The sequence below is a fragment of the Streptomyces sp. NPDC020807 genome, assembly GCF_040641575.1.
In the GTDB taxonomy this organism is placed as follows: Bacteria; Actinomycetota; Actinomycetes; order Streptomycetales; family Streptomycetaceae; genus Streptomyces.
Map to the genome: position 1 here is coordinate 1 of NZ_JBFADU010000020.1, position 57671 is coordinate 57671.

Sequence of the window (57671 nt, forward strand, 5' to 3'; positions counted from 1 at the left end):
CGCCCGGGATTCGAACCCGGGGTTCCGCAGCCGGGCGAACCGGCGTACGGAGTCCTCGGCCGCTAGACGACGACAACCGCGCGCAGCCTATCCAGTCAGGGAGGCAGGGAGAACTCCCTAATCGCCTCCCTGACCCGCCTCCCTGCCGGTGACCTGCTCAAACCCTCCGCCAGGGAGGCAGGGAGGCAACCTCCCCGACCACCCCGAACCCCCTCCACAGCCACTTCCACGGCACCCCCATGCCTCCCTCCCTGAGGACAGGCACACCACCACCGAGAGGAAACAGCCCACATGGCTGGCCACGTCCAGGACCGCTGGTACAAGACTGAGATCGACGACGACGGCAACGAGCGCCGCATCAAGACCGACCGGTACGGCACCGGCCTCCGCTACCGCGCCCGTTACATCGGCCCCGACGGCACCGAGAAGTCGAAGTCGTTCCCGGACCGAAAGAAGCGCCTCGCCGAGGAGTGGCTCACCCTGATCGAGGCGGATATGTCCCGGGGGCAGTACGTGGACCCGAGGGCGGCCAAGACCACGTTCCAGCAGTTCACCGAGAAGTGGCTCAAGTCCCACGGCGTGGACCCGAGGACGCTCGAATCCATGACGTCGCAGCTCAAGCTCCACGCGTTCCCTCACATCGGCTCGCGGCCTCTCGGTTCGTTCCAGCCGAGTCACATCCGGGAATGGGTGGCGGTGCTCGAATCGACCGTGACGGGGTCGTACGGGCGGGCCATCTACGCGAACGTGCGGGCCGCGTTCAGCGCGGCCGTGGACGACGGTCACCTGAGCCGGAACCCCTTCTCCGCAGGTTCCGTCCGGCCGCCGGCCATTGACGCGAAGCGCGTCGTTCCCTGGACGGCCGAGAGGGTGTTCGCGGTCAGGCGGGCCATGCCTGAGCGGTACCGCGCCATGGTCGACCTGGGCGCTGGGTGCGGACTGCGACAGGGGGAGATCCTTGGCGTAGCCGTGGATGCGATCGACTTCGAGTCCGAGACGCTGCACATCGGGCAGCAGCTCAAGCTCAGCAGGAGCAAGCCGGTATTCGCCCTCCCCAAGGGCGGGAAGGTTCGTGATGTGCCGCTGCCCGGACCTGTCGCCGATGTCCTGCGGGCGCACATGAAGCAGCACCCCCCGGTGGAGATCACCCTCCCTTGGAGGACGGCTGACGGACCGAAGGTGACCAGGCGCCTCATCTTCCTGGCCCCGGGCGGCAACCACGTCTGGCGTACGTCGCTGAACGAGGAGGCGTGGAAGCCTGCTCTCGTCACGGCTGCCGTCATCGCTCCGCCGGAGACCAAGGAGGACCGGCATGCTGCTGCCCGCGAGCACGGAATGCACGCGCTGAGGCACTTCTACGCCTCCGCCCTCCTGGACGGAGGAGAGAACATCAAGGCCGTCAGTGACTACCTTGGGCACAGCAACGCGGCCCTGACGCTCCGGATCTACGCCCACCTCATGCCGAGCAGTCAGGAGCGCACCCGGAGCGCCATCGCGAGCGTCTACGAATCGGTTGCCTTCGAGGTGTGACGACCTCGTGTCATCCCGCCCAAGTGCCCCCAGCCTCTCGTGTGCTTGGTGAGGAGAGGCTGGGGAAGCGGCACTTCGGTTCGCTGCTGCCGGTCGTGACTACCCGGCACCACCCTGCTTCCACTGCAGGTACAGGGTGGCCAGGGCTATCAGGAGGCCGATCACGGCTGCTCCAGCCCCGATCCAATCGGGGCGCGTCCAGGAAGGAGACGTGCGGATTCTCATGGGTGTACTATTCTTTCCAATGCACTCTCCTGTGCATTGAGTTGGCTCTTTCATGTGAACCTCCTGGTGGGCGTGAAGAGTTAGCTGAAGAGTCCGTGCGCACTCGGCCAAGAGTGGAGCGCAGCGGGCTCTTTTCGCATGCCTAAAGATGAACCCTAGTGCAGGTCGGCCCAACCGCTCTCGGTTGAACCGAAGTTGGGTGGGCTGCCCAACGCAGGGTGTGGAGGCGCCATCGCAAGCGTCTACGAAGCGGCCCCGTTCGAGCTCCGACGGCCCACAGACGGCCCACGGCCCCGCTCGGGCGCCCCGGTTGACGGAAACCCGCTGGTAGAGCCCGTGCAGGGCTGATCGGCGTTTTCTCCGACCCGGAGAAGGCGTCGGCGTACCTGGCGGAGGTCGCGGGCGCCGCAGCCGCCTCCTCGTCGCCCGAGCCCTCGGTCCCGTAAAAGAATCGATTCATCGGCCGGGGTGTTCGAGAATCTCCGCATGCCCCTCTCGAACACCCTGGCCCGTGTCGACGCCGACCTCGCCGCCGGACGCGTCCCCATGGCGCGCCAGCGGCTGCGCGGTCTCGTCTCGTCCTTCCCCCGGGACCTGACCCTGCGGCGCCGGCTCGCCGAGGTGTACCGGCTGTTCGGGGAACCGGCCGAGGCAGGCCGCTGGATGTACCTCGAAGAGGACCGGGACGCGGCCGAGACCGCCGCCTTCGAGGCGCGGTACGCGACCGTCGGCCGGCGCATGCGCGCCCTCGAGTGGAGCGGGCCCGAGGCGCTCGCGGCCACGGCCGTCGCCGGGGAGCGTCTCGCCGCCCTGCGCACGGCCCGCGCCGAGGAGACGGGCCGGCCGGTCGACTGGGACGAGCCCCTCTCGTACGAGGACGACGACGCGTCCTCCGAGGACGACGAGCCGGTGAAGCTGCGCGACAAGCTCTCGGACGCCGGCTGCCTCCTGGCCGCCCTCCTCGTCGGCGGCGCCTTCGTCTACGTCTGGGTGCTCGGCCTCATCTCCCTGTGGGACTGACCTCTTCACGACCGGCGTCGTACCCCTCGTCCCCGCCCTCCCGCGCCTCCGCCGGAAGCTCCGGCGGCGCGTACGTCCCCAGCGCCGTCGCGCCCGGGTCGGGGCGGACCGCGCCGATGAGCGGGTTCGCGGCGATCGGGGAGACCTTCACCTTCCCGCCGGGGCGCGGGGCCTGCACGACCAGGCCCTCGCCGAGGTAGAGGGCGACGTGCGTGGCGCCCTCGAAGTAGACGACCAGGTCGCCGGGGCGCAGCTCCGCGAGGGGGACACGGGGGAGGCTCGCCCACTGCTCCTGGCTGGTCCGGGGGATCTCCCGCCCGGCCGCCGCCCAGGCCCGCTGCGTCAGCCCCGAGCAGTCGTACGACTCCGGGCCCTCGGCCCCCCACACGTACGGCTTGCCGATCTGCTCGACGGCGAAGCGCAGCGCGTCGGCGCCCGCCCGGGACGGGGTGCGGCGGCCGTCGAGGACGCCGGTGTCGAGGAGTTCGCGCTGCGCGCCCGCCGTCTGCGTCCGTTCGAGCTCGGTGAGCCGGGTCAGCTGGTCGGCGGAGAGGGAGGCGAGCAGCTTCTCGACCTCGCGCAGCTTCGCCGTCACCTCGTCGCGCCGCACCCGCTGCGCGGCGGCGAGGGTCTGCTGGCGGTCGAGGGCCTTCCGGGACGCGCTCGCGAGCGCGTCGGCCTTCCGCTCGGCGGCGGTGAGCCGCTCGACGGTACCGGCCCGGTCGCGGGCCGCCCGGGCGAGCAGCCGTCCCTGGTCGAGGGCGGTCTGCGGATCGCTCGCGAAGAGCACCTGGAGGTACGCCGAGAAGTCCGACCGGCCCTGGTACTGCTCCCGTGCGAGCCGCCCGGCCTCCGCCCGGCCCCTGGCCAGTTCGGTACGGGCGGTGGTGAGCCGCGCCGTGACCTTCCGGGTGTCGGCGGCCTGGGCGGTACGGGCCTCCTCGGCGGCGTTGAACCGCTCGGTGGCCTCCTCGGCCTGCTGGTAGAGGGTGCGGAGGCGGGTGAGGAGGGCGGCGACGGAGTCACCGCCGGGGGGCGGGAGCGCGGAGGCGTCGTCGAGGGGCGGGGCATCCGCGTCGGCGGGGAGCGGGGGGAGCGGGGCATAGGAGTCGGCGGGGAGCGGGGCGGCGGGCGTCACGGGCTCCACCGCCGGCTCGGCCGGATCCACCGGCCCCACCGGTCCCGTCGTGTCCGCCGGGTCCACGGGTCCCGTCGCGTCCACCGGCCCCACGGGTCCCGTCGCGTCCACCGGCCCCACCGGTCCCGTCGTGTCCGCCGGGTCCACCGGTCCTGTCGCGTCCGCCGGGTCCACCGGCTCCGTCGCGTCCGCCGGGTCCACCGGCCCCACCGGCTCCTCCGTCGGGTCAGCCCAGGCGATCGGGGCCTCGGCCGGCGGGTCCGGGGCGACCGGCGGGTCCGTCGGGCCCGCTCCCACCGCCGGGACCACCCCCGCCAGGGCGGTCACCGCCGCCAGCGCCCCCGTGCAGACCGTCCGCAGCAGCCTTCGTGACACGTCACCACCTCCATGGGGATGATGGCGTGTCATTTCATCCGATTAACGGATGAAGGGAACGGCCCTCGGCGTGCTCACTCTTTCGGCCCAGACCCGCGCGGGCCCGGCTTCGACCACGGCCACTTCAGCTCCCGTCGCTCGCGCCCGTCGGGGGCGTACTCGTACACCCAGCCGCGCTGGAGCCCGAGCCGCTTCGTGTACCCCGCGGGCTCGCGCCGGTACGCGTACACGGTCGGCGGCCGGCCGTCGTGGGCCGGGACCGGGACCTCGTACCACTTCGGCGGGTGGCCGGTCGGGCCGAGGAGGATCGGCAGGACCCGGCCGTCGAGCGGGCCGCCGCGGAAGGGGGTGTTCTGGCTCTTCACCCCTCCAGTCTCTCCCGGCCGGAGGGGTCACAGCAGGTGGGCCGCCTCGCCGACGATCGGCGCCACCTTGCGCGCGAGCCGCGCCACCGCCCCGTCGGCCGACTCCTGCGCCAGCATCCGCTTCACGACCCCCGCCGTCTCCTCGTCGTCCCCCGCCGTGGCCGCGAGCAGGGCGAGCAGGTGGTCCACGAGCCAGTCCCGCAGCTCCTCCGCCGGGGGCTGCTTCCCGGCGTCGAGCCAGATCAGCGAGGCCGCCTCCACCGCGGCGATCCAGGTCCTGACCAGCAGGGAGAGCCGCAGCCCCGGCCGCTCGACCCCCAGGTGGACCTGGATCTGCTCGGCGCCGGTCCGCCGCACCTCGTCCACGATCGCGCTCGTCCGGGACGTCTCGGCCACGCTCCCGCCCCGGAGCAGCGCGCTGAACCCGGCGTCGTGCCCGTCGACGAAGGCGAGGTACCGGTCGAGGACCCGCCCGAGCCGCTCGGTCGGCGCCCCGGCGGGCGGCTCGGTGAAGCAGCGGTTGAGCGCGTCGGCGGAGGAGCGGAGGGCCGCCTCGTACAACTGCTGCTTCCCGCCGGGGAAGTACCGGTAGACGAGCGGGCGCGAGACGCCGGCGGCCTCGGCGACGTCGTCGAGCGAGACGTCCTCGGGCGGCCGGTGGGCGAAGAGCTCCTGGGCGGAGTCGAGCAGTTGCTCGCGCCGCTCCTCGACGCTCAGCCGGCGGTACGCGGGTGTGGCGGCGCTCGTCATGTGCCGACCCTAAAGGGTCGACGACTCCCGTACGACTTGTTGACGATCCGTCTACCAACGTGTGAGCCTGCGGGGAGCGGACGGTAGGCAGAACGGAAGGAAACGGAAGGAGTCGTCGGTGCCGACGAACGACCTGTACGTGAACGCCCCCGCACAGCCCGTCTGGGAGGTGCCCGCCACCGGTGCGGCACGCTTCTCCTGGGAGTACGACGACGGCCGGGAACGCCTCCTCGCCCTCTACCAGAAGGGCAAGGACAAGCAGTGGGACGGCGCGACCCGCGTCGACTGGTCCCTCGACGTCGACCCGTACGACCCGCTCGGCACGCCCGACGAGGTCCTCACCCTCCACGGCACCCGCCACTGGCCGAAGCTGACCGAGAAGGACAAGGGCGAGCTGCGCCGCCACTACGCGGCCTGGAACTTCAGCCAGTTCCTCCACGGCGAACAGGGCGCCATGGTCTGCGCCGCCCGCATCGTCGAGTCCGTCCCCGACCTCGACGCGAAGTTCTACTCGGCCACCCAGACCATGGACGAGGCCCGGCACGCGGAGATCTTCGGCCGCTTCCTCCACGAGAAGGTCGGGATGCTCTACCCGGTCAACGACGACCTCCGGAGCCTGCTCGGCGACACCCTCCGCGACTCCCGCTGGGACATGCCCTACCTCGGCATGCAGGTCCTCATCGAAGGGCTCGCCCTCGCCGCCTTCGGCATGATCCGCGACACCACCGACAAGCCGCTGCCGAAGCAGATCCTCGCGTACGTGATGCAGGACGAGGCCCGGCACGTGGCCTTCGGCCGGATGGCGCTGCGCGACTACTACAAGCAGCTCACGGACGCCGAGCTCCGCGAGCGCGAGGAGTTCGTCATCGAGGGCTGCTACCTCATGCGCGACCGGCTGCGGGGCGTCGAGGTCCTGGAGAACTTCGGCATCGCGCGGAAGGAGGCCGAGGAGCTCAGCGAGCGCAGCGAGTTCCTGCACCTCTTCCGGAAGCTGCTGTTCAGCCGGATCGTGCCCTGCGTGAAGGACATCGGCCTGTGGGGCGAGCGGCTCCAGAAGGCGTACCTGGACATGGGCGTCTTCGACCTCGGCGACTCCAACCTCGACCTGCTGATGACCCAGGACGAGGAGATCGCGGAGGCTCTGGACCGCGAGCGGTTCGCGACGGAGGAGCGGGAAAGGGTTGCGGAGGTGGAGCGCGCGATCGAGGAGGGCGCGGGCTGAGCCCGAGGGGCCCGGCACCGGCTACCTCCGGGCCTCCGCCTCCAGCCTCAGCGCCTCCCGCATCACGTCCCGCGCGATCGGCGCCGCGCTGCCGCCACCGCTGATGTCCGTACGGGAGGCCTCCGCGTCCTCCACGACGACGGCGACGGCGACGGCCGGCTGGGCGGAGTCTGCGGCCTGGGCCCAGGCGATGAACCAGGCGTACGGGGTCCCCGTGTTGCCGAAGCCGTGCTGGGCGGTGCCGGTCTTGCCGCCGACGAGGGCGCCGGGGATCGCCGCGTTGGTGCCGGTGCCCTCCTGCACGGCCTTGACCATGAGCCGCTGGAGCTGGAGGGCGGTGGCCGGGTTCATGGCCTGGCGGTAGCTGCGCCGGGGGGTGCGGTCGACGGTCGTGCCGCCCGAGGTGGTGGTGCGGTCCACGAGGTACGGGCGGGCGATCTCGCCGTGGTTGGCGACGGCCGCCGCGACCATGGCCATCTGGAGAGGGGTCGCCGTCGTGTCGAACTGGCCGATGGAGGACAGGGCCAGCTGGTCGGGGCTCATGGCCTCGTCGAAGTTGGACTTGGCGACCCAGGACGGCACGCGCAGGCCGGTGTCGTTGAAGCCGAACTGTTCGGCCGCGTCGACCATGCCGGTCAGCCCGACCTCCACGCCGAGCCCGGCCATCACCGTGTTGCAGGACCACTGGATGGCGTACGACAGGGAGGCGTCCGCGCAGCCCTTGGCCTCGTTCGGCAGGACCTGGCGGGTGCCGGGCAGGACGAAGGGGTCGGGGGTGTCGGTCGGCGCGTCGACGTCCCGGACGACACCGGCGTCCAGGGCGGCCGCCGCCGTCACGATCTTGAAGGTGGAGCCGGGCGGGTACGTCTGCCGGAGCGCGCGGTTCAGCATCGGCTGGTTGGGCGAGGTGGTGAGCCGCGTCCAGGCGTCCTTGACCGTCTTCCCGGTGCCGGAGAGGACCCCGGGGTCGTACGAGGGCGAGCTCACGAGCGCGAGGATCCGGCCGCTCGACGGCTCCACCGCGACGACGGCGCCGCGCTTTCCGTCGAGGCCGCGGTAGGCGGCCTCCTGCATGGTGGCGCGGACGGTGGTGAGGACGTCGCCGCCGGGCTGGCGGCCGCGGGTGAGGTCGTTCCAGAGGGGGAGCGGCGCGAGCATCGGGTCGGTGCCGGAGAGGACGGCGTCCTCGGCGTTCTCGACGAGGGTGGTGCCGTACGTCTGGGAGGCGTAGCCGGTGACGGGCGCGTACAGCGGGCCCTGCCGGTAGGAGCGTTCCCAGCGCAGCTGCTGTCCGCTGTCCCGCGAGCCGGTCACCGGCTTGCCGTCGACGACGATCTCGCCGCGCGGCTCGGCGTACCGCTCGATGGCGATCCGCCGGTTGGCGGGGTTGTCGTCGAGCTCCTCGGCCTCCAGGACCATGACCCGGGCGGCGTTGACGAGCAGGGCCACGAGCAGCACGAGGCAGAGCGCGGCGGCCCGCCGGATGTACCGGATCAACCGACCCCTCCCTGGGTAGCGTCCGGGCAGGGGCCCGCACAGCCGGAACCTTTCACCGTGCCTCCGCCCGCCCGGCTCACCGCGCCTCCGCCTCCCCGCCCACCCGCGCCAGCGTCCCCGTGTCCGCCGTGTCCGGCTGCGGTGCCCGCGCCGAGTCGCTGAGGCGGATGAGGAGCGCCACGATCACCCAGTTCGTGACGACCGACGAGCCGCCCTGGGCGAGGAACGGCATGGCCATGCCCGTCAGCGGGATCAGCCCCATCACCCCGCCGGCGATCACGAACACCTGGAGCGCCACGATCGACGCGAGCCCGATCGCGAGCAGCCGCCCGAAGGGGTCGCGCAGCGAGAGGCCGGCGCGGTAGCCGCGGGCGACGAGGAGCGCGTACAGCAGGAAGACCGCGGTGAGCCCGACGAGTCCGAGCTCCTCGCCGACGGTCGCGAGGATGAAGTCGGACTTCACGGCGAAGCCGATGAGGACGGAGTGTCCGAGTCCGAGCCCCGTGCCGAGCATGCCGCCGGCCGCGAACGCGAAGAGCGACTGGGCGAGCTGCCCGGGGCCGTCCCCGGCGCGGATCGAGGCGAAGGGGTCGAGCCAGTCCGCGACCCGGCTGTGGACGTGCGGTTCGAGCGAGCCCACGAGGAAGGCCCCGGCGGAGGCCAGGAGGAGCCCGACGGCGATCCAGCCGGTGCGGCCGGTCGCCACGTACAGCATGATCACGAACAGCCCGAAGAAGAGCAGCGAGGTGCCGAGGTCGCGTTCGACGACGAGGACGCCGACGCTGAGCAGCCAGATCGCGACGATCGGCCCGAGCACCCGCCCGGTGGGGAACTGGAGCTTCCAGATCCGGCGGCCGGTGTACGCGAGAGCGTTGCGGTTGGCGGCGAGGTACGCGGCGAAGAAGACCGCGAGCAGGATCTTGGCGAACTCGCCCGGCTGGAAGGAGAGCCCGCCGATCCGGATCCAGATCTTGGCGCCGTTCACGGCGGGGAAGAAGATCGGCAGGATCATCAGGGCGAGCGCGGCGGCGACGGAGACGTACGCGTACTGCTGGAGCGTGCGGTGGTCGCGCAGGAGCAGCACCACGACGATGAAGAGCGCGACGCCGAGCGTCGACCAGACGAGCTGGGTCGCCGCCGCGTGGTCGTTCGGGGTCTCCAGGTCGAGCCGGTAGATCAGGACCAGGCCGAGGCCGTTGAGCAGGACCGCGATCGGCAGGAGCAGCGGATCGGCGTACGGCGCGCGGAAGCGGACGGCCAGGTGGGCGACGAGGGCGAGGAGCCCGAGCCCGGCGCCGTAGCGGGCGGCGTCCGGGGGGACGGCGCCGCTGCGGGCGAGGCCGACGGCGGCGTAGCCGGACACGGAGATGAGGACTGCGCCGACGAGGAGCGAGAGTTCCACGCCGCGACGCCCGGGGACGCGTACCCCGGGCGGGGGAGCGTCCGTGCGCGGTGTGGTGGCCATGGAGCGCAACGTAGCAAGTGGTATGCCGTATGTCCCTTTTGCGTCACGGTGCGCCGTCACGCTCTCGGGTCGCGGGTCTCAGCCCCGCGGCCTCGCTCTCGGCTCTCAGCTTCAGGCCTCAGCTCGCGGCTCTCGGCTCTCGGGTCTCAGGCCTCAGGCCTCAGGCCTCAGGCCTCAGGCCTCAGGCCTCGGGCCTCGGGCCTCGGGCCTCGGGCCTCGGGCCTCGGGCCTCGGGCCTCGGGCCTCGGGCCTCGGGCCTCGGGCCTCAGGGCTCAGCTCTCCGGGGGAGGTTCCCCCAGGGCGGGCAGCCGCAGGACGGCGGCGGCGCCACCGCCCTCCGCGCCGGTGAACTCCAGCCGGGCGCCGATGACCTCGGCCTGCCCGACGGCGATCGTCAGCCCGAGCCCGTGCCCCTTGCCCCCGCTCTCGGTACGGAACCGCTGCGGCCCCGACTCCAGGAGGTACGGGGGATAGCCGGGGCCGTGGTCCCGTACGGTCACGACCGGTCCGTCGACCGTCACCACGACGGGCGGGGCGCCGTGCTTGTGCGCGTTGGCGACGAGGTTGCCGAGGACCCGCTCCAGGCGCCGCCGGTCCGTCTCGACGGTGGTGTCCCGGACGATCCGCACCTCGGTCTCCGTCCCGGAGGCGCGCACCACGCGCGCGGCGAGCGGGCCGAGTTCGTGCTCGGCGAGGTCGACGGCCTCGTTGCGGGCGTCGAGCCGCGAGATCTCCAGGAGGTCCTCGGTGAGGTCGCGCATCGCCCGCACCCGGTCCTGGACGAGCTCGGACGGCCGCCCGTCCGGCAGCAGTTCGGCGGCGGCCGAGAGCCCGGTGAGCGGGGTGCGCAGCTCGTGGGCGACGTCGGCGGTGAAGCGCTGCTCGGACTGGAGCTTGCGCTGGAGCGAGGAGGCCATGGTGTCGAGGGCGCCGGAGACGGTGGCGACCTCGTCCTGGTGGCGTGAGGGGTCCGCGGTGCGGGGATCGTCGACGCGCGCGTCGAGGTCGCCGGCGCTGATCCGGCGGGCCACCCGGGCGGTCTGGTGGAGGCGGCGGGTGACGCGGGTGACGGCGAAGACGCCGACGAGGAGGGTGACCCCGATCGCGAGGGCGGAGGAGCCGAGGATCGACCGGTCGAGGGCCTCGATCGTGGCGGCGCTCTGCGTGTAGTCGACCCGGACGGCGAGGGCGCGGCCGTCGGCGGGGCCGGCCGCCCACATGGTGGGGCGCCCCTCGTGGTCGGCGACGACGGTCCCGCGCTCGCCCTTGGCGGCGAGGGCCCGCAGGGAGGCGGGGAGGCCGTGCGGGTCGATCCCGGCGAACGGGGGGAGCGGCTCGCCGTCGACATACAGCCGGCTGACGTCGGTGAGACGTGTGAGGGCCTTCTCGCGGGCGTCCTGGACGGTCTTGGCGGTGACGGAGACGTGGACGAGGGTGCCGAGGAGCGCGGCCAGGGCGCAGCACATGACGGCGATGAAGGCGGCGGCCTTCCAGGTGAGCGTCGCCGTCCAGGCGGGCAGCCGTGGTCCGCGGCGCGGCCGTGACGGACCGGATCGCCGGGACCGCTGAGGCCGTCGGGGTGGTCGGGGCCCCTCGGACGGCCTCACGGCACGGGCTCCGCGGGGGCGGCGGAACCGGCGGGCTCGCGGGGCGCCGAGGGGTCGACGAGCACGGGTGCCGAGGGCGACGGGCTGACGAGGACGGGCGGGGGGACCGTCGAGGCGCCCGGCCGCGGCGGCTTCACCCGGACGATCTCGTCCCTCGTGGGGAGCATGCTGTGCTGCGTCTCGTCCCAGGACCAGGCGGTGCGGTACTCGTATCCGGGGATGCCGGCGGAGCCGACCCGCGTGATCAGGTCGCGGCCGGCCAGCTCGACGCTGATGACCTGGTCGACGGTGGACATGATCCGGGTGAGCCCGCCGTTCTCGGCGAGGTAGACGCGGATGCCGACCTGCTGGTCGGGCATGCGGATGCCGACGATGAGCTCTTCGCGGCCGTTGCCGGTGAGGTCGCGGTAGTACGGCCGCATGATCGGGCAGGCGGCGGGCTTGGTGACGCAGGCCTCGATCGCGCGGCGGGTCTCGTCGTACAGTCCGTCCCCGCCGGAGTACGTCCCGGGGTGCGCCCGCACCTCGGCCTGGACGACGGCGACGGGGGCGACGCGCCGGACGTCGCTGTAGGGGACCTTCACGCCGGGGACGCGCTCGGTGTCGGACTCGCCGTAGTCGATCGGCGGGTCGGTCGCGGGCGGCAGCTCCGGCCACAGGCGTACGGGCCCGACGGCCGTCGGCGTGGCCCCGGCGCTCCGCAGCCCGCCCTCGCCGCTGCCGCACCCGGCGACGAGCGGCGCGCAGGCGGCCGCGAGCACCACCCCGCGCACGACACCGCGCACCACCCCGCGCCGCACCCGCTGCGCTCTCACCCGGCTCCTCGAAGGACGACGACGTTGACCGTATGAACCCTATTCAACGTGACGTCCCATTTGTCGGGCTATTCGTCGAGCTGTTCGGCGGTCTGTCCGTCGGTCTGTCCGTCGGTCTGTCCGCCGGGCTGCTCGCCGCTCTGTCCGCCGGGCTGTCCGTCGGGAGTCACCACCGCTCCATCCGGGCGAGCGCGGCCCGGCACAGGGTGAGGAGCTTCTCGTCCTGGTGGATGTCGTGACTGCCGGAACCACCCTCGCGGGAGTTGTGGCGCCGTCTTCGGGTCAGCTCGGTCAGGATCACGAGCTGCGCGTCCGCCGCGGCCGGGCCCATCTCGGCCAGGCACTCCGCGATGTCCACGCGCGCGTGGCGGTTCTCCTCCCAGGCCGCGAGCAGGACGGGGACGGTGTGCGCGGTGTCGCCCGCGATCCGCCAGAGCGCGGTGGCGCAGCGGACCCGCACCCAGAGGTCCTGGGACGCCAGTCCCGGCCGCAGCGCCGGCGCCGCGGCCGCGGCCGCGGGGCCGACGGCGCCCAGGGCCAGGGCGGCGGAACACCACTCGGGCCCGGACGCGTCCGGCCGCAGCCACCGCGCCAGGGCGGGCAGCACCTCCGTCACGTCGCCCCCGGCCGCCCACAGCGCCCGCGCGGCGGCCGCGGAGACCTGGGCGCTGTCGTCCCCGAGCAGCGCGCGCAGCTCGGGTGCCGCGTCCCGGGCGGCGGGTCCGAAGGCCGCGAGCGTCCGCAGGGCCGCCTCCCGCACCCAGTCGCGCCGGTGCACGGGCGCGCCGCGCAGCACCCGCAGCACCTCGGGCAGCGCCTGCTTGCCGCGCACGGCCGCGAGCCCGAAGAGCAGCGGCTGCGCCCGGTCGTACAGCCGCTCGTCGAGCTCGACCGCGCCGAGCCGCTCCCGCAGCAGGGGCGCGAGCACCGAGGCGGCCGGCCCCAGCCCGTCCAGGGCGTAGAACAGCTCCCGCCGCACCTCGTGCCCCTCGGCGAGGAGCCGGGCGAGCAGCGGCACGGCCCGTGTGTCCCCGGCACGGGCCAGGGCGAGCAGCGCGGTCTCCCGCCACGACCGCCCCAAGGGCCCGAAGGAGGGCCCGAGGCCGCAGGCGGGGGAGGCGGAGGCGCGGCCGCCGTGCCCGGCGGACCCGGTGGGGTCGGTGGAGGGGAGGGCGGGGGCCGGGGTGGCCGGGGCGTCCGAGGGGGAACCGGCCGGGTCGCCCGGCACTGCCAGGTCGGCCGGGTCGGCCGGGTCGGCCGGGTCGCCCGGGTCGGCCGGGTCGCCCGGGTCCGCGGCGGGGGCGAGGCCCCCCATCTCCTCGGCCAACCGCTCCGCCAGCGCGTCCGTCGCCGGGGCGGTCAGGTCGAAGAGGCGCTCCAGGAAGGAGGCGGCGGCCTCCCGGAGGCGCGGGTCCGGGGTGTGCAGCTGGTCGCCGATGAGCCGGACGACCTCCTCGTACTGCCCCCGCCAGACCCGTATCAGCCCGCCGCACAGCCAGATCGCGTCCGAGCGCTGCCAGGGATCGGGGCTGCGCAGCTGCGCGAGGATCAGCTCGATCCGCTCGTCGACGCGGTCGTCCAGCGCGCAGTGGAGCGTACGGAGCAACTCCTCGGCCCACGGCGCGGGCCGCCCCCCCGCGTGCCCGCCGAGCAGCTCCCGTACCTGCCCGATGAACACCCGGGAACCGCCCTCCCCGTCGCCCCACTCCCGCCCGTCCCCGTCCCCGTGCCTCTCCCCGTCCCCTTCTCCGTACCCGTACCCGTACGCGAACCTGTCCTCGTCCTCGCCCGCGACCTCCCGGATGTCGTCGAGGAGTCCCGTCACCCGCCCCACGACGTCGTCCGGGATCGACGCCGGCGCGCAGCGCGCCAGTTGGGCGAGGGCCGCGAGCCGGACGCCCGGGTCCTGGGCCGCGCGGGCGAGCCAGCCCAGCCACTCGACGGTCTCGGCGCGCAGCGACGCGTGCCGCAGGGCGATCCGGCCGACGGAGGCCACGAGGGTGAGCCGGACCTCGGTGTCCCGCTCGACGGTGAGCCGCTCCCGCAGCAGGGTGAGGACGCGCGCGGGCTCGGGGTGCAGCGAGGCGAGGGCGTAGGGCGCGGCGAGCCGCACCTCGATGTCGGCGTCCCCGACGAGCCCGAGGAACACGTCGGCCCCGGCGGCGATGGCGGCCGAGGCCATCGCGTAGTTGGCGGCCGGGATGAAGTCCTCGTCGTCCGGGCCGAGTCCGTCCAGTTCGTCCAGCTCGTCGTCGTCGTCCAGCTCGATCCCGCCGATGCTGGTGAGCAGCTCGACGATCCCGCCCCGGTCCTGGACCGCCGGATCCGCGACGAGTTCGAGGAGGAAGGGGATGCAGGCGAGCGTCGAGTCGTAGACGTCCCCCTGGTGGTGCACCGCGCCGTACATGCCGTCGAGGGCCGACTCCCGCTCCGCGGGATCGGCGGAGGCGAGTCCGCGGAGCAGCGCCGGCACGTCGTCCGCGGGGCCGTAGGCATGCCCCAGCGAGGCCCAGTCGACCTCCTCGATCCCCGTCAGCATTGCCAGGCCGCCTTCCCCGCGAGCAGTACCGAGCAGTCAGTGTGCACCACGTCACGGACATCAACCCCTGGCCGACCGCACGGGCCCGCGAGAGGGCCTCGGGTTGCGCTCTCTTTGCGCCATGTGCGGGGCGGAGCAGGGCGGTTGCTCTCGGTACTTGTACGAGGCAAGGTCGCTGTGGGCGTCACTGAAGGAGCGGCTCCGCATCCCGCGCCGGGTCCCGCGTCAGGCGTCCGACCGCACCCGGACGAACGCCACGCGGTCGTGCCGCCCGACGACCTGTCGCAGCTCGACCGGAACGGGCGATTCCAGCCAGTGCGCACCCGGAAACCCGTCCGCGTCCACCGGCGCGGCTCCCCCCGACCTCCCGCCGCCCGACCTCCCGCCCCCTGACCTCCCGTCCCCCGACCTCCCGCCCCCTGACCTCCCGCCCCCTGGTTCCCCGCCCACCAGCTCCCCGACCTCCCGGGCCTGCGCCGGTGTCAGCCGCGGCGAGGTGGCCACCGTACGGCCGTCCGGGAGCCGGACGACGAGGGTGCGGGGCCGCTCGACCGGCCCGATCAGCCCCAGGAGCAGGCCGTCGCTCGTGTCGGCGTGCCGGATCTTGCGCCAGGCCCAGGTGGACCCCGCCCGGTAGGTCGAGCTCAGCGACTTCGCGACGATCCCCTCGACGCCCGCGTCCCGCAGATCGCGGAACCAGCCCCGGGCGGTCTCCTCGTCGAGGGTGGCGAGGACCCGCTGGAGGGGCGGGTCGACGTCCTGCAGGACGGCCCCGAGCAGCTCCCACCGCTCGCGGAGCGGCAGCCCGCGCACGTCGCGTCCGGGCACGGCGAGGAGGTCGAAGGCGATGTACGAGACGGGCACCCCGGCCCGTACCCGCTCATCGTGCGAACGCAGCAGGTCGGTGAAGCTGAGCCGCCCGTCGCGGTAGGCGCACAGCTCTCCGTCGAGCACGGTCCCGGGCGGCAGCCGCGCCGCCAGCGGGCCGGCGATCCCGGGGAACTCCGGGGCGAGGTCCCGGCGCGAGCGGGACTGGAGGACGACCTTCCCGCCGTCGAGGACGAAGGCGAGGGCGCGGAAGCCGTCGAGCTTCAGGGAGTACTGGAGCGCGAGGGCGGGCGTGTCGCCCTGCCGCGGGATCTCGTCGACGGAGCGGGGCCGCATGACGTCGACGGGAGGGAGGAGCGCGATGCTCACGGCGCGCCCCCGACGCTCACGGCCCGCCTCCGGTGCTCACGGCCCCGCCTCCGGTGCTCATGACTCGCTCCCGGCGCCCTCATGGCACGTCTCCGGCCCGTTCGGCGTCGAAAAGGGGCTCCAGGAGCTCCCCGTACAGCTCCAGACGTGGCGCGATGTCGCCCATGGAAAACACGAGCGCGCCGGAATCCGGTACCGGCGTCTCCGCGCACGCCGCGACCTCCTCCCACGTGACGGGAGCGGAGGCGGTCGGCAGGGTGCGGGCCCGCAGGGTGTAGGGCGTGGCGGTGGTCTTGGCGGCGGCGTTCTGGCTGTGGTCGACGAAGACCTTGCCGGGCCGCAGGGCCCGTGCCATGCGGTGCACGACGAGCCGCGGAAGTTCCGCCTCCGCCGCGACGGCGAGCTGCTTCGCGTACGCCGAGACGCGCTCGGACGGCGTGGGGACGATCGGCACGAGGAGGTGCAGGCCCTTCGAGCCGGAGGTCTTGGCGAAGGCTTCGAGACCGTCGGCGGCGAGCCGTTCGCGCAGGTGGAGGGCGACCCGGCAGCACTCCACGACGGTCGCGGGCGCCCCGGGGTCGAGATCGAGCACGAGCCGGTCGGCGACGCCGGGGGAGGCGGCCCGCCACTGGGGGGTGTGGAACTCGACGACGAGGTTCGCGGCCCAGACCAGCGGGGCGAGGCCGTCGACGACGACCTGGCGGGCACGGGGCGCGTCGGAGCGGGGCACGGGGGTGGTCGTCACCCAGGCGGGTGTGCCGGGGGGCGGGTTCTTGGTGAAGAAGAGCTGTCCGCCGGGACCGTCGGGATAGCGCAGGAAGGAGACGGGCCGATCGCGCAGATGCGGCAGGATGACGGGCCCGACCGTCGCGTAGTAGTGCAGCAGCTCGCCCTTGGTGGTCCCGGTGGCCGGGTGGAGCACCTTGTCGAGGTTACTGAGCGTGAGGCGCCGTCCCTCCACCTCCGTGATGGGCGTCATACGATGAGAATCCCACGTTTACGGGAGAAGTCTCCATAAAGGAGCAGAACGTGCGATCCATCTGGAACGGTGCCATTTCCTTCGGCCTGGTCAGCATCCCGATCAAGCTGGTGAACGCCACCGAGAGCCACTCCGTCTCGTTCCGCCAGATCCACATCGAGGACGGCGGACGGGTCCGCTACAAGAAGGTGTGCGAGCTCGACGGCGAGGAGGTCCCGGCGGCGGAGATCGGCAAGGCGTACGAGGAGGCCGACGGGGTCATGATCCCGATCACCGACGAGGACCTGGCCGCGCTGCCGCTCCCGACGGCGAAGACGATCGAGATCGTGGCGTTCGTCCCGGCGGCGGACATCGACCCCCTCCAGATGGACGCGGCGTACTACCTCTCGGCGAACGGGGTGCCCGCGGCGAAGCCGTACACCCTTCTCCGTGAGGCGCTGAAGCGGAGCGACAAGGTGGCGGTGGCGAAGTTCGCGCTGCGGGGCCGGGAGCGGCTCGGCATGCTGCGGGTGGTGGACGACGTGATCGCGATGCACGGGCTGCTGTGGCCGGACGAGATCAGGGCGCCGGAGGGGGTGGCCCCGCAGACGGCGGTGACGGTGCGGGAGGCCGAACTCGACCTGGCGGACGCGCTGATGGCGACGCTCGGCGAGGTCGACATCAGCAGTCTGCACGACGACTACCGCGAGGCCGTGGAGGAGATGATCGCGGCCAAGGCGGAGGGCGGCGCGGCGGTGGCGGCGCCGGAGTCGGGCGAGCGCGGGGGCGGGGGACAGGTCATCGACCTGATGGCGGCGCTGGAGAGCAGTGTGCGGGCGGCGAAGGAGGCGCGGGGGGAGGTGGCCGAGGTGACGGAGCTGAAGCCGAGGGCGGCGCCGAAGAAGGCGCCGGCGGCCAAGAAGGCGGCGAAAAAGGCGAGTTCGGCGAGTACGGCGAAGAAGACCGCAAGATCCGCGGCCGCCGAGGCGGAACCGGCGAAGAAGACCCCGGCGAAACGGACGCCCCGCAAGCGCTCCGCCTGACGGACAAAGCAGCCAATAGACGACGAAGGCCCCCGGACCGCGGTCCGGGGGCCTTCGTGTCGCGCGCCCGATTCTGCCCCCTTCGTCCCCTCGACTCCCCGCACATCGGACACATCTGACCGGCCTTCGGACAACAGAAGGTCAAATTCTTGTTGCAGACCTGTCAAACAGGCGGCTTCGCTGGCACGCTCGCATCCGCATCACACAGCCACCCCCCCCCACAGCACCCCCACGTGTTTCAGCGAAGGAGCCCGCGTGATCCGCCAGCAGTCCTCGCCCCGCCGCACCGCCGTCACCACCGCCCGTGCCGCCGCCCTGATCGCCTCCGCCGCCATGGTCGTCGTCGGTGTGCAGTCCGGCCCGGCCAGCGCCGACGCCCAGCGCGAGGCCGGCGCCACCGCCGTTGCCCTCACCGGCACGCAGCGCGCCGCCGCCGTCCAGGAGGCCCAGGCGGGCGCCGCCGCCACGGCGAAGGCCATCGGCCTCACGGCCCAGGAGAAGCTGGTCGTCCGGGACGTCGTCAAGGACGCGGACGGCACCGTCCACACCCGCTACGAGCGCACCTACGAGGGCCTCCCCGTCCTCGGCGGCGACCTGGTCGTGCACCAGAAGAAGGACGGCTCCCGCAAGACGACGAAGGCGACCGAGGCCCGCATATCCGTCCCCACCACGGAGGCCGCGGCCCCCGCCGCGACGGCGCGGAGCACCGCTCGCAAGGTGATCTGGGCGGCCTCCGGCAAGCCGGTCCTCGCCTTCGAGACCACGGTCAAGGGCGTCCAGCAGGACGGCACCCCGAGCGAGCGCCACGTCATCACCGACGCGGCCTCCGGCAAGGAGCTCTTCTCGTACGAGGCGATCGAGACGGGCGTCGGCAACACGATGTACGCCGGCCAGGTCACCCTCGGCACCTCGGGCACCGGCCCGTTCACCCTCACCGACGCCAACCGCGGCGGCCACAAGACGTACGACCTGAACGGCGGCACCTCCGGCACCGGCTCCCTCTTCACCAACTCCGTGGACACCTGGGGCAACGGCCTCGCGTCCAACCGCGCCACCGCGGCCGCCGACGCCCACTACGGCGCCGCCGTCACCTGGGACTTCTACAAGAACGAGCTCGGCCGCAACGGCATCCGCGGCGACGGCGTCGGCGCCTACTCCCGCGTCCACTACGGCAACGCGTACGTGAACGCCTTCTGGGACGACTCCTGCTTCTGCATGACGTACGGCGACGGCATCGGCAACACCCACCCGCTCACGTCCCTCGACGTGGCCGGCCACGAGATGTCCCACGGCCTGACCTCCTCCACCGCCAACCTCCGCTACAGCGGCGAGTCCGGCGGCCTGAACGAGGCCACGTCCGACATCCTCGGCACCTCGGTCGAGTGGTACGCGGGCAACTCCGCCGACGCGGGCGACTACCTCATCGGCGAGAAGATCGACATCAACGGCAACGGCACGCCGCTCCGCTACATGGACAAGCCGAGCAAGGACGGCAAGTCCGCCGACTACTGGTCGAAGTCGGTCGGCCGCCTCAACGTCCACTACTCCTCGGGCCCGGCGAACCACTTCTTCTACCTGCTCTCCGAGGGCAGCGGCACGAAGACGATCAACGGCGTCACCTACAACTCGCCCACCTACGACGGCTCCACGGTCACGGGCATCGGCCGCCAGGCCGCGTACAAGATCTGGTACAAGGCCCTCTCCACCTACATGACCTCCTCCACCGGCTACGCGGGCGCCCGCACGGCCACCCTCAACGCCGCCGCCGACCTCTACGGCTCCGGCAGCACCCAGTACAACGCGGTCGCCAAGGCCTGGACCGCCATCAACGTGAAGTAACCCGCACGACGCACCACCACCTCCGCCGGGGTCGCCACCGAAAGGACGGCGACCCCGGCGGAGCCGTTCAGGGCCGCGGGCCGCGATCGCCGAGCCCTCCCGGCACATACAACAAGACCCCGCACTCAGCGTTTCCGCTGACCACGGGGTCTGTCTGGCACTTCCTGCGAAGTGCCCCCGGCAGGATTCGAACCTGCGCACACGGCTCCGGAGGCCGTTGCTCTATCCCCTGAGCTACGGGGGCGTTGCCGCGTGAGGCGGCGACGGGTAGAACCCTACCAGCTCGGGGGGTGTGCCTGTGAACAGGGATTTCCAGGGTGTCACCGGGCGGTGGGTCCCCCGCACGGGTCGGAAGTGGGCAAAACCCGGACGCAGCCCCTCGGGGGGTCCTACTCTCGTTGGTGTGTCAGGCATGTCCGGTCGGGTGCTCGTTGTCGATGACAACAAGGTGATCCGGCAGTTGATCAGGGTCAATCTCGAACTCGAGGGGTTCGAGGTCGTGACCGCGGCCGATGGTGCCGAGTGTCTGGATGTCGTGCATCAGGTCTGTCCTGATGTCGTCACCCTCGACGTCGTCATGCCCCGCCTCGGGGGGATCAAGACTGCCGAGCGGCTGCGCGCCGATCCGCGTACCCGGCATCTGCCGGTGGCGATCATCAGCGCCTGCGGTGAGCACGAGGTCACCGGCGGGGCCGGGGTCGGGGTCGACGCGTTTCTCGCCAAGCCCTTCGAGCCGTCCGAGCTCGTGCACGTCGTCCGGCAGTTGATGCACCGGGAGCGGCGCGAGCAGCGGGACGCCGGGCCGGACGCCGGAGAGGAACCGCACGCGGCCGACGGGAAGCAGGGGCGACAGGACGAGGGGCCGCAGCAGGACGGCCGCTGTGCCGGCAGCGCCACGCCTGGAGCCCTTTGAGGTCGAGGGGTGGCGGGTGAGGCCGAGGGAGCGAGGTCGTCCTCCTTCCTCTGAGTCACCCCGCTGAGTGCCCGCATGTCGAAACCGGTTCGCGCTGGGACCCCCCTCCTCCCCTAGGCTTGGAGTGTGACCCCCGCGGACCTCTCCCTCACCGTGCTGCACGCCGTGCGCCGTGCGGTCGACGACGGTGCGCTGGCGGTCGACGTTCCCCCGCGGGTCAAGGTCGAGCGGGCCCGGCCCGGTGGGTCGGGGGAGTACGCGAGCAACATCGCCCTCACCCTCGCCCGGCCCGCCGGTCGCAGTGCGATGGACGTCGCCAGGGTGATCGAGGAGCGGCTTCGCGGTGTTCCCGGGCTTCGCGGGGTGGAGATCACCGGGCCCGGGTTTCTCAATTTCACGCTTCAGGGCCGGGATCTCGCCGGAGAGCTCGTGCGGGCCGTGCGCCGTGCCGGGCTCGCGTACGGGCACGGCGCCGCCCTCGCCGGGACCGCCGTCCGGTTCGCCGACGTGACGGAGCCGCGGGCCCGTGTCGTGGTCGGCGTCGTGGCCGGTCTGCTGCGCGCCCAAGGGGCGGACGCGGCCGGCGGCGGGAGCGAGAGGCCGTACGTGCGCCCCGCCCCGTACGACACCGCGCGCCTCGGCGTCGACGCCGCCCGCTGGTCCCTGCTCCGGGCCGCCCCGCAGGACCGGGCGCTCGACGGGGCGCCGCTGCTCGTCCAGCACGAGCGCAATAGTCTTTTCCGGGTGCGGTACGCGCACTCCCGCGTTCGGCGGTTGATCGTCAACGGCGCGCAGCTCGGGGTCACCCCCTCGTACGCGTACGAAACCGGTGCGGACATCGACGCGCCCGCGCTCCTCGGTGCCCTCGGCGATCACCCCGCCGTGCTCCTCGCCGCCGCCCGCCACCGCGCCCCCGACCGGGTCGCCCGGCACCTCGAAGCCACCGCCGACGCGCTGCTCGCGTTCCAGCACACCGTGCTGCCGCTCGGTGACGAGAAACCCTCGGCCGCCCACCGTTCCCGGCTCGCGCTCGCCGAAGCCGCCGGGACGGTGCTCGCCGGTGGCCTGTCCCTGCTCGGCATCAGCGCACCCGATCGGATTTGAAAGAGCCACTCATGAGCCGTTCCGCCCACCCCGCCGGGCCCCGTCACGCCGACGTCCTCCCCGAGGGCCACTACACCGCGCCGCCCGCCGACCTGAACGTCCTCGACCCCAAGGTCTGGGCGCGGACCGTCGCCCGCGACGAGCGCGGTGTCGCCACCGTCGGCGGGATCGCCGTCGACGCGCTCGCCGAGGAGTTCGGCACCCCCGCGTACTTCCTCGACGAGACCGACTTCCGGGCCCGCTGCCGCGCCTGGGCCGAGGCCTTCGGCAAGGACGCCGACGTCTTCTACGCCGGCAAGGCCTTCCTCTCCCGCGCCGTCGTGCGCTGGCTCGCCGAGGAGGGGCTGAACCTGGACGTCTGCTCCGGCGGCGAGCTGGCCACCGCGCTCTCGGCCGGCATGCCCGCCGAGCGCATCGCCTTCCACGGCAACAACAAGAGCGAGGACGAGATCCGGCGGGCCGTCGAGGTCGGCGTCGGGCGGATCGTCCTCGACTCCTTCGAGGAGATCGTCCGCGTCGCCCACGTCGCCCAGTCCCTCGGCAAGCGGCAGCGCGTACAGATCCGGGTGACCGTCGGCGTCGAGGCGCACACGCACGAGTTCATCGCCACCGCCCACGAGGACCAGAAGTTCGGCATCGCGCTCGCCGGCGGGCTCGCCGCCGAGGCCGTCCGCCGCGCGCTGAAGCTGGACGCGATCGAGCTCGTCGGCATCCACTCGCACATCGGGTCGCAGATCTTCGACATGGCCGGGTTCGAGGTCTCCGCCCGCCGCGTCGTGCAGCTGCTCGCCGAGGTCCGCGACGAGCACGGCGTCGAGCTGCCCGAGATCGACCTGGGCGGCGGCCTCGGCATCGCGTACACCTCCGCGGACGACCCGCGCGAGCCGCACGAGATCGCCAAGGCGCTCACCGAGATCGTGTCGCGGGAGTGCGAGGCCGCCGGGCTGCGCACGCCGCGGATCTCCGTCGAGCCGGGGCGGGCCATCGTCGGCCCCACCGCCTTCACGCTGTACCGGGTGGGGACGATCAAGCCCCTCGAAGGCCTGCGGACGTACGTGAGCGTCGACGGCGGCATGTCGGACAACATCCGGACGGCGCTGTACGACGCCGAGTACAGCGTCAGCCTCGTCTCGCGGACCAGCGACGCCGAGCCCATGCTCTCCCGCGTGGTCGGCAAGCACTGCGAGAGCGGTGACATCGTCGTACGGGACGCGTTCCTGCCCGCCGACCTGGCGCCCGGCGACCTCGTCGCCGTCCCCGCCACCGGCGCGTACTGCCGCTCGATGGCGAGCAACTACAACCACGCGCTCCGGCCGCCCGTCGTCGCCGTCCGCGACGGCGAGGCCCGGGTGATCGTCCGGCGCGAGACGGAGGAAGATCTCCTGCGTCTCGACGTCGGCTGATGAAATAGTCGAGTCATGGCCGAGCGGTGAAATAGATGTCTCAGGATCCGGACAGGGGGCGGAAACCCCCGTCCGGTGAGTGAGACTGGTTCCACCGGAGAGATCCGGGGGGCTGCGGCCACGGAGAGCCGCAGAGGTCCGTAGAAACACGACCGTAGACGAAGCTGAAGTACGGGAAAGAGGTCGGATGATGCGTACGCGTCCGCTGAAGGTGGCGCTGCTGGGCTGTGGAGTGGTCGGCTCAGAGGTGGCGCGCATCATGACGACGCACGCCGACGACCTCGCCGCGCGCATCGGCGCGCCGGTCGAGCTCGCCGGCGTGGCCGTCCGCCGTCCCGACAAGGTCCGTGGCGGCGTCCCCGCCGAGCTGATCACCACCGATGCGACCGCCCTCGTCAAACGGGGCGACATCGACGTCGTCATCGAGGTCATCGGCGGCATCGAGCCGGCCCGCACCCTCATCACCACCGCGTTCGAGCACGGCGCCTCCGTCGTCTCCGCCAACAAGGCGCTCCTCGCGCAGGACGGCGCGACCCTCTACGCCGCCGCCCAGCAGCACGGGCAGGACCTCTACTACGAGGCCGCCGTCGCCGGCGCCATCCCGCTGATCCGCCCGCTGCGCGAGTCCCTCGCCGGCGACAAGATCAACCGCGTGATGGGCATCGTCAACGGCACGACGAACTTCATCCTCGACAAGATGGACACGTCCGGCGCCGGCTACTCCGAGGCGCTCGACGAGGCCACCGCCCTCGGGTACGCCGAGGCCGACCCGACCGCCGACGTCGAGGGCTTCGACGCCGCTGCCAAGGCCGCCATCCTCGCCGGCATCGCCTTCCACACGCGCGTGCGTCTCGACGACGTCTACCGCGAGGGCATGACCGAGGTCACCGCCGCCGACTTCGCCTCCGCGAAGCAGATGGGCTGCACCATCAAGCTGCTCGCGATCTGCGAGCGGGCCGCGGACGGCGGGTCCGCCACCGCGCGCGTGCACCCGGCGATGATCCCGCTGAGCCACCCGCTGGCCTCCGTCCGCGAGGCGTACAACGCCGTCTTCGTCGAGGCCGACGCCGCCGGGCAGCTCATGTTCTACGGCCCCGGTGCCGGTGGCGCGCCGACGGCCTCGGCCGTCCTCGGCGACCTCGTCGCCGTGTGCCGGAACAAGCTCAACGAGGCCAACGGCCCCGGCGAGTCCGCGTACACCCAGCTGCCCGTGAGCTCCATGGGCGAGGTTGTCACGCGGTACCACATCAGCCTCGACGTGGCCGACAAGCCGGGCGTCCTCGCCCAGGTCGCGACGGTCTTCGCCGAGCACGGCGTGTCGATCGACACGGTCCGCCAGCAGGGCAAGGACGGCGAGGCCTCCCTCGTCGTCGTCACCCACCGCGCGCCCGACGCCGCCCTCTCCGGGACCGTCGAGGCGCTGCGGAAGCTCGACACCGTGCGCGGTGTCGCCAGCATCATGCGTGTTGAAGGGGAGTAAGGACCCATGACCAGCAAGGGCACCCACCAGTGGCGCGGCATCATCGAGGAGTACCGGGACCGTCTTCCGGTCACGGACACGACGCCGGTCGTCACGCTCCGTGAGGGCGGTACGCCGCTCGTCCCCGCTCAGGTCCTCTCCGAGCGCACGGGCTGCGAGGTGCACCTCAAGGTCGAGGGCGCCAACCCCACCGGGTCCTTCAAGGACCGCGGCATGACGATGGCCATCACCCGGGCCAAGGAGGAGGGCGCGCAGGCCGTCATCTGCGCGTCCACCGGCAACACCTCCGCCTCGGCGGCGGCCTACGCGGTGCGGGCGGGCATGGTCTCCGCCGTCCTCGTGCCGCAGGGCAAGATCGCGCTCGGCAAGATGGGCCAGGCCCTCGTGCACGGCGCCAAGATCCTTCAGGTCGACGGCAACTTCGACGACTGCCTGACGCTCGCGCGCAGCCTGTCCGAGAACTACCCGGTGGCGCTGGTCAATTCGGTCAACCCGGTCCGCATCGAGGGCCAGAAGACCGCCGCGTTCGAGATCGTGGACATGCTGGGCGACGCCCCCGACATCCACGTCCTGCCCGTCGGCAACGCCGGCAACATCACGGCGTACTGGAAGGGGTACCGCGAGTACGCCGAGGACGGCCTCGCGACCCACCGCCCGCGCATGTGGGGCTTCCAGGCCTCGGGCTCCGCGCCGCTCGTGCGCGGCGAGGTCGTCAAGGACCCGTCGACGATCGCCACCGCGATCCGCATCGGCAACCCGGCCTCGTGGGACTACGCGATCGCCGCGCGCGACGAGTCGGGCGGTTTCATCGACGAGGTGACGGACCGTGAGATCCTCCAGGCCTACCGCCTGTTGGCCGCGCAGGAGGGCGTCTTCGTCGAGCCCGCGTCGGCCGCTTCGGTCGCCGGTCTCCTGAAGGCCGCCGCGCAGGGCAAGGTCGACCCGGGCCAGAAGATCGTCTGCACGGTCACGGGCAACGGCCTGAAGGACCCCGACTGGGCCGTCGCCGGCGCCCCCCAGCCGGTCACCGTCCCCGTCGACGCCGCGGCCGCCGCCGAGCGTCTCGGTCTGGCCTGATATCGCTCCTGAGAGCGGAATGACGGGCTGATCGAAACCCGATCAGGAACGTACATTGGCGCACAGGTTGGCTCGCGACACGCATCGTGCGCCTCCTGTGCGCCCTATGTCGCCACAGAACCTTCCTTCGATAGGCTGTACCGAACCCGCCCCGCCGCATATGCGCGGTGTTGTTGCCGTCGCCGCCCCCGAGGCCGATACGGAACCCGGGTCTCCGTGTTCTCTTCGTGAACACTCGCTGTAGAAAAGCACCGCCGAAACACCGCTGTACGAAACACCGCTGTACGAAACACCGTTGTCGCAATCAAGGAGAGTCAACGAGCGATGGCCGGTCCAGCGTTCCGCGCCGCCGCCGTACGGGTGCGCGTCCCCGCCACCAGCGCCAACCTCGGCCCGGGCTTCGACGCCTTCGGCCTGTCGCTGGGCCTCTACGACGACGTCGTCGTCCGGGTGGCCGACTCCGGCCTGCACGTCGACATCGCGGGCGAGGGCGCCGAGACCCTCCCGCGCGACGAGAGCCACCTGCTCGTACGGTCCCTCCGCACGGCCTTCGACCTGCTCGGCGGACAGCCGCGCGGCCTCGAGGTCGTCTGCGCCAACCGCATCCCGCACGGCCGCGGCCTCGGCTCCTCCTCCGCCGCCATCTGCGCCGGCATCGTCGCCGCCCGCGCCGTGACGATAGGCGGGGACGCGAAGCTCGACGAGGCCGCCCTGCTCGAACTCGCCACCGAGATCGAGGGCCACCCCGACAACGTCGCCGCCTGCCTGCTCGGCGGCTTCACCCTCGCGTGGACCGAGTCCGGCGCCGCGAAGGCGATCAGGATGGATCCTTCGGATTCCATCGTTCCGGTGGTTTTCGTTCCCGGGAAGCCCGTACTGACGGAGACCGCCCGCGGCCTGCTGCCGCGCACCGTCCCGCACGTGGACGCCGCCGCCAACGCCGGCCGTGCCGCCCTCCTCGTCGAGGCCCTGACCCGCCGCCCCGAGCTGCTGCTCGCGGCCACCGAGGACCGGCTGCACCAGGAGTACCGGGCCCCCGCGATGCCGGAGAGCGTCGCCCTCGTGAACCGACTGCGTGCGGACGGCGTCCCCGCGGTCATCTCCGGCGCGGGCCCCACGGTCCTCGCGCTGGCCGACCGGGGAACGGCCGACAAGGTCGCCCTCCTCGCGGGCGAGGGATGGGCCGCCAACCGGCTCGACCTCGACGCGCCCGGGGCGAGCGTGCTGCCGCTGGCGCCCTAGGGGCGCGCGGCGACGGGCCGCCGGGGGGGGCGCCGGGCAGCGCCTCCCACCGCCCGGACACGAGATTGCCGGTGAGGGAGAGGGGGAATGTTTGTTGGAGCCGGTAGTGTTAACCTCAAGTCTGCACCCGACCTCTTTGTGGAGCGGTGCGGAGTGTCCCCATCAGGGACCACCGATTCTTCCGGAAGCCTCCTCAACTGCTGAGCAGCCTGCCTGAGCAGTTTTGAGCACGCTCCGGAACCGGCGCGACACCCCTCGCTTTTTCCGGTGAGGGCCGAGCAGGGGGCCTCGGGCCGGACCCAGCACGTATTTCTCTCTCCGCCGTTACCCGGCGGGACCACCGCCCCGGACACGGTCCACAAGCCAGGACCCTGCCGGACAGCACAACCGGTCGCCGAGCCAGATGGCCGACGTCCGCTCCAGGGAAGGACCCTTCGTGAGCGACACCACCGATCTGATGGGCGTGACTGCCGACAGCAGTGTCGACACCTCCGCGCCCGCCGCAGGTGCTGCCAGCACCGCACGGCGCCGCCGCTCCGGCACCGGCCTCGACGGCATGGTCCTGGCCGAGCTGCAGCAGGTCGCGTCCGGCCTCGGCATCAGGGGCACCGCGCGGATGCGCAAGAGCCAGCTGATCGAGGTCATCAAGGAGACGCAGGCCGGGGGAGGCTCCGCCGCCCCCGCCAAGGCCGACGCCGCCGAGACCAAGCCGAAGCGCCGCGCCACCTCCAAGGCGCGCACGGGCGAGGCCGCGGCCGAGACCGCCGCCGCGCCCAAGGCGGAGAAGGCCGAGAAGGCCCCCGCCCAGCAGCAGATCGACATTCCCGGCCAGCCGGCGAGTGACGACCAGCCGGTGGGCGAGCGCCGCCGCCGCCGTGCCACCGCCCCGGCCGGTTCGCCGGAGGGCGAGGCCAAGTCCGAGGCCGCGCAGACCGTCAAGGTCGAGGCGCGCACGGAGACGGCGCGCACCGAGACGCGTACGGAGACCAAGGCCGACGCGCAGGCCGACGGCGCCGTCGACGGCGCCGAGGGCCGCAGCCGCCGTGACCGCGGCGAGCGCGGGGAGCGCGGCGGCGAGCGCCGTGACCGCCGCGACCGTCAGCGCGAGCGCGGCAAGGGCGACGAGCAGCAGGGCGGCGGCCAGGGCGGCCAGCGTCAGCGCCAGGGCGGCCAGGGCCAGGGCCAGCAGAGCCAGGGCCAGGGCCAGCAGGGCGGCCAGCAGTCCGGTCCGCAGGACGACTACGACGACGAGGCGGGCGGCCGTCGTGGCCGTCGCGGCCGCTACCGCGACCGCCGCGGCCGTCGTGGCCGCGACGACTTCCAGGCCGGCGAGCCGCAGGTCGCCGACGACGACGTCCTGATCCCCGTCGCGGGCATCCTCGACATCCTCGACAACTACGCGTTCATCCGGACCTCCGGCTACCTGCCCGGCCCGAACGACGTGTACGTCTCCCTCGCCCAGGTCCGCAAGAACGGCCTGCGCAAGGGTGACCACGTCACCGGCGCCGTGCGCCAGCCGAAGGACGGCGAGCGCCGCGAGAAGTTCAACGCGCTGGTCCGCCTCGACTCCGCCAACGGCATGGCCGCCGACTCCGGCCGCGGCCGCCCGGAGTTCAACAAGCTGACCCCGCTCTACCCGCAGGACCGGCTCCGTCTGGAGACCGACCCGGGCGTGCTCACCACCCGCATCATCGACCTCGTGTCGCCGATCGGTAAGGGTCAGCGCGGTCTGATCGTGGCCCCGCCGAAGACCGGCAAGACCATGATCATGCAGGCGATCGCCAACGCGATCACGCACAACAACCCCGAGTGCCACCTGATGGTCGTCCTGGTCGACGAGCGTCCGGAAGAGGTCACCGACATGCAGCGGTCGGTCAAGGGCGAGGTCATCTCCTCGACCTTCGACCGTCCGGCCGAGGACCACACCACCGTCGCCGAGCTGGCCATCGAGCGCGCCAAGCGTCTCGTCGAGCTGGGTCACGACGTGGTCGTCCTGCTCGACTCGATCACCCGCCTGGGCCGCGCGTACAACCTCGCGGCGCCGGCCTCCGGCCGCATCCTGTCCGGTGGTGTCGACTCGACCGCGCTCTACCCGCCGAAGCGCTTCTTCGGTGCCGCGCGCAACATCGAGGACGGCGGCTCGCTGACCATCCTCGCGACCGCGCTCGTCGACACCGGCTCCCGCATGGACGAGGTGATCTTCGAGGAGTTCAAGGGCACCGGCAACATGGAGCTCAAGCTCGACCGGAAGCTCGCCGACAAGCGCATCTTCCCCGCGGTGGACGTCGACGCGTCCGGCACCCGCAAGGAGGAGATCCTGCTCGGCAGCGACGAGCTCGCCGTCACCTGGAAGCTCCGCCGCGTCCTGCACGCGCTCGACCAGCAGCAGGCGATCGAGCTGCTCCTGGACAAGCTCAAGCAGACGAAGTCGAACGGGGAGTTCCTCCTCCAGATCCAGAAGACGACCCCCGGAGCGAACAACAACGACTGACGCATGATCGACTCGTGACCTGCGTCACGCGGCAGTAACGGGACCTTGTTCCCGTAACCCTGTCGTGACCTGCGTAAACCACCGCGCCCACCGTGAACTCACGGTGGGCGCGGCGCGTTGATCATCAGGAACTCACAGGTCCGTATGCAACCCTTTTGGGTGCTTCGCCGTCCCACATGGCGAACCGAGCGCCCGAGGGAAGACGATGACCGAGCAGAACACCGGCGGCCGAATACCCGGCGCGGGATCCGGCCGCCGCCGCAAGCCGCCCAGCAAGGGCCGCCGCCGCCTCTCCGTACTCATATCGGGGGCCGTCGCGGTCCTGATCCTGGGCGGCGCCGGACTGGGGTACGTGTACGTCAAGCTCGACGGCAACATCAAGGGTGTCGACATCAACGCCCAGCTCGGCACCGAGCGCCCCGACGACGTCGACAACGGCTCGATGGACATCCTCGTCCTCGGCTCCGACTCCCGCTCGGGCGACAACGGCGCGTACGGCAAGGACGAGGGCGGAGCCCGCTCCGACACCGCGATGATCGTCCACGTCTACGAGGGCCACAAGAAGGCGAGCGTCGTCTCGATCCCGCGCGACACCCTCGTCACCCGCCCCGAGTGCGTCGACAGCCAGGGCGGCGCCGTCCCCGGCCAGTCCCGCGCCATGTTCAACACGGCGTACGAGGTCGGCGGACCTGCCTGTGCGGTGAAGACCGTCGAGGCCATGTCCGGCATCCGCATGGACCACTACATGGAAGTCGACTTCACCGGCTTCAAGAAGCTCATCGACGAGCTGGGCGGCGTGCGGATCACCACCACCCAGGCCATCAAGGACAGCAAGAGCCACCTGGACCTCGAACCGGGCACCCACACGCTCAACGGCGAGCAGTCCCTCGGCCTCGTCCGTACGCGCAAGAGCGTCGGTGACGGCAGCGACCTCGGCCGCATCCAGCTCCAGCAGGCCTTCATGAAGGCCTTCATGAACCAGGTGAAGTCCCTCGGCGTCTTCACCAGCCCGACGAAGCTCCTCGACCTCGCCGACGCGGCCACCAAGGCCATCACCCCGGACTCCGAGCTCGACTCCGTCCAGGAGCTGATGGGCTTCGCCCAGAGCCTCGCCGGAATCGGCTCCGAGAACGTCGGGATGATCACGCTTCCGGTCCAGTACGACCCCGTCGACCCGAACCGCGTCGTCCCCCTGGAGGCCAAGGCGGACCAGGTCTGGGCGGCCCTCAAGGCCGACCGGCCGATCCCCGCGTCCGCCACCCGGGACGCCGCCACGGGCAAGGCCGAAGGCGTCGTGAAGTAGCCGCGGAGTCAGGACGGGGGCGCTTCCGACGCGCCCGGGAATACTCCCGGCCCGACCCCGGTTTGGGGAGATGCGGCCAGTCCTGGCAGACTGGTACGTCGGCCCCGGTTCACGCTCGCCGCAAACCCGTGACAGCGACCCGGAGCCCTCCCGAAACTAGGAGACACCTTGAAGCGCGAGATTCACCCCGAGTACGTCGAGACCCAGGTCAGCTGCACCTGTGGCGCGTCGTTCACCACCCGTAGCACCCTGGCCGAGGGCACCATCCGTGCCGAGGTCTGCTCCGAGTGCCACCCGTTCTACACGGGCAAGCAGAAGATCCTCGACACCGGCGGCCGCGTGGCCCGCTTCGAGGCCCGCTTCGGCAAGGCCGGCTCCGCCGCGAAGTAGCGAGCCCCTGCGCCGGTCCTCGGCCGCCCCGCGCGGGTGGCCGGGACCGGCGCTTTGCCGTCCCGTAGCAATTGACGAAAACCCAGGAGCCCCCGATGTTCGAGGCGGTCGAGGAACTGGTCGGCGAGCACGCCGGCCTCGAGACGAAGCTCGCGGACCCTTCGGTCCACGCCGACCAGGCCAACGCGCGCAAGCTGAACAAGCGCTACGCCGAGCTGACCCCCATCGTCGCCACGTACCGGGCCTGGAAGCAGACCGGTGACGACATCGAGACCGCCCGCGAGTTCGCGCACGACGACCCCGACTTCGCCGCCGAGGTCAAGCAGCTCGAGAAGGACCGCGAGGAGCTCACCGACAAGCTCCGCCTCCTCCTCGTCCCGCGCGACCCGAGCGACGACAAGGACGTCATCCTGGAGATCAAGGCCGGCGCCGGTGGCGACGAGTCCGCGCTCTTCGCCGGCGACCTGCTCCGCATGTACCTCCGGTACGCCGAGCGCGTCGGCTGGAAGACCGAGATCATCGACGCCACCGAGTCCGACCTCGGCGGCTACAAGGACGTCCAGGTCGCGGTGAAGACCAAGGGCGGCAACGGCGCGACCGAGCCCGGCCAGGGCGTCTGGGCCCGGCTCAAGTACGAGGGCGGCGTCCACCGCGTGCAGCGCGTGCCCGCCACCGAGTCCGCCGGCCGCATCCACACCTCCGCCGCGGGCGTGCTCGTCACGCCGGAGGCCGAGGAGGTCGACGTCGAGATCCACGCCAACGACCTGCGCATCGACGTCTACCGCTCGTCCGGCCCCGGCGGCCAGTCGGTCAACACCACCGACTCCGCCGTCCGCATCACCCACCTGCCGACCGGCATCGTCGCCTCCTGCCAGAACGAGAAGAGCCAGCTCCAGAACAAGGAGCAGGCCATGCGCATCCTGCGCTCCCGGCTCCTCGCCGCCGCCCAGGAGAAGGCCGAGGCCGAGGCCGCCGACGCCCGCCGCAGCCAGGTCCGCACCGTCGACCGCTCCGAGAAGATCCGGACGTACAACTTCCCGGAGAACCGCATCTCGGACCACCGCGTCGGCTTCAAGGCGTACAACCTGGACCAGGTGCTCGACGGCGACCTGGACGCGATGATCCAGGCGTGTGTCGACGCCGACTCGGCGGCGAAGCTCGCCGCGGCGTAAGACCCCGCGTAAGGCCCCCTCAAGCCCCACCCCGCACCACGGAGGACCAGCGTGAACCTGCTGCTTGCCGAGGTGGCCCAGGCCACCCAGCGGCTGGCCGACGCCGGCGTTCCCTCACCGCGTTTCGACGCCGAGGAGCTCGCCGCGTTCGTGCACGGCGTCAAGCGGGGGGAGCTGCACAACGTCAAGGACGCGGACTTCGACGCCCGCTACTGGGAGACGATCGCCCGCCGGGAGGCCCGCGAGCCGCTCCAGCACATCACCGGCCGGGCGTTCTTCCGCTACCTGGAGCTCCAGGTCGGCCCCGGCGTCTTCGTGCCCCGGCCCGAGACCGAGTCGGTCGTCGGCTGGGCCATAGACGCCGTGCGCGCCATGGACGTCGTCGAACCGCTCATCGTCGACCTCTGCACCGGCTCCGGCGCCATCGCGCTCGCCATGGCGCAGGAGGTGCCGCGCTCGCGCGTGCACGCCGTCGAGCTCTCCGACGACGCCCTCGTGTGGACCCGGAAGAACGCCGAGGGCTCCCGCGTCACCGTCCACCAGGGCGACGCGCTCACCGCGCTGCCGGAGCTGGACGGCCAGGTCGACCTGGTCATCTCCAACCCGCCGTACATCCCGCTCACCGAGTGGGAGTACGTGGCGCCCGAGGCCCGCGACCACGACCCGGAGATGGCCCTCTTCTCCGGCGAGGACGGCCTCGACACCATCCGCGGCATCGAGCGCACCGCCCACCGGCTGCTGCGCCCCGGCGGCCTCGTCGTCATCGAGCACGCGGACACCCAGGGCGGGCAGGTGCCGTGGATCTTCAACGAGGAGGCCGGCTGGGCCGACGCCGCCGACCACCCGGACCTGAACAACCGGCCGCGCTTCGCGACCGCCCGCAAGGCCATGCCATGACGGCCACCCCTGCGACGACTGCTTCGACCAACCACGTGAACGAGGAGGCCGGGAAGTAATGGCAAGGCGATACGACTGCAACGAGGCCACCGACCGCGTCACCGGTCTCCGCGAGGCCGCCTCCGCGGTGCGCCGGGGCGAGCTGGTCGTGCTCCCCACCGACACCGTCTACGGGATCGGGGCGGACGCCTTCAGCAGCGAGGCCGTGGCGGACCTGCTGGCCGCCAAGGGCCGGGGCCGCAACATGCCGACGCCCGTCCTCATCGGTTCCCCGAACACCCTCCACGGGCTCGTCACGGACTTCTCCGAGCAGGCCTGGGAGCTCGTCGACGCGTTCTGGCCCGGCGCCCTCACCCTCGTCGCCAAGCACCAGCCGTCCCTCCAGTGGGACCTGGGCGACACCCGGGGCACCGTCGCCATCCGCATGCCGCTGCACCCCGTCGCGATCGAGCTGCTCACCGAGGTCGGCCCGATGGCCGTCTCCTCGGCGAACCTCACGGGCCACCCGTCCCCCGAGACCTGCGACGCGGCCCAGGGCATGCTCGGCGACTCCGTCTCCGTCTACCTCGACGGCGGCCCGACGCCCGGCATCGTCCCCTCGTCCATCGTCGACGTCACGGGCAAGACCCCGGTCCTGCTCCGCGAGGGCGCGCTCTCCCCGGAGGAGCTCCGGAAGGTCGTACCCGACCTCGAGGTGGCCAGTTGACCGCCCCTGAGGGGCGTGGCATAGCGGGGTTCGACGACAGCAGCACCTTCCGCATCCTCCACGTCAGCACCGGCAACGTCTGCCGCTCGCCCATCACCGAGCGGCTGACCCGCCATGCCCTGTGCGACCGCCTCGGCGATCCGCTGGGCGGCGGACTGATCGTGGAGAGCGCCGGCACCTGGGGGCACGAGGGTGCCCCGATGGAGGCCAACGCCGAACTGGTCCTCGCCGACTTCGGCGCGGACTACAGCGGCTTCGTGGGCCGTGAGCTCCTCGACGAGCACGTCATCCGCGCGGACCTGGTCCTCACGGCGACCCGTGACCACCGCGCCCAGGTCATCTCGATGGGCCATTCGGCGGGCCTGCGCACCTTCACCCTGAAGGAGTTCACCCGCCTGGTCCGCGCGATCGACCCCGCCACGCTCCCGGACCCCCGGGACGAGGGCATGGTCGAACGCGCCCGAGCCCTGGTCCGCGCCGCCGCGGCTCTACGCGGGTGGCTCCTGGCCCCGTCCGCCGACGCGGACGAGGTCAACGACCCGTACGGGGCCCCGATCAGCTTCTTCCGTTCGATCGGCGACGAGATCAACCAGGCGCTGGAGCCCGTCGTCACGGCCCTGACGGGTGTGGACGCGAAGCACTGACCGCGGGCGCGCCGGGGACGGGCCGCGAGGGGCCGACGTCCTGACGGGCGGGGGTGACGGGCCGCGCCTACATTGGTTGCATGCCGGTCACCGCGCCACCCGATGAGGACCTCAGCGACCTCGGCGTACTGCGCCGCCAGGACCCCGAGGTCGCCGATGTGCTGCTCGGCGAGGTGCGGCGGCAGGGGGACAGTCTCCAGCTGATCGCGGCGGAGAACTTCGCGTCGCCCGCCGTGCTGGCCGCGCTCGGTTCGCCGCTCGCCAACAAGTACGCCGAGGGCTATCCCGGTGCCCGTCACCACGGCGGCTGCGAGTACGCCGACGCCGTGGAGCGCATCGCCGTGGACCGGGTCACCGCGCTCTTCGGGGCCGAGCACGCCAACGTGCAGGCGCACTCCGGCTCCTCGGCCGTCCTGGCGGCGTACGCGGCCCTCCTGCGGCCGGGGGACACCGTCCTCGCCATGGGGCTCGACCACGGCGGACACCTCACCCACGGCTCGCCCGCGAACTTCTCCGGGCGGTGGTTCGACTTCGTCCCGTACGGCGTCGACGCCGAGACCGGGCTCGTCGACTACGAGCAGGTCGCCGCCCTCGCCCGCCACCACCGCCCCAAGGCGATCGTCTGCGGCTCGATCTCGTACCCCCGCCACCTCGACTACGCGGTCTTCCGGTCCATCGCCGACGAGGTGGGGGCGTACCTCATCGCCGACGCCGCCCACCCCATCGGGCTCGTCGCCGGGGGAGCGGCGCCGAACCCCGTCCCGTACGCGGACGTCGTCTGCGCGACCACCCACAAGGTCCTGCGCGGGCCGCGCGGCGGGATGATCCTGTGCGGCGCCGAGCTCGCCGACCGGATCGACCGGGCGGTCTTCCCCTTCACGCAGGGCGGCGCGCAGATGCACACGATCGCCGCGAAGGCGGTCGCGTTCGGCGAGGCGTCCACCCCGGCGTTCGCCGCGTACGCCCATCAGGTGGTGGAACACGCGCGCGTACTCTCCGCCGCGCTCGCCGCCGAGGGCTTCGCCCTGACGACCGGCGGCACCGACACCCACCTGATCACCGCCGACCCGGCACCGCTCGGCATCGACGGCCGCACCGCCCGCGCGCGGCTGGCCGCCGCCGGCATGGTGCTCGACACCTGCGCCCTCCCGTACGGGGACGGGCGCGGGATCCGGCTCGGCACGGCCGCCGTCACCACGCAGGGGATGGGCGCCCCGGAGATGGCGAGGATCGCGGCCCTGTTCACGGCCGCGCTGCGCGACGACGCCGCGGAGACGGCCCGCGTACGGGCGGAGGTACGGGAGCTGACCGGCCGATTTCCCCCGTATGGACGCTGAGCGGAGCCCGGGCGGAACCGTTCGGGTGGCCGACGTGTCTCCCAGCACATGGACGGCACGGCTAGGGTGTGGGGCTGAGATGGCCAGCGATTCCTGTGGGGCAGCCCGTGCGTGATTACCTGCTGACGCTCTGTGTCACGGCTGCGGTGACGTATCTGCTGACCGGGCCGGTGCGGAAGTTCGCCATCGCGACCGGGGCGATGCCGGAGATCCGCGCCCGCGACGTGCACCGAGAACCGACTCCGCGGCTCGGTGGCATCGCCATGTTCTTCGGGCTGTGCGCGGGACTGCTGGTCGCCGACCACCTCCAGAACCTCAGCAGCGTCTTCGAGCTGTCGAACGAGCCCCGCGCGCTGCTCTCCGGCGCCGCGCTGATCTGGCTGATCGGCGTCCTCGACGACAAGTTCGAGCTGGACGCGCTCATCAAGCTGGGCGCGCAGATGATCTCGGCCGGTGTGATGGTCGCGCAGGGTCTGACGATCCTGTGGCTGCCGATCCCCGGCGTCGGCACGGTCGCCCTGACCCCGGGGCAGGGCACGCTCCTGACGGTCGCCCTGGTGGTCGTCACGATCAACGCGGTGAACTTCGTCGACGGCCTCGACGGTCTCGCCGCCGGCATGGTCTGCATCGCCGCCGCCGCCTTCTTCCTGTACGCGTACCGGCTCTGGTACGGCTACACGATCGAGGCCGCCGCCCCCGCGACGCTCTTCGCCGCGATCCTCATGGGCATGTGCCTGGGCTTCCTCCCGCACAACATGCACCCGGCGCGGATCTTCATGGGCGACTCGGGATCGATGCTCATCGGCCTGATCCTGGCCGCCTCGGCGATCTCGATCACCGGCCAGGTCGACCCGGACGTCCTGAAGCTCTTCGAGGGCTCGACCCGTGAGGCCACGCACGCGGCCCTGCCGGTCTTCATCCCGCTCGTGCTGCCGCTGACGATCATCGCGATCCCGATGGCGGACCTGGTCCTCGCGATCGTGCGCCGTACGTGGAAGGGCCAGTCGCCCTTCGCGGCCGACCGCGGACACCTGCACCACCGGCTGCTGGAGATCGGCCACTCGCACAGCCGCGCGGTGCTGATCATGTACTTCTGGTCCGCGCTGATCGCCTTCGGGACGCTCGCGTACTCGGTCCACTCGGCGTCGATGTGGATCGTGCTCGGGATCACGGTGCTGAGCGCCATCGGCCTCGTCCTGCTCCTGCTGCCGCGCTTCACGCCGCGCGCACCGCGCTGGGCCCAGAAGGTCGTCCCGCCGCGCTACCGGCGCCGCAGGCCGGCCCAGGAGGCCCTGGTGACGGAGGAGAAGCTTCCGGTGCCCGCGGGGCTCCACGGCGCCACCGCCATCGGCAACCGCGAGGGCCTCACCGATAGGCGGAAGGCCGGAACGCCGAGTTGACGAATGCCGCATCCGCGGCCATTACCAGACAAGGCACCCGCTTGTCGCGCACACACGCGCGCCGTAACTCTCATGTGTGACAGTTGGCACACCTCACGGGTAAAGACCTATTCAAATAGTTTGTGATACGGTTCACGAGACCCGGCGCCAGTGCCGAAAGACCGTAGTGCGACGGTCTGTTGGCCCCGAGACCCACCTCGGACCGGGCTTACGCTCGTCCTTGACGACACCATCGCCCCCTCCAGCAAGCGGAGACACCGCCATGCCGTCCAACGACGCACGCATCCTTCTGCACACCATCGTTCCCACCGCTGTCGTCGGCGCAGTCGCGACCGTCGTCAGCGGGGTGGTCGCCGGTGGCAAGGGGGCGATCGGCGCCGTCGTCGGCACGCTGCTCGTGATCCTCTTCATGGGCGTCGGGCAGGTGGTTCTGCAGCGGACGGCGAAGTCGCTTCCGCACCTCTTCCAGGCCATGGGGCTCATGCTCTACACGGCCCAGCTGCTGGTGCTCTTCATCTTCCTGGCCTTGCTGAAGGACACGACGCTGTTCGACTTCAAGGCCTTCGCCTTCACGCTGCTCGCGACGACCGTGGTGTGGGTCGCCGCACAGGCCCGGGCCTACATGAAGGCCAAGATCGCGTACATCGACCCCGGAAACACGGGGTCGAAGTCGTGAAAGGTAGGGCCGGGATAAAGCGGTGTTCGGCTTCCTGCTATCGTCCGGTGCCAACTGCGGCACTGCGGGCGCGGGCATCCGAGACGCCTGTCCCAGCGCGAGGCTCGATGCCGAACCGCCGCCCCCTTATCCGTAAGACCAGTCCAGTGCCGACCCGCGGCTGCGTGCCGCGCCGACACAACGAGGTTGCCGTACCTATGCGCCACGCTGAAGGAGCCCGCGGTGAGTGCTGACCAGACGCTTGCCTTCGACCCGGATTGCCACATCTTCACCGGATGTGGCTTCCCGGCGCCGGGCCTGCACACGTTCATGTACGAGCCGATCGCCACGTGGGGAAGCTTCGAGTTCACGAAGCCCATGCTGCTCGCGATCCTGGGCTCGATCGTGGTCGTCGGGTTCTTCTGGGCCGCCTTCCGCAAGCCCAAGCTGATCCCCGGCAAGATGCAGATGGTCGGCGAGGCCGGCTACGACTTCGTGCGCCGCGGCATCGTCTACGAGATCATCGGCAAGAAGGACGGCGAGAAGTACGTCCCCTTCATGGTGTCGCTGTTCTTCTTCGTCTGGATCATGAACCTCTGGTCGATCATCCCGCTCGCCCAGTTCCCGGTCACGTCGCTGATCGCCTTCCCGGCGGCCCTCGCGCTGATCGTCTACGTGATGTGGGTGTCGCTGACCTTCAAGAAGCACGGCTTCGCCGGCGGCTGGAAGAACATCCTCGGGTACGACAAGTCCCTGGGCGCGATCCTCCCGCTGATCATGCTCCTCGAGTTCTTCTCGAACCTGGTCATCCGGCCCTTCACGCACGCGGTCCGACTGTTCGCGAACATGTTCGCCGGTCACCTGCTGATCGTGATGTTCTCGCTGGCCACCTGGTACCTCATGAACGGCATCGGCTTCGTCTACGCCGGCGCCTCCTTCGTGATGGTCCTCGTGATGACCGCCTTCGAGCTCTTCATCCAGGCCGTCCAGGCGTACGTCTTCGTGCTCCTGGCCTGCAGCTACATCCAGGGCGCGCTCTCCGAGCACCACTGAGCCGATCCGTCCCGGATCGTAGCTACACCCCCAATCCAACAGTCGTCCGGTGGCCAACCCCCACCGGGTCATTGAAAGAGAAGGAAGTAACGGCATGTCCGCTGCTCTCGAACTGGTCAACCTCGCCGCCCCCGGCGACTCCGCCAAGACCACCCTCGTCGGCAACGTCGCGTCCATCGGCTACGGCCTCGCGGCGATCGGCCCCGGCGTCGGCGTCGGCATCATCTTCGGTAACGGCACGCAGGCCCTCGCCCGCCAGCCCGAGGCCGCCGGTCTGATCCGCACCAACCAGATCATGGGCTTCGCCTTCTGTGAGGCGCTCGCCCTCATCGGCATCGTCATGGGCTTCGTCTACCAGTAAGCCGGACCGACTGCCCGATTCTTTTTACGGAAGGCACTGATGTGAACGCTCTGCTTCTTGCGGCAGCGGAGGAGCCCCAGCCTCCTCTGATCCCGCATCTCGACGAGCTCGTCATCGGCCTGATCGCCTTCGTCATCGTCTTCGGCTTCCTCGCCAAGAAGCTCCTCCCGAACATCAACAAGGTTCTGGAAGAGCGTCGCGAGGCCATCGAGGGTGGCATCGAGAAGGCCGAGTCGGCCCAGATCGAGGCTCAGAGCGTGCTGGAGCAGTACAAGGCCCAGCTCGCCGAGGCCCGCCACGAGGCCGCGCGTCTTCGCCAGGAGGCGACGGAGCAGGGCACCGCGATCATCCAGGAGATGAAGGCGGAAGGCCAGCGCCAGCGCGAGGAGATCATCGCGGCCGGCCACACGCAGATCGAGGCCGACCGCAAGGCCGCGTCCGCGTCGCTGCGTCAGGACGTGGGCAAGCTCGCCACCGACCTGGCCGGCAAGCTGGTCGGCGAGTCCCTCGAGGACGCCGCCCGCCAGAGCCGCACCATCGACCGCTTCCTCGAGGAGCTTGAGGAGAAGGCCGAGGCCGTCCGATGAACGGAGCGAGCCGCGAGGCACTGGCCGCCGGCCGTGAGTCCCTCGACGCGCTGACCGACAACACCTCGGTCGACGCGACGAAGCTCTCGGACGAGCTGGCCGCAGTCACCGCGCTGTTCGACCGTGAGGTGTCGCTGCGCCGGGTCCTGACCGACCCCGCGCAGTCGGGTGAGGCCAAGGCCGAGCTCGCGCAGCGACTCCTGAACGGTCAGGTGGGCGGCGAGACCGTCGACCTCGTCTCGGGCATGGTGCGCAACCGCTGGTCGCGTTCGCGCGACCTGGTCGACGCGACCGAGGAACTGGCGAGCACCGCCGACCTCACCGCGGCGCAGAAGTCGGGCACGCTCGACGCCGTCGAGGACGAGCTGTTCCGGTTCGGCAGGATCGTGTCCTCCAGCCCCGAGCTCCGCTCGGCGCTGACGGACAAGGCCGCCACGGGCACCGCCAAGAAGGAGCTGCTCAGCAGCCTCCTCGGCGGCAAGGCCGAGGCGACCACCGAGCGCCTGGTGATCCGTCTGGTGACCCAGCCCCGGGGACGTAGCCTGGAAGCGGGACTCGAGTCCCTCTCCAAGCTCGCCGCGGCGCGCCGGAACCGGATGGTCGCCGTCGTCACCTCGGCGGTCCCGCTGTCCGACCAGCAGAAGCAGCGCCTCGGTGCCGTCCTGGCCAAGCTGTACGGCCGGGAGATGCACCTGAACCTCGACGTGGACCCCGCGGTCCTCGGCGGGATCACCGTGCAGATCGGCGACGAGGTCATCAACGGCTCCATCGCGGAGCGCCTCGGCGAGGCGACCCGTCGTCTGGCCGGCTGACGGCAGCAGCCACAGCAACACAGCATCACAGCATCACCAGCGGCCCGGTTGGGCCGTGCAGAGATTGCAGAAGATTCCTGGGGGTCGGCCCCCAGACCCCTTAAGAAACTTCGGGCCCAACAAGGAGAGCAGGGAACCCAGATGGCGGAGCTCACGATCCGGCCGGAGGAGATCCGGGACGCACTGGAGAACTTCGTCCAGTCGTACCAGCCGGACGCGGCCTCGCGCGAGGAGGTCGGCACGGTCAGCCTGGCCGGTGACGGCATCGCGAAGGTCGAGGGTCTTCCCTCGGCCATGGCGAACGAGCTGCTGAAGTTCGAGGACGGGACCCTCGGTCTCGCGCTGAACCTCGAAGAGCGCGAGATCGGTGCGATCGTCCTCGGCGAGTTCAGCGGCATCGAGGAGGGTCAGTCGGTGCAGCGCACCGGCGAGGTCCTCTCCGTCGGTGTCGGTGAGGGCTACCTGGGTCGCGTCGTCGACCCGCTCGGTAACCCGATCGACGGTCTCGGCGAGATCGCGACCGAGGGCCGCCGTGCCCTCGAGCTGCAGGCCCCGGGCGTTATGGCCCGTAAGTCGGTGCACGAGCCGATGGAGACCGGCTACAAGGCCGTCGACGCCATGACGCCGGTCGGCCGTGGTCAGCGTCAGCTGATCATCGGTGACCGTCAGACCGGCAAGACCGCGCTGTGCGTCGACACGATCATCAACCAGCGTGACAACTGGCGCTCGGGCGACGTGAACAAGCAGGTCCGCTGCATCTACGTCGCCGTCGGCCAGAAGGGCTCGACCATCGCGTCCGTTCGCGGCGCCCTGGAAGAGGCCGGTGCGCTCGAGTACACGACGATCGTCGCCGCCCCGGCGTCCGACCCGGCCGGCTTCAAGTACCTGGCGCCGTACACCGGTTCCGCCATCGGTCAGCACTGGATGTACCAGGGCAAGCACGTCCTGATCGTCTTCGACGACCTGTCGAAGCAGGCCGACGCCTACCGTGCCGTTTCGCTGCTGCTGCGCCGCCCGCCGGGCCGTGAGGCCTACCCGGGTGACGTCTTCTACCTGCACTCGCGTCTCCTCGAGCGCTGCGCGAAGCTCTCGGACGAGCTCGGTGCCGGCTCGATGACCGGTCTCCCGATCGTCGAGACGAAGGCGAACGACGTCTCGGCGTTCATCCCGACCAACGTCATCTCCATCACCGACGGCCAGTGCTTCCTGGAGTCCGACCTGTTCAACGCCGGCCAGCGCCCGGCCCTGAACGTCGGTATCTCGGTCTCCCGTGTCGGTGGCTCCGCCCAGCACCCCGCCATGAAGCAGATCGCCGGTCGCCTCCGTGTCGACCTGGCCCAGTTCCGTGAGCTCGAGGCCTTCGCGGCCTTCGGTTCCGATCTGGACGCCGCCTCGAAGGCGCAGCTGGAGCGCGGTCAGCGGATGGTCGAGCTGCTCAAGCAGGCTCAGTACCAGCCGATGCCCACGGAGAACCAGGTCGTCTCGGTCTGGGCCGGTACCACGGGCAAGATGGACGACGTCCCGGTCGCCGACATCCGTCGCTTCGAGGCCGAGCTCCTGGCGTACCTGCGCCAGAACCACTCGGGTCTCATGACCTCCATCCGCGAGGGCAAGAAGATGTCGAACGACACCCTGACGTCCGTCGCCGACGCCATCGCCGAGTTCAAGCAGCAGTTCGAGACCTCTGACGGCAAGCTGCTCGGCGCGGACGCCCCCGCCGTCAACGTCTCGAAGTGACGACGGAAGGGACCTGACTCATGGGAGCGCAGCTCCGGGTCTACAAGCGTCGCATCAAATCCGTCACCGCGACGAAGAAGATCACCAAGGCGATGGAGATGATCGCCGCCTCGCGTGTCGTCAAGGCGCAGCGCAAGGTGCAGGCGTCCACGCCGTACGCGACCGAGCTCACCCGCGCGGTCACGGCGGTGGCGACGGGTGCGAACGACAAGCACCCGCTCACCACCGAGGCGGAGAACCCGAGCCGCGCCGCGGTCCTGCTCCTCTCGAGCGACCGCGGTCTGGCCGGTGCCTTCAACTCCAACGCCATCAAGGCGGCGGAGAAGCTCATCCAGAAGCTGGAGGGCGAGGGCCGCGCGGTCGACATCTACGTCGTCGGCCGCCGTGGCGTCGCGCACTTCAACTTCCGTGAGCGGAAGCTCAGCGACACGTGGACCGGCTTCACGGACGAGCCCACGTACGCGGACGCCAAGAAGGTCGCGGCCCCGCTGATCGAGGCGATCGAGAAGGACACGGCCGAGGGTGGCGTGGACGAGCTCCACATCATCTACACCGAGTTCGTCTCGATGATGACCCAGACGGCGGTCGAGGCCCGGCTGCTGCCTCTCAGCCTCGACGAGGTGGCGAAGGAGGCCGGCGAGCCGGACACCCTCCGCCCGCTGTACGACTTCGAGCCGTCGGCGGAGGACGTCCTCGACGCCCTGCTGCCGCGCTACGTCGAGAGCCGGATCTACAACGCGCTGCTCCAGTCGGCTGCCTCCAAGCACGCCGCCACGCGCCGCGCGATGAAGTCGGCCACCGACAACGCGGGAGACTTGATCAACAACCTCTCCCGACTTGCCAACGCGGCCCGCCAGGCCGAAATCACCCAGGAAATCAGCGAGATCGTCGGTGGCACCGCAGCCCTGGCCGACGCGACCGCGGGGAGTGACAAGTAATGACGACCACTGTTGAGACGGCCGCCGCCACGGGCCGCGTCGCCCGGGTCATCGGCCCGGTCGTCGACGTGGAGTTCCCCGTCGACGCGATGCCGGAGATCTACAACGCCCTGCACGTCCAGGTCGCCGACCCGGCCGAGGAGGGCAAGCTCAAGACGCTGACCCTCGAGGTCGCGCAGCACCTCGGTGACGGCATCGTCCGTACGATCTCGATGCAGCCCACCGACGGTCTGGTCCGCCAGGCCCCGGTGGTCGACACCGGCGACGGCATCACGGTGCCCGTCGGCGACGTCACCAAGGGCCGCGTGTTCAACACGCTCGGCCAGATCCTGAACGACCCGGCCGCCGAGTCCGAGGTGGGCGAGCGCTGGTCCATCCACCGCAAGGCCCCGGCGTTCGCGGACCTCGAGTCGAAGACCGAGATGTTCGAGACCGGCCTCAAGGTCGTCGACCTTCTCACCCCGTACGTCAAGGGTGGAAAGATCGGTCTGTTCGGTGGTGCCGGTGTCGGCAAGACCGTTCTGATCCAGGAAATGATCATGCGTGTGGCCAAGCTGCACGAGGGCGTTTCCGTCTTCGCCGGCGTCGGCGAGCGCACCCGTGAGGGCAACGACCTCATCGCGGAAATGGAAGAGTCCGGCGTTCTGGACAAGACCGCGCTGGTCTTCGGCCAGATGGACGAGCCCCCGGGCACCCGTCTCCGCGTCGCCCTCGCCGGTCTGACCATGGCGGAGTACTTCCGCGATGTGCAGAAGCAGGACGTGCTGTTCTTCATCGACAACATCTTCCGCTTCACGCAGGCCGGTTCCGAGGTCTCGACCCTGCTCGGCCGCATGCCGTCCGCCGTGGGTTACCAGCCGAACCTGGCCGACGAGATGGGTCTCCTCCAGGAGCGCATCACGTCGACCCGTGGTCACTCGATCACCTCGATGCAGGCGATCTACGTCCCCGCGGACGACCTGACCGACCCGGCCCCGGCCACCACCTTCGCCCACCTCGACGCGACGACGGTTCTCTCCCGTCCGATCTCCGAGAAGGGCATCTACCCGGCCGTGGACCCGCTGGACTCCACGTCCCGCATCCTGGACCCGCGCTACATCGCGCAGGACCACTACGACGCCGCCACGCGCGTCAAGGGAATCCTGCAGAAGTACAAGGACCTCCAGGACATCATCGCGATCCTCGGTATCGACGAGCTCAGCGAGGAAGACAAGCTCGTCGTGCACCGCGCGCGTCGTGTCGAGCGCTTCCTGTCCCAGAACACCCACGCGGCGAAGCAGTTCACCGGCGTGGACGGTTCGGACGTTCCGCTCGACGAGTCGATCGCCGCGTTCAACGCGATCTGCGACGGTGAGTTCGACCACTTCCCGGAGCAGGCGTTCTTCATGTGCGGTGGCCTTGAGGACCTCAAGAACAACGCCAAGGAGCTCGGCGTCTCCTGAGCCCCGTGCTCGCCCGAGAGGGGCGGGATCCGTCCCGCCCCTCTCACCACGCCCACTAGAATTGACCCCAACACCCGGCACGACCGCCGGGTGGTGACCCGAGGAGCCACCCTTGGCTGCTGAGCTGCACGTCGAGCTGGTCGCCGCGGACCGGAGTGTCTGGTCCGGCGAGGCCACCCTGGTCATCGCGCGTACCACCTCCGGCGACATCGGCGTCATGCCCGGCCACCAGCCGCTGCTCGGTGTGCTGGAGTCGGGCCCGGTGACCATCCGTACGAGCGAGGGCGCGACCGTCGTCGCCGCCGTCCACGGCGGATTCATCTCCTTCGCCGACGACAAGCTGTCTCTGCTCGCGGAGATCTGCGAGCTGGCGGACGAGATCGACGCCCAGCGCGCCGAGCGCGCGCTGGAGCGTGCGAAGACGGATTCCGACGCCGCCGCCGAGCGGCGCGCGGAGGTCCGCCTGCGCGCGGTGTCCGTCCGCTGACGGTCCGCGCCGAGTAGTAGTGCCCTCAGCCGCGGCACGGCTGGAATGTTCCAGACCGTGCCGCGGCTGAGGCGATGCAGACGCAGTTGCAGGTGTATTCGGTTCGGCCGGACGACGGCTACGGGACGCAGCGAGGAGGTCGGTGAAGATGTTCCTCGCTCTGCTCGTGTGCGGCCTGGTCGTCGCACTGGTGGTGATCGGACTCTTCGTCTTCGGCTTGCGCCGGAGGCTGATCCAGCGTGCCGGCGGCACCTTCGACTGTTCCCTGCGCTGGGACATCCCCGACGAGCCGGATCCGACCGGCAAGGGGTGGGTGTACGGCGTCGCCCGCTACAGCGGTGACGAGATCGCCTGGTTCCGCGTCTTCTCGTACGCGCCCCGGCCGCGCCGCGTCCTGGAGCGTTCGGCCATCGTGGCCCTGGAGCGCCGGATGCCGGAGGGCGAGGAGGAGCTCGCGCTCCTCTCCGACGCGGTGATCCAGGCGTGCACGTACGACGGGGTCCGTCTGGAGCTCGCGATGAGCGAGGACGCGCGGACCGGTTTCATGGCCTGGCTGGAGGCGGCGCCTCCCGGCCAGCGGGTGAACGTCGCGTAGACATGAGAGAGCGGGGGTCGGTGCCTGGGCACCGGCCCCCGCTCTCGTGTGTCGCGGGTTAGTTCAGACCGGTGTTGATGGCGCCGACGAGCTCGCCGTTGGTGGTGTCACCGCTGAACTCCCAGAAGAACGCGCCTCCGAGGCCCTGGTTCTTGGCCCAGGTCATCTTGGAGGTGACGGTCGACGGGGTGTCGTAGCTCCACCAGTTGGTGCCGCAGTGGGCGTAGGCCGTGCCGGCGACGGTGCCGTTGGCGGGGCAGCTGTTCTTGAGGACCTTGTAGTCCTCGATGCCCTGCTCGTACGTGCCCGTCGCCGGGCCCGTCGCCGTGCCGCCGGGGGCGGACTGGGTGACGCCGGTCCAGCCGCGGCCGTAGAAGCCGATGCCGAGGAGCAGCTTGTTGGCGGGGATGCCCTTCGCCTTGAACTTGGCGATCGCCTCGGCGGAGCTGAAGCCCGCCTTCGGGATGCCGGCGTACGAGGTCAGCGGGGAGTGCGGGGCGGTCGGGCCCTTGGCGTCCCAGGCGCCGAAGAAGTCGTACGTCATCACGTTGAACCAGTTCATGTACTGCGCGGCACCCGCGTAGTCGGCGGCGTCGATCTTGCCGCCGGTGGAGCCGTCGGCCGTGACGGCCGCCGTGACCAGGTTGTTGGCGCCGAACTTGGCGCGCATGGCCTGCATCATGTTCTTGAAGGAGGCGGCGCCGCTGGTGTCGCAGGTGAGGCCGCAGGCGTTCGGGTACTCCCAGTCCAGGTCGATGCCGTCGAAGACGTCGGCCCAGCGCGGGTCCTCGACCAGGTCGTAGCAGGACTGGGCGAAGGCGGTCGGGTTCTGGACGGCCTGGCCGAAGCCGCCGGACCAGGTCCAGCCGCCGAAGGACCAGAGGACCTTGATGTTCGGGTACGCCTTCTTCAGCTTGCGCAGCTGGTTGAAGTTGCCGCGCAGGGGCTGGTCCCAGGTGTCGGCGACGCCGTCGACGGACTGGTCGGCGGTGTAGGCCTTGTCGTAGTCGGCGTAGGCGTCACCGATGGTGCACTTGCCGCCCTGGACGTTGCCGAACGCGTAGTTGATGTGGGTGATCTTGGACGCGGAGCCCGAGGTCACGATGTTCTTCACGTGGTAGTTGCGCCCGTAGACGCCCCAGTTGGTGAAGTAGCCCATCTTCACGGCGTTCGGGTTCGGCGTGCCGCCTCCGCCGCCCGTGGTGCGGACGGGGGTGGGGCCGGCCGCCGGGCCGGTCTGGTCGATGGTGTCGCGGGCGACGACCGTGTAGCTGTAGTCGGTGCCGGCGGTGAGCCCGTTGTCCGTGTAGCTGAGGGCCGTGGTGGTGGTGACCTTCGTGCCGTCGCGCAGGACGTCGTAGTTCTTGACGCCCTTGTCGTCGGTGGCGGCGGTCCAGGTCAGCTTCACCGAGGTGTCGGTGATGTTGGAGGCGGCGGGGGTGCCGGGGGCCGAGGGCGGGTTGTCGCCCGGCTGGCTGGTGCCGTCGCAGGGGGCGCCGTTGATCTTGCAGTTGCTCGGCGCGCCGGGGCCGGAGCCGTTGTAGCCGAAGGAGACGGAGGCGCCGGGGGCCAGGGTGCCGTTCCAGCCGACGTTCTTGGCGGTCCAGTGGTCGCCCGAGTTGGTGACGGTGGCGTCCCAGGCGGAGGTCACCCGGGTGCCGGAGGGGTAGTCCCACTCGACGGTCCACGAGCTGATCGTGGTGGTTCCGGTGTTCTTGACGGTCCAGCTGGCGCCGAACCCGGTGCCCCAGTCGGAGCCCTTGGTGTACGTGGCCGTGGCCGAGGTGGCCGCTTCGGCGGGGGTGGCGAGGCCGACCATGGCGGCCAGCGGCAGGATCAGGGCGGTCAGTCCGGCGGCGGTCCGGGCTCTGAACCCTGTTCTGCGCGACGGTGCTTGAGTGCTCAACGGTGCTCCTCAAGTTGCGGACGGTGCAAGGTGGGGGTGGTCCGTGTGCCGTGAAGATGCGCGCGCCCCGCGAGCGTAGAAAGGTCTGGACCAACCGTCAAGAGGTCCAGACCAACGTTGCCGTTCTCCGCCTATACCCCCAACTCCTGTGCTAGGACGGCCGCTTGGACCCTGCTCCGCAGGCCCAGCTTGCCCAGGACCTTGCTGACGTGGGTCTTCACCGTCGCCTCCGCCATGTCCAGCCGCACCGCGATCTCCGCGTTCGACAGGCCCGTCCCGAGCGCCGCGAGCACCTGCCGCTCGCGCGGCGTCAGGACGTTGAGGCGCCCCGGGTCCGCCGGCGGGGCCGAGGCGCGGCTCGACGCCGCGAACTCCGCGAGCAGACGGCGGGTCACCGCAGGGGCCACCGTCCCCTCGCCGCGCGCCACCGTCCGTACCGCCTCCACGAGTTCGTGCGCGTCCGCGTTCTTCAGGAGGAAGCCCGCCGCGCCCGCGCGCAGCGCCCCGAACACGTACGCGTCGAGGTCGAAGGTGGTCAGGACGAGCACGTCCGCCAGGCCCTCCGCGACGACGATCCCGGTCGCCGTCACCCCGTCCATCCGGGGCATCTGCACGTCCATGAGGACCAGGTCCGGCCGGAGCTCGCGCGCGAGCTCCACCGCGCGCTCGCCGTCCGCCGCCTCGCCGACGACCTCGATGTCCGGCGCGCTGCCCAGGATGAGGACGAGCCCCGACCGTACGGCCGCCTGGTCCTCGGCGACCACGACCCGTACGGTCCCCGCGCCCTCGTGTGCCGTCTCCGTCGTCATGCCCGCTCCTCGTCGTGCGCGTCCACCGGAAGCTCCGCCCGGACCCGCCAGCATCCGCGTCCCTCGCCGTCCGTCACCCGGCCCGCCTCGAAGACCCCGCCCAGCAGGGCCACCCGCTCCCGCATCCCCACCAGGCCCGCACCCGAACCGGGCGCGCTCGGACCCGGACGCTCCCCGTACGGGCTCGTCACCTCGACCCTCAGGGCACCCGGCGCGCGGGCCAGCGCCACCCGGACCTCGCCGGGCGCCGCGTGCTTGAGCGCGTTCGTCAGGGACTCCTGCACGATCCGGTACGCGGCCAGCTCCACCGGCGCCGGAAGGCCCGCCGCGCTCTCCCGGCCGTCGTCCAGGACGAGGACGAGACCGCTCGGCTCCGCGTTCGCCGCCGCCTGCGCCAGGAGCGCGTCCAGGCCCGCGAGGGTCGGCGCGGCGGCCGGCTCCGTGTCCCCGCTGCCGTCCCGGAGCAGCCCGATGAGCCGCCGCATCTCGGCGAGACCGGCCACGCTGTTCTCGCGGATCACCGTCAGCGCCTGCCGGGTGGTGGCCGGCTCGTCGAGCGACAGCGCCGCCGTGGAGTGGATCGCGATGGCCGAGAGGTGGTTCGCCACCATGTCGTGCAGCTCGCGCGCCATCCGCGAGCGCTCCGCCACCACCGCCTGCGTCCGGTCCATCTCGGCGAGCAGCGCGGTCTGTTCGGCCCGGAGCCGGGCCGACTCCGCCGCCTCGCGGTGGTTGCGGACGACCGCGCCCGTCACGGCCGGCAGGAAGGACACCATGCCGGTGATCACGCCGACGAGCAGGGCGACGGCGTTCTGCCACCACACCAGGAAGCCGACCGTCACGCCGACCGTGACCAGCGCGGTCGTGTAGGGGACGCGGCGGGCCTGGGCGGGGGAGCCGTAGACCACGGACGCGTAGACGACGTCGGTGTACATCAGGACCGTCGCCAGGTTCCCGTTGGTGAGCTGGTCCGCCACGAGCGCGAGCGAGCCGACGGCCAGCGCCGTCCCCGGCAGGGTCCGGCGCACCGCCTCCGTCGCGGACATCACCGCGAGCGGGACCAGCGCGGCCCACCGCTGGTCGAAGACGCGGTCCCCGGTCGTGTACAGCCCGAAGGACCACAGGAGCAGCCCGCAGGCGAGTCCCGAGACGGCGATGAGCAGGTCGACGCGGTGCGGGCGGGGGAGTGTCACGTACACATCCAACACGGTGGGGCGCCGCCGGACCTCCCCGTCGGGGCCGACGGGGCCGCGCCGCGCCTCCGTCGAAGGATGTAGACGCGGTTCGTCACCGGCGACGACGCGACCGGGCCGTTCCCACGGGAGCCTCGAAGAGGGAAGCGAAAGGGGAACCGCCGTGATCGTCACGTTGATCGTCGTCTGCGAGGTGGCCTTCTGGGTACTGCTGGCCGCCGGTCTCGCCGCCCGGTACCTGCTGAAGAGGCCGAGGCTCGGCATGGCGCTGCTGCTGTGCGAGCCGCTCCTCGAGGTCCTGCTCCTCGTCGTCACGGCGGTCGACCTCAAGAACGGCGCCGAACCGAGCTGGCGGCACGGGCTCGCCGCCATCTATATCGGCTACACCGTCGGCCACGGCCACCGGACCGTGAAGTGGCTCGACGGCCACGCCGCCCACCGCCTCGGCGGCGGCCCGCCGCCCGTGAAGCCGCCGCGGTACGGCATGGCCCGCGCCCGGCACGAGGCGCAGATCTGGCTCGGCTCGGTCGTCGCGGCCTCCGTCGCCGCCGCCCTCCTGCTCGCCGCGGTCTGGTACGTCGGCGGGGACGGCGACACCTCGAAGCTGGAGGCCTCGATCGCGGGCGTCTGGCGCGTGGTCGGCATCCACGGGCTGATCGTGCTCACCTACGTGGTCTGGCCGAAGAAGCCGCCCACGGGACGCGAGGAGGGGTCAGCGCTCCCCGCCCGGGACCCAGAGCACGTCCCCGACCTCCTTGTTGGCCGTACGGGCAAGGATGAAGAGCAGGTCTGACAGCCGGTTCAGGTAGGTCGCGGTCAGGGCGTTCATCGTCTCGCCGTGCACCTCAAGGGCCGCCCACGTGGAGCGCTCGGCCCGCCGGACCACCGTGCACGCCTGGTGCAGCAGCGCCGCACCGGGCGTGCCGCCCGGCAGGATGAAGGAGCGCAGCTTCTCCAGCGGCTCCAGGAAGCGGTCGCAGTCCGCCTCCAGCTTGTCGACGTAGGACTGCTCGACGCGCAGCGGCGGGTACTTCGGGTCTTCCACGACCGGGGTGCAGAGGTCCGCGCCGACGTCGAACAGGTCGTTCTGGATCCTGACGAGGACCTTCACCACCTCCTCGTCGAGCTGCCCGAGGGCGACGGCCGCGCCGATGGCGGCGTTCGCCTCGTTGGCGTCGGCGTACGCCGAGATCCGCAGATCCGTCTTGGCGGTCCTGCTCATGTCACCGAGAGCCGTGGTGCCCTGGTCGCCGGTACGGGTGTAGATGCGCGTCAGATTGACCATGGACCCACCCTAGATCTCCCCGAAGGGGTGTCGTCGGTGTGACGTCCGTCAAAGAAGGCGTGACGCGCATTACTTCACGGTCACATGGCGCTCCGCGAGCGCTAATCTCCGCGAGGAACCAGAAGTGAACAGGCGTTAAGGGGTGGAACGACGTGGCCAGGAAGCTTGCCGTCATCGGAGCCGGACTCATGGGATCGGGCATCGCTCAGGTCTCCGCGCAGGCGGGCTGGGACGTGGTCCTCCGTGACGTCACCGACGCCGCCCTGACCCGCGGCACCGACGGCATCAAGGCGTCCTACGACCGCTTCGTCGCCAAGGGCAAGCTCGACGCCGCCGACGCCGAGGCCGCCCTCGGCCGCATCACCGCGACCACCGAGCTCGAGGCCGTCGCCGACGCCGACGTCGTCGTCGAGGCCGTCTTCGAGAACCTCGACGTCAAGCACGAGATCTTCCGCTCGCTCGACAAGGTCGCCAAGGACGGCGCCGTCCTCGCCTCCAACACCTCCGCGATCCCGATCACCAAGATCGCCGCCGTGACCGAGCGCCCCGAGGCCGTCGTCGGCACCCACTTCTTCTCGCCCGTCCCGATGATGCAGCTCTGCGAGCTCGTCCGCGGCTACAAGACGAGCGACGCCACCCTCGCCACCGCCCGCGAGTTCGCCGAGTCCGTCGGCAAGACCTGCATCGTCGTCAACCGCGACGTCGCCGGCTTCGTCACCACCCGGCTCATCGCCGCCCTCGTCGTCGAGGCCGCCAAGCTCCAGGAGTCCGGCGTCGCCACCGCCGAGGACATCGACATCGCGTGCAAGCTCGGCTTCGGCCACGCCATGGGACCGCTCGCCACCGCCGACCTCACGGGCATCGACATCCTCGTGAACGCGGCCAACAACATCTACACCGAGTCCCAGGACGAGAAGTTCGCACCGCCGGAGCTGATGCGCCGGATGGTGGACGCGGGTGACATCGGCCGCAAGAGCGGGCAGGGCTACTACACGTACTGATCCCGGCCGGCTTTCGAAACCTCACTCCGTGGGGTGAATTTCGGCACCGGTTCGCTGACAAGGCGCAACGCTTCTGCCGGCGCGACAGTCAGATGTATGCCCAATGTTTTCGAAGACGGAGCACTCCCGGGGAGCACATATGCACATCAGGGGCGACCACGTCGAGCTGGTCGTCGGGGGCCGCCTCGACGTCCGCAGCGCGGCGGACGCCCGTACGGTCCTGCACTCGGCCGTTGACGACGGCGTCGGCGACCTCGTGCTCGACCTGACCGGCCTCGACTCCTGGGACGCGACCGGACTCGGCGTGATCATGGGCGCCCACCGCAGGGCCGGACGCTGCGGGCGGCGCCTCGTGCTGCGCGGGGTGCCGCCCCAGATGCAGCGGCTGCTCGTCGCGACCAAGCTGCACCGCATCCTCGCCATCGAGGGCGGGCTCGCGCTGGAGTCCCTGCCCCGGGTGTGAACCCCGGCCGTCGTGCACTCCGCCGGGTGTGAACCTCAGGAGCCTGTGAAGCCACTGTGTGAACCAGGCGTCACGCGCAATCCTCACAAGACCGTGACGTCTTGGTCTCTGCGGCACCCCGGCTGTTCCCGCCCGCCTGACCACGGTCTAGGGTTCGCTCGCCTGCACAATGACGGACCCACCCCGCGGGCACCGGACACCGCTTCTTGGGGGCTTGGACCATGGACCCGATCAACACCGGGGCGGAGCAGTACGGTCACGACGCCGAGGTCGAGGACGCCCGCCCCGCACCGGGATCGGCCCTGCCCGAGCGCTCCCCGGGCGTGCCCGCCCGCGCCCGCGTCGCCCGTGTCTTCTCCGGCGACCTCCTCCTCACCGTCAACCCCGTCGACGGCAGCGAGATAGCCCCCTGCCCGCCGGGCCAGGAACCCGAGGCCCCGCGCCCCCGCACCCCCGAGGAGCGCGCCGAGGCCGCCCGGGCCGCCGCCCCCTCCGTACCGCCCGGCCCCGCCGCCCCCGAGCTGCCGCTCCTCGAACGCCACGAGCAGCGCGAACGCCTCGCCGCGACCCTCGGACGCGGCCGCTCCGCCCGCCTCACCGGCCCCGCCGGGTCCGGCCGCACCGCCCTCCTCGACGCCGTCGCCGCCGACTGCGCCGAGCTCGCCCCCGACGGCGTCGTCCGCCTCTCCGGCCACCACCGCACCCTCACCGAGCTCCTCCACGAGCTCTTCACCGCCGTCCGGTACGCCCCCGACCAGCGACCCGACAGGGCCGCGCTCCCCGAGCGGCTCGCCGACATCGGCGCGATCGTCGTCGTCGACGACCTGGAGTTCGGCGGCGCCGCCCTCGACGAGCTCCTCGCCGCGGCCCCCGAGTGCGCCTTCCTCCTCGCCGCGGGGCCCGACGCCCCCGCCCCCTCGCCCGACGCCCCCGTCGAGGAGGTCGCCCTCACCGGGCTCGGCCGCGCCTCCGCGCTGCGCCTCCTGGAGAGCGCCGTCGGCCGCCCCCTCACCGAGGAGGAGGCCAACTGGGCCGGCGACCTCTGGTTCGAGTCCGAGGGTCTCCCGCTCCGCTTCGTCCAGGCCGGGGCGCTCCTGCGCCAGCGCGACCGGCTGCGGGTCACCCCCGCCGAGTTCGACGCCTTCGGCGCGCTCGAGGAGGCCTTCGGGCCCACCGACCCCGAGGCCGCGGCGGCCGTCGCGGCGGCAGCCTGGGACGGCATCGACCCCGACGTCGAACTCCGCGAGATACCCCTGCCCACCCTCGGCGAGGGCGCCGCGCCCGCCGCGCTCCTCGCCTCGCGCCTTGGCCGCTCCGCCCAGGCCACCCTGCGGTTCGCCGTCGCCCTCGGCGGCGAGCTCCCGCACCAGGCCCACCTGCCGGCCCTCGTCGGCGACACCCACGCCGACGCGGCCCTCGGCGAACTCCTCGCCTGCGGCCTCCTCACCCCCGTCGGCGGCCGCTACCGCCTCGCCACCGGCGTCCTCACGCAGCTCCTCGCGCACGGGTACGAGCACGATGCCGCCGACCGCGTCCACACCGCGGCCCAGCACTACGCCTGGTGGGCCGCCCACCCCTCCGTCACGCCCGAGCGCGCCGCCGCCGAGGCCGACGCGCTGCTCGCGGCGCTCACGGGGCTCCTGACGACGGGACCGGGAGGAGCGGAACCGGGAACGCCCGGCAGCGGGACCGGGACCGGCACGGGCATCGGGACCGGCACGGGCGCCGGGACGGGGATCGGGACCGGCACCGGCCTGGCCGCCGGTGCCGCCGCCGCCGGTGACGAGGAGCGTCACGCCACCGCCGTACTCCTCGCCCGCGCCGCCGCCCCCGCCTTCGCGGCCGGGCTCCACTGGGGCGCCTGGGAGCGCGCGCTGCGCGCCGGGCAGGAGGCCGCCCGACTCACCGGGGACGTCGCCGAGGAGGCGTACTTCCACCACGAGCTCGGCGTCCTCGCGATCTGCGGCGGGAACCTGGAGCGGGCCCGCGCCGAGCTGGAGGCGTCCATCGCGATGCGCGGCGTCCTCGCCGACAAGCGCGGCACCGTCGCCGGCCGCCGGGCCCTCGCGCTCGTCGCCGACCTCGCGGGCGAGCACGTGGGCCCCGTCGCGCCCCGCGCGGAGGACCCCGCCTCGCCGCCGCGCGGCACCCCGGCCCTCCTGGCCCCGCCGGGCGCCCTCGGCTCACTCGGCCCGATCCCCTTCGGCGCCCCGGACCGGCGAGGGGCCTCCGGCACGCCGGGAGGCCCCGGCGCCGCCGACTCCTTCGGAGCCTTCGCGCCCGGCGCCGGCGGGACGCCTGCCGCGTCCGGCCCGCACGGGCCCTCCCGCCCCGGCACGGCCTCCGGCCCGCTCGGGGGCTCCGGCGGGTCCGGTGCCGCCGGCTCCTTCGGCGCCCTCGGCTCCGGCGCGGCCTCCGGCGGGCCCGGCGCCGCCGGTCCGCATGCCGCCTCCGGCCCGCACGGCCCCTCCCGCCCCGGCGCGGCCTCCCGGTCGCTCGGTGGCCCCGGGGGCCTCGGGGGCGGGCGGTCCGCCGTCGGCGGGGCCGCCTTCGGGGACCTGGCCGCCTATGCCGACTTCGTCGACGAGGGGCCGACCGTCCTCCGGCAGCCCGCCGAGGAGGACCGGGACGGCGGCCGTCGCGGATTCGCGGGCGGCCTCCTCGCCGGTGCCCGGCGCAACCTCGTCGCCGTCGGCGCGGGCGCGCTCCTCGTCGCCGTGCTCGGGACCGTCGTCACGATCGGAGCCACCTCCGGCAACGCCGACGACCCCGCCACCAACCGCGTCACCTCCGACAGCACCGCCACCGAGGGCGCCACCGACGGCAGCGGGGGCGACGAGCCGCCCGCCGAGGGCGAGGCGGGTCCGGGCGAGGGCGAGACCGAGGGGGCCGACGCGTCCGGTTCGCCGTCCGGTTCCGGCTCCCCGAGCCCCTCGGCCTCCGGCAGCGCCTCCCCGTCGAGCTCCTCGTCGAGTCCGGGCGCCACCGACGCCGCGAGCAGTTCCGGTACGCCCTCGGCCTCGGACAGTCCGAGCCCGACGACCGCGCCGCCGACCACGACGAAGGCGCCGACGACGGCCCCGGCCACCACCCGCCCGCCGACCCGGCCGAGTTCGTCGAGCCCGGTGGTCGTGCCGCCCTCGCCGTCCTCGTCGAGCCCGACCGCGAGCCCCAGCGCGACCACTCCCTCACCGTCGGCCTCGTCCTCGTCGAGCACCCCGTCGCCCTCGGCGAGCACGTCCTCGGCCCCGGCGACCGGAAGCCCGGACGGCTCCGCCTCCGCGAGCCTCGGCGCCCCCTCGGACTCCGGCACCCCGAGCCCGGAGTCCTCGATCCTCTGATCCGGTACGGGTACGGGAACGGGAACGGGTACCCGTACGGGCACGGCGAAGGCCCCGGGTGCGATGACAGCACCCGGGGCCTTTCCCGTACACGTGAGGAGGACTAGAAGAGGCGCAGCTTGTCGTCCTCGATGCCGCGCAGGGCGTCGTAGTCGAGGACCACACAGCCGATGCCCCGGTCCGTCGCGAGGACCCGCGCCTGCGGCTTGATCTCCTGCGCCGCGAAGACGCCCTTCACCGGCGCGAGGTGCGGGTCGCGGTTGAGCAGCTCCAGGTAGCGGGTCAGCTGCTCGACGCCGTCGATCTCGCCGCGCCGCTTGATCTCCACCGCGACCGTCCCGCCGTCCGCGTCGCGGCACAGGATGTCGACGGGGCCGATCGCCGTCGGGTACTCGCGGCGGATCAGGGTGTACCCCTCGCCGAGCGTCTCGATGCGGTCGGCGAGCAGCTCCTGGAGGTGGGCCTCGACGCCGTCCTTGATGAGACCGGGGTCCACGCCGAGCTCGTGCGAGGAGTCGTGGAGGATCTCCTCCATCGTGATGATCAGTTTCTCGCCCGCTTTGTTGATCACGGTCCAGACGCCCTCCTCGCCGTCGACACCCTCCTTCAGGGTGCACGGCGGGGACATCCAGTTGAGGGGCTTGTACGCCCGGTCGTCCGCGTGGATGGAGACGCTGCCGTCGGCCTTGACGAGGATCAGACGGGGCGCGGAGGGCAGGTGGGCCGTGAGTCGACCCGCGTAGTCCACGGAGCAACGGGCAATGACGAGACGCATGGTCCGCAACGCTACAAGACGGGCGCTCTTCCGCGCGATTCGGGCGTCGCCCCGGCATCGTCCGTGCGCCTCCGGGGCATCATCATTGGCCGAACACCCGTCGGTTATCAGCCGGTTGTGTTCCCAATCTTCTGGTGCGGCCAGGTCTGCGCGCTTACCGTGGAAGCTGGAGGTCGTCGTCCGTGCACGCTGCGTGGCGTAGGCCGGCCTTCGTCCCTGCCCGCAAGACCCCGTCCGCGGGGTCGCGAGAGGAGAACCCATGTCGCTCGACGTCTCACCGGCACTGTTGGAACAGGCCGAGCGAGGCGAGGTCGACGAAGCCGACTTCGTCGACTGCGTCCGGACCTCCCTGCCCTACGCATGGGAGATGATCAGTTCTCTGGTGGCCCAGCTGAAGGTCGACGGCGGAGAGTTCGCCGACAACCAGACGCCGCCGCCGAATGAGCAGGCACGTGGTCAGCTGCTGCGCGCGCTCGCGAGCGACGCCATTCGTGGCGCCCTGCAGCGGCATTTCGGGGTGCGTCTCGCCTTCCAGAACTGCCACCGGGTGGCGGTCTTCCCGCTGGACCCCGCGGTGGACGAGCGGCTCGCCCGTTTCACGTCCATCAGGGGGCAGCTGCTGAACCAGTCGCCGGAACTGCGCGACTGCTGAGACATGGTGCCGCCGCCCCGCCTCGCGGGAGACGTCGTGGTCGACGCGCGCCGACGCGCGTCGCCCACGGAGGAAGGCCGGAGCGGCGGCACACCCTCGCTCACGTACACGTACACGTACACGTACACGTACACGTGCATGCTCACGCGAGCAGCGGGAGCACCTCGGCGCCGAGCCGCCGAACGTTCTCCTCGGTGGCCGCGAGGTCGCCCGAGCCCTCCGCGAGCAGGGCGAAGCGCGTGATGCCCGTGCGCTCCGACGTCGCCGCGAGCCGGTCCGCCGCGAGCCGCGGCGTGCCCACCGGGTGGAGGCCGCAGAGCAGCTCCGTGTACGCCACCGGGTCCCGCATCGACCGGTACCGGCCGTCGACCGTCACGTGGGCGTCCAGACCCTGCTTCAGCCAGCCCGGCATCGCCTTCACGAGCGTCTCCGCCG

The 57671-nt window shown here is 71.7% G+C and carries 51 protein-coding genes and 1 tRNA gene (1 of these 52 running past the window's edge); 35 read left to right on the forward strand and 17 right to left on the reverse strand.

Features of this window, described 5'->3' with window-relative positions; translation table 11 throughout:
* Positions 1-291 precede the first annotated feature (291 nt).
* Positions 292-1530, forward strand: a complete 1239-nt coding sequence (locus AB0G79_RS24960) for a site-specific integrase (RefSeq protein WP_360810037.1) — start codon at positions 292-294, stop codon at positions 1528-1530.
* Between the two features lie 711 nt (positions 1531-2241).
* The gene (locus tag AB0G79_RS24965) at positions 2242-2775 is read left to right on the forward strand and encodes a DUF6584 family protein (protein ID WP_360810039.1); all 534 of its coding nucleotides are present in this window, start codon (positions 2242-2244) and stop codon (positions 2773-2775) included.
* Here the strand turns inward: AB0G79_RS24965 and AB0G79_RS24970 are convergent.
* The 3 genes from AB0G79_RS24970 to AB0G79_RS24980 form a co-directional block, all read right to left on the reverse strand.
* Positions 2756-4288 (reverse strand): NlpC/P60 family protein, encoded by a 1533-nt coding sequence (locus tag AB0G79_RS24970; RefSeq protein WP_360810041.1) that lies wholly within the window; start codon positions 4286-4288, stop codon positions 2756-2758. The two genes, AB0G79_RS24965 and AB0G79_RS24970, sit on opposite strands and share 20 nt — an antisense overlap.
* A 74-nt stretch (positions 4289-4362) precedes the next feature.
* Complete coding sequence (locus AB0G79_RS24975) at positions 4363-4653, reverse strand: hypothetical protein (RefSeq protein ID WP_360810043.1); 291 nt, start codon at positions 4651-4653, stop codon at positions 4363-4365.
* 27 nt (positions 4654-4680) lie between these two features.
* Positions 4681-5403, reverse strand: coding sequence for a TetR/AcrR family transcriptional regulator (locus AB0G79_RS24980; protein ID WP_360810045.1), 723 nt, complete (start codon positions 5401-5403; stop codon positions 4681-4683).
* Between the two features lie 118 nt (positions 5404-5521).
* On the opposite strand from AB0G79_RS24980, the gene AB0G79_RS24985 reads away from it, so the two are divergent.
* Complete coding sequence (locus AB0G79_RS24985) at positions 5522-6625, forward strand: ferritin-like domain-containing protein (protein ID WP_360810047.1); 1104 nt, start codon at positions 5522-5524, stop codon at positions 6623-6625.
* A 21-nt stretch (positions 6626-6646) separates the two neighbouring features.
* On the opposite strand, the gene AB0G79_RS24990 is transcribed toward AB0G79_RS24985, so the two are convergent.
* From AB0G79_RS24990 to ligD, 7 genes are all read right to left on the reverse strand, one after another.
* Positions 6647-8122, reverse strand: a complete 1476-nt coding sequence (locus tag AB0G79_RS24990) for a penicillin-binding transpeptidase domain-containing protein (RefSeq protein ID WP_360810049.1) — start codon at positions 8120-8122, stop codon at positions 6647-6649.
* Between the two features lie 76 nt (positions 8123-8198).
* Complete coding sequence (locus tag AB0G79_RS24995) at positions 8199-9587, reverse strand: FtsW/RodA/SpoVE family cell cycle protein (RefSeq protein ID WP_360810051.1); 1389 nt, start codon at positions 9585-9587, stop codon at positions 8199-8201.
* Positions 9588-9859: 272 nt separating this feature from the next.
* Positions 9860-11053, reverse strand: a complete 1194-nt coding sequence (locus AB0G79_RS25000; RefSeq protein WP_360810053.1) for a HAMP domain-containing sensor histidine kinase — start codon at positions 11051-11053, stop codon at positions 9860-9862.
* A 137-nt stretch (positions 11054-11190) separates the two neighbouring features.
* Complete coding sequence (locus AB0G79_RS25005; protein WP_360810218.1) at positions 11191-11982, reverse strand: hypothetical protein; 792 nt, start codon at positions 11980-11982, stop codon at positions 11191-11193.
* A gap of 193 nt (positions 11983-12175) precedes the next feature.
* Positions 12176-14548 carry a PBS lyase gene (locus tag AB0G79_RS25010; protein ID WP_360810055.1) on the reverse strand — a complete coding sequence of 791 codons (2373 nt, stop codon included), beginning with the start codon at positions 14546-14548 and terminating at the stop codon, positions 12176-12178.
* Between the two features lie 225 nt (positions 14549-14773).
* Positions 14774-15745 carry a DNA ligase gene (locus AB0G79_RS25015; RefSeq protein WP_360810057.1) on the reverse strand — a complete coding sequence of 324 codons (972 nt, stop codon included), beginning with the start codon at positions 15743-15745 and terminating at the stop codon, positions 14774-14776.
* Between the two features lie 79 nt (positions 15746-15824).
* On the reverse strand, positions 15825-16724 hold the full coding sequence (ligD, locus tag AB0G79_RS25020) for a non-homologous end-joining DNA ligase (protein WP_360810059.1): 900 nt from the start codon (positions 16722-16724) through the stop codon (positions 15825-15827).
* A gap of 50 nt (positions 16725-16774) precedes the next feature.
* On the opposite strand from ligD, the gene AB0G79_RS25025 reads away from it, so the two are divergent.
* Together AB0G79_RS25025 and AB0G79_RS25030 are read left to right on the forward strand one after the other, a co-directional pair.
* Complete coding sequence (locus tag AB0G79_RS25025; RefSeq protein ID WP_360810061.1) at positions 16775-17746, forward strand: Ku protein; 972 nt, start codon at positions 16775-16777, stop codon at positions 17744-17746.
* A 333-nt stretch (positions 17747-18079) separates the two neighbouring features.
* Complete coding sequence (locus AB0G79_RS25030) at positions 18080-19585, forward strand: M4 family metallopeptidase (protein WP_360810220.1); 1506 nt, start codon at positions 18080-18082, stop codon at positions 19583-19585.
* A 172-nt stretch (positions 19586-19757) separates the two neighbouring features.
* Here the strand turns inward: AB0G79_RS25030 and AB0G79_RS25035 are convergent.
* Positions 19758-19829 (reverse strand) — tRNA-Arg (locus tag AB0G79_RS25035).
* Positions 19830-19997: 168 nt separating this feature from the next.
* On the opposite strand from AB0G79_RS25035, the gene AB0G79_RS25040 reads away from it, so the two are divergent.
* The 25 genes from AB0G79_RS25040 to AB0G79_RS25160 all read left to right on the forward strand — a co-directional run bounded on the left by AB0G79_RS25040 (position 19998) and on the right by AB0G79_RS25160 (position 45811).
* Positions 19998-20498: a response regulator gene (locus tag AB0G79_RS25040; RefSeq protein WP_360810222.1), complete on the forward strand. Its 501-nt coding sequence runs from the start codon at positions 19998-20000 to the stop codon at positions 20496-20498.
* 126 nt (positions 20499-20624) lie between these two features.
* The gene (gene nrtL, locus AB0G79_RS25045) at positions 20625-21602 is read left to right on the forward strand and encodes an ArgS-related anticodon-binding protein NrtL (RefSeq protein WP_360810063.1); all 978 of its coding nucleotides are present in this window, start codon (positions 20625-20627) and stop codon (positions 21600-21602) included.
* Positions 21603-21613: 11 nt separating this feature from the next.
* Complete coding sequence (gene lysA, locus AB0G79_RS25050) at positions 21614-23005, forward strand: diaminopimelate decarboxylase (protein ID WP_360810065.1); 1392 nt, start codon at positions 21614-21616, stop codon at positions 23003-23005.
* A 187-nt stretch (positions 23006-23192) separates the two neighbouring features.
* Positions 23193-24485, forward strand: coding sequence for a homoserine dehydrogenase (locus tag AB0G79_RS25055; protein ID WP_360810067.1), 1293 nt, complete (start codon positions 23193-23195; stop codon positions 24483-24485).
* 6 nt (positions 24486-24491) lie between these two features.
* On the forward strand, positions 24492-25562 hold the full coding sequence (thrC, locus tag AB0G79_RS25060; protein WP_360810069.1) for a threonine synthase: 1071 nt from the start codon (positions 24492-24494) through the stop codon (positions 25560-25562).
* Between the two features lie 324 nt (positions 25563-25886).
* Positions 25887-26804: a homoserine kinase gene (thrB, locus tag AB0G79_RS25065; RefSeq protein ID WP_360810071.1), complete on the forward strand. Its 918-nt coding sequence runs from the start codon at positions 25887-25889 to the stop codon at positions 26802-26804.
* Positions 26805-27207: 403 nt separating this feature from the next.
* Positions 27208-29295 carry a transcription termination factor Rho gene (rho, locus tag AB0G79_RS25070; protein ID WP_360810073.1) on the forward strand — a complete coding sequence of 696 codons (2088 nt, stop codon included), beginning with the start codon at positions 27208-27210 and terminating at the stop codon, positions 29293-29295.
* A 205-nt stretch (positions 29296-29500) separates the two neighbouring features.
* Positions 29501-30598, forward strand: a complete 1098-nt coding sequence (locus AB0G79_RS25075) for an LCP family protein (protein ID WP_360810075.1) — start codon at positions 29501-29503, stop codon at positions 30596-30598.
* Positions 30599-30766: 168 nt separating this feature from the next.
* Positions 30767-30988: a 50S ribosomal protein L31 gene (gene rpmE, locus AB0G79_RS25080; protein WP_360810078.1), complete on the forward strand. Its 222-nt coding sequence runs from the start codon at positions 30767-30769 to the stop codon at positions 30986-30988.
* A 95-nt stretch (positions 30989-31083) separates the two neighbouring features.
* Positions 31084-32160, forward strand: coding sequence for a peptide chain release factor 1 (gene prfA / locus AB0G79_RS25085; protein WP_360810080.1), 1077 nt, complete (start codon positions 31084-31086; stop codon positions 32158-32160).
* Positions 32161-32211: 51 nt separating this feature from the next.
* A complete protein-coding gene (gene prmC, locus AB0G79_RS25090) occupies positions 32212-33057 on the forward strand; it encodes a peptide chain release factor N(5)-glutamine methyltransferase (RefSeq protein ID WP_150266046.1) in 846 nt (281 codons plus the stop codon).
* 58 nt (positions 33058-33115) lie between these two features.
* A complete protein-coding gene (locus AB0G79_RS25095) occupies positions 33116-33763 on the forward strand; it encodes an L-threonylcarbamoyladenylate synthase (RefSeq protein WP_360810083.1) in 648 nt (215 codons plus the stop codon).
* A complete protein-coding gene (locus tag AB0G79_RS25100) occupies positions 33760-34407 on the forward strand; it encodes a protein-tyrosine-phosphatase (protein WP_360810085.1) in 648 nt (215 codons plus the stop codon). Before AB0G79_RS25095 ends, AB0G79_RS25100 begins: the two co-directional genes overlap by 4 nt.
* A gap of 80 nt (positions 34408-34487) precedes the next feature.
* Positions 34488-35744 (forward strand): serine hydroxymethyltransferase, encoded by a 1257-nt coding sequence (gene glyA / locus AB0G79_RS25105; RefSeq protein ID WP_360810087.1) that lies wholly within the window; start codon positions 34488-34490, stop codon positions 35742-35744.
* A 107-nt stretch (positions 35745-35851) separates the two neighbouring features.
* Complete coding sequence (locus AB0G79_RS25110) at positions 35852-37144, forward strand: MraY family glycosyltransferase (RefSeq protein WP_360810089.1); 1293 nt, start codon at positions 35852-35854, stop codon at positions 37142-37144.
* Between the two features lie 262 nt (positions 37145-37406).
* Positions 37407-37820, forward strand: coding sequence for a hypothetical protein (locus AB0G79_RS25115; RefSeq protein ID WP_360810091.1), 414 nt, complete (start codon positions 37407-37409; stop codon positions 37818-37820).
* Between the two features lie 222 nt (positions 37821-38042).
* On the forward strand, positions 38043-38852 hold the full coding sequence (gene atpB / locus AB0G79_RS25120; RefSeq protein ID WP_360810093.1) for a F0F1 ATP synthase subunit A: 810 nt from the start codon (positions 38043-38045) through the stop codon (positions 38850-38852).
* Positions 38853-38946: 94 nt separating this feature from the next.
* Complete coding sequence (atpE, locus tag AB0G79_RS25125) at positions 38947-39213, forward strand: ATP synthase F0 subunit C (RefSeq protein WP_055599282.1); 267 nt, start codon at positions 38947-38949, stop codon at positions 39211-39213.
* Between the two features lie 41 nt (positions 39214-39254).
* On the forward strand, positions 39255-39800 hold the full coding sequence (locus AB0G79_RS25130; protein WP_360810095.1) for a F0F1 ATP synthase subunit B: 546 nt from the start codon (positions 39255-39257) through the stop codon (positions 39798-39800).
* Positions 39797-40612: a F0F1 ATP synthase subunit delta gene (locus AB0G79_RS25135; protein ID WP_360810097.1), complete on the forward strand. Its 816-nt coding sequence runs from the start codon at positions 39797-39799 to the stop codon at positions 40610-40612. The genes AB0G79_RS25130 and AB0G79_RS25135 overlap by 4 nt, the downstream gene beginning before the upstream one ends.
* Positions 40613-40753: 141 nt before the next feature.
* Positions 40754-42349, forward strand: a complete 1596-nt coding sequence (atpA, locus tag AB0G79_RS25140; protein WP_360810099.1) for a F0F1 ATP synthase subunit alpha — start codon at positions 40754-40756, stop codon at positions 42347-42349.
* Between the two features lie 20 nt (positions 42350-42369).
* On the forward strand, positions 42370-43287 hold the full coding sequence (locus tag AB0G79_RS25145; protein WP_360810101.1) for a F0F1 ATP synthase subunit gamma: 918 nt from the start codon (positions 42370-42372) through the stop codon (positions 43285-43287).
* Positions 43287-44729, forward strand: coding sequence for a F0F1 ATP synthase subunit beta (gene atpD / locus AB0G79_RS25150; protein ID WP_360810103.1), 1443 nt, complete (start codon positions 43287-43289; stop codon positions 44727-44729). The genes AB0G79_RS25145 and atpD overlap by 1 nt, the downstream gene beginning before the upstream one ends.
* A 112-nt stretch (positions 44730-44841) precedes the next feature.
* Positions 44842-45216, forward strand: a complete 375-nt coding sequence (locus AB0G79_RS25155; RefSeq protein ID WP_189799849.1) for a F0F1 ATP synthase subunit epsilon — start codon at positions 44842-44844, stop codon at positions 45214-45216.
* A 148-nt stretch (positions 45217-45364) separates the two neighbouring features.
* Positions 45365-45811 carry a DUF2550 domain-containing protein gene (locus AB0G79_RS25160; protein WP_024761908.1) on the forward strand — a complete coding sequence of 149 codons (447 nt, stop codon included), beginning with the start codon at positions 45365-45367 and terminating at the stop codon, positions 45809-45811.
* A 58-nt stretch (positions 45812-45869) separates the two neighbouring features.
* Here AB0G79_RS25160 and AB0G79_RS25165 read toward each other — a convergent pair whose 3' ends face one another.
* From AB0G79_RS25165 to AB0G79_RS25175, 3 genes are all read right to left on the reverse strand, one after another.
* Positions 45870-47630 carry a glycoside hydrolase family 18 chitinase gene (locus tag AB0G79_RS25165; protein WP_360810224.1) on the reverse strand — a complete coding sequence of 587 codons (1761 nt, stop codon included), beginning with the start codon at positions 47628-47630 and terminating at the stop codon, positions 45870-45872.
* A gap of 218 nt (positions 47631-47848) precedes the next feature.
* Complete coding sequence (locus AB0G79_RS25170; RefSeq protein ID WP_360810105.1) at positions 47849-48526, reverse strand: response regulator transcription factor; 678 nt, start codon at positions 48524-48526, stop codon at positions 47849-47851.
* Positions 48523-49719 carry a histidine kinase gene (locus AB0G79_RS25175; protein ID WP_360810107.1) on the reverse strand — a complete coding sequence of 399 codons (1197 nt, stop codon included), beginning with the start codon at positions 49717-49719 and terminating at the stop codon, positions 48523-48525. Before AB0G79_RS25175 ends, AB0G79_RS25170 begins: the two co-directional genes overlap by 4 nt.
* A 163-nt stretch (positions 49720-49882) precedes the next feature.
* On the opposite strand from AB0G79_RS25175, the gene AB0G79_RS25180 reads away from it, so the two are divergent.
* Positions 49883-50512 carry a hypothetical protein gene (locus tag AB0G79_RS25180; RefSeq protein WP_360810109.1) on the forward strand — a complete coding sequence of 210 codons (630 nt, stop codon included), beginning with the start codon at positions 49883-49885 and terminating at the stop codon, positions 50510-50512.
* On the opposite strand, the gene AB0G79_RS25185 is transcribed toward AB0G79_RS25180, so the two are convergent.
* The gene (locus tag AB0G79_RS25185; RefSeq protein WP_360810111.1) at positions 50432-51004 is read right to left on the reverse strand and encodes a cob(I)yrinic acid a,c-diamide adenosyltransferase; all 573 of its coding nucleotides are present in this window, start codon (positions 51002-51004) and stop codon (positions 50432-50434) included. The genes AB0G79_RS25180 and AB0G79_RS25185 overlap by 81 nt on opposite strands.
* Before the next feature lie 152 nt (positions 51005-51156).
* On the opposite strand from AB0G79_RS25185, the gene AB0G79_RS25190 reads away from it, so the two are divergent.
* The 3 genes from AB0G79_RS25190 to AB0G79_RS25200 all read left to right on the forward strand — a co-directional run bounded on the left by AB0G79_RS25190 (position 51157) and on the right by AB0G79_RS25200 (position 55809).
* Positions 51157-52005 (forward strand): 3-hydroxyacyl-CoA dehydrogenase family protein, encoded by an 849-nt coding sequence (locus tag AB0G79_RS25190; protein WP_360810113.1) that lies wholly within the window; start codon positions 51157-51159, stop codon positions 52003-52005.
* A gap of 139 nt (positions 52006-52144) precedes the next feature.
* Positions 52145-52468 carry an STAS domain-containing protein gene (locus AB0G79_RS25195; RefSeq protein WP_015036221.1) on the forward strand — a complete coding sequence of 108 codons (324 nt, stop codon included), beginning with the start codon at positions 52145-52147 and terminating at the stop codon, positions 52466-52468.
* Between the two features lie 221 nt (positions 52469-52689).
* Positions 52690-55809 carry an ATP-binding protein gene (locus tag AB0G79_RS25200; protein WP_360810115.1) on the forward strand — a complete coding sequence of 1040 codons (3120 nt, stop codon included), beginning with the start codon at positions 52690-52692 and terminating at the stop codon, positions 55807-55809.
* 103 nt (positions 55810-55912) lie between these two features.
* Here AB0G79_RS25200 and nucS read toward each other — a convergent pair whose 3' ends face one another.
* On the reverse strand, positions 55913-56584 hold the full coding sequence (gene nucS / locus AB0G79_RS25205) for an endonuclease NucS (protein WP_360810117.1): 672 nt from the start codon (positions 56582-56584) through the stop codon (positions 55913-55915).
* A 259-nt stretch (positions 56585-56843) separates the two neighbouring features.
* Here nucS and AB0G79_RS25210 point away from each other — a divergent pair, with 259 nt between their 5' ends.
* Positions 56844-57236: an SCO5389 family protein gene (locus tag AB0G79_RS25210; RefSeq protein WP_356542766.1), complete on the forward strand. Its 393-nt coding sequence runs from the start codon at positions 56844-56846 to the stop codon at positions 57234-57236.
* A 142-nt stretch (positions 57237-57378) separates the two neighbouring features.
* Here AB0G79_RS25210 and AB0G79_RS25215 read toward each other — a convergent pair whose 3' ends face one another.
* Positions 57379-57671, reverse strand: the 3' portion of a protein-coding gene (locus AB0G79_RS25215) for an LLM class flavin-dependent oxidoreductase (protein WP_360810119.1). Its footprint extends 742 nt past the window's final position; only the last 293 of its 1035 coding nucleotides appear in the window; its start codon lies off the right edge, out of view; its stop codon occupies positions 57379-57381.

Excerpts from the sequence above, each read along its gene's own strand:
- nucS (WP_360810117.1), bottom strand. The coding sequence starts at position 56,584 with ATGCGTCTCGTCATTGCCCGTTGCTCCGTGGACTACGCGGGTCGACTC.
- AB0G79_RS25170 (WP_360810105.1), bottom strand. The coding sequence starts at position 48,526 with ATGACGACGGAGACGGCACACGAGGGCGCGGGGACCGTACGGGTCGTG.
- AB0G79_RS25135 (WP_360810097.1), top strand. The coding sequence starts at position 39,797 with ATGAACGGAGCGAGCCGCGAGGCACTGGCCGCCGGCCGTGAGTCCCTC.
- AB0G79_RS24980 (WP_360810045.1), bottom strand. The coding sequence starts at position 5,403 with ATGACGAGCGCCGCCACACCCGCGTACCGCCGGCTGAGCGTCGAGGAG.
- AB0G79_RS25000 (WP_360810053.1), bottom strand. The coding sequence starts at position 11,053 with ATGTGCTGCGCCCTGGCCGCGCTCCTCGGCACCCTCGTCCACGTCTCC.
- atpD (WP_360810103.1), top strand. The coding sequence starts at position 43,287 with ATGACGACCACTGTTGAGACGGCCGCCGCCACGGGCCGCGTCGCCCGG.
- thrB (WP_360810071.1), top strand. The coding sequence starts at position 25,887 with ATGGCCGGTCCAGCGTTCCGCGCCGCCGCCGTACGGGTGCGCGTCCCC.
- AB0G79_RS24995 (WP_360810051.1), bottom strand. The coding sequence starts at position 9,587 with ATGGCCACCACACCGCGCACGGACGCTCCCCCGCCCGGGGTACGCGTC.
- lysA (WP_360810065.1), top strand. The coding sequence starts at position 21,614 with ATGAGCCGTTCCGCCCACCCCGCCGGGCCCCGTCACGCCGACGTCCTC.
- AB0G79_RS25210 (WP_356542766.1), top strand. The coding sequence starts at position 56,844 with ATGTCGCTCGACGTCTCACCGGCACTGTTGGAACAGGCCGAGCGAGGC.
- prfA (WP_360810080.1), top strand. The coding sequence starts at position 31,084 with ATGTTCGAGGCGGTCGAGGAACTGGTCGGCGAGCACGCCGGCCTCGAG.
- AB0G79_RS25030 (WP_360810220.1), top strand. The coding sequence starts at position 18,080 with ATGGTCGTCGTCGGTGTGCAGTCCGGCCCGGCCAGCGCCGACGCCCAG.
- AB0G79_RS25165 (WP_360810224.1), bottom strand. The coding sequence starts at position 47,630 with ATGGTCGGCCTCGCCACCCCCGCCGAAGCGGCCACCTCGGCCACGGCC.
- AB0G79_RS25145 (WP_360810101.1), top strand. The coding sequence starts at position 42,370 with ATGGGAGCGCAGCTCCGGGTCTACAAGCGTCGCATCAAATCCGTCACC.
- rho (WP_360810073.1), top strand. The coding sequence starts at position 27,208 with ATGGCCGACGTCCGCTCCAGGGAAGGACCCTTCGTGAGCGACACCACC.
- glyA (WP_360810087.1), top strand. The coding sequence starts at position 34,488 with ATGCCGGTCACCGCGCCACCCGATGAGGACCTCAGCGACCTCGGCGTA.
- AB0G79_RS25055 (WP_360810067.1), top strand. The coding sequence starts at position 23,193 with ATGATGCGTACGCGTCCGCTGAAGGTGGCGCTGCTGGGCTGTGGAGTG.
- AB0G79_RS25195 (WP_015036221.1), top strand. The coding sequence starts at position 52,145 with ATGCACATCAGGGGCGACCACGTCGAGCTGGTCGTCGGGGGCCGCCTC.
- AB0G79_RS25040 (WP_360810222.1), top strand. The coding sequence starts at position 19,998 with ATGTCCGGTCGGGTGCTCGTTGTCGATGACAACAAGGTGATCCGGCAG.
- AB0G79_RS25095 (WP_360810083.1), top strand. The coding sequence starts at position 33,116 with ATGGCAAGGCGATACGACTGCAACGAGGCCACCGACCGCGTCACCGGT.
- atpA (WP_360810099.1), top strand. The coding sequence starts at position 40,754 with ATGGCGGAGCTCACGATCCGGCCGGAGGAGATCCGGGACGCACTGGAG.
- atpE (WP_055599282.1), top strand. The coding sequence starts at position 38,947 with ATGTCCGCTGCTCTCGAACTGGTCAACCTCGCCGCCCCCGGCGACTCC.
- AB0G79_RS24960 (WP_360810037.1), top strand. The coding sequence starts at position 292 with ATGGCTGGCCACGTCCAGGACCGCTGGTACAAGACTGAGATCGACGAC.
- ligD (WP_360810059.1), bottom strand. The coding sequence starts at position 16,724 with ATGACGCCCATCACGGAGGTGGAGGGACGGCGCCTCACGCTCAGTAAC.
- AB0G79_RS24965 (WP_360810039.1), top strand. The coding sequence starts at position 2,242 with ATGCCCCTCTCGAACACCCTGGCCCGTGTCGACGCCGACCTCGCCGCC.
- AB0G79_RS25115 (WP_360810091.1), top strand. The coding sequence starts at position 37,407 with ATGCCGTCCAACGACGCACGCATCCTTCTGCACACCATCGTTCCCACC.
- thrC (WP_360810069.1), top strand. The coding sequence starts at position 24,492 with ATGACCAGCAAGGGCACCCACCAGTGGCGCGGCATCATCGAGGAGTAC.
- AB0G79_RS25160 (WP_024761908.1), top strand. The coding sequence starts at position 45,365 with ATGTTCCTCGCTCTGCTCGTGTGCGGCCTGGTCGTCGCACTGGTGGTG.
- AB0G79_RS25075 (WP_360810075.1), top strand. The coding sequence starts at position 29,501 with ATGACCGAGCAGAACACCGGCGGCCGAATACCCGGCGCGGGATCCGGC.
- AB0G79_RS25200 (WP_360810115.1), top strand. The coding sequence starts at position 52,690 with ATGGACCCGATCAACACCGGGGCGGAGCAGTACGGTCACGACGCCGAG.
- AB0G79_RS25185 (WP_360810111.1), bottom strand. The coding sequence starts at position 51,004 with ATGGTCAATCTGACGCGCATCTACACCCGTACCGGCGACCAGGGCACC.
- AB0G79_RS25010 (WP_360810055.1), bottom strand. The coding sequence starts at position 14,548 with ATGCTGACGGGGATCGAGGAGGTCGACTGGGCCTCGCTGGGGCATGCC.